Below are 56407 nucleotides of genomic sequence, written 5' to 3'. Positions count from 1 at the left end.
CAGATCAAGGCAAACGACTGCGTGCCCGCCGGAACGTCGTCCCAGGAAAACTGCGGGTTGAAGTTGTCTGCCAGCGCGACGTGCGATTGCGCATCGATCCTGCCGAAGGCGTAGCGTTCGGGAATCGACTCGTTATCGGAAAAGGACAAACTCGAAAGTTTCATGTCGTGCTCCTTGAAGTGCCGCAAAGGCCCCACTGCCCCTGTCTGTACCCTCAGCGTATCAAAACTTCGCAATCATGGGTTCAAGTTAACACGCGCAAATTTGCGCTTGCCCACCTGAACGACGTAAGTCCCCGCCGGCAATTGCAACGATTTGTCTTCCACGCGATCACCGTTGACGCGCACCCCGCCCTGCTCGACGTTGCGCTGCGCTTCCGAGCCCGACGCGACCAGGCCGGCTTCGCGCAGCAGCTTCAGGATGCCCACCGGCGCGCCGCCGATGTTCACCTCAGGCATGTCATCGGGGATCGCGCCGTCGCGGAAACGGGCCTCGAACGAGGCCAGCGCCTCTTCGGCGGCCTTGGCGGAATGGAAGCGCGCAATGATTTCCTGGGCCAGCATGACCTTGGCATCGCGCGGGTTGCGGCCACCGTCAATCTCCTGCTTGAGCGCGGCGATGTCTTCCAACGAGCGGAACGACAGCAGCTCGAAGTAGCGCCACATCAGCGTGTCGGAAATCGACATGAGCTTGCCGAACATCGAATCGGGCGACTCCGAAATGCCGATGTAGTTGCCCTTGGACTTGGACATCTTCTCTACGCCATCCGTCCCGACCAGCAAGGGCATCGTCAAGATGCACTGCGGCTCCTGGCCATACTCTTTTTGCAGCTCGCGCCCGACCAGCAGGTTGAACTTCTGATCGGTGCCCCCCAGCTCCAGATCGGACTTCAGCGCCACCGAGTCATAGCCCTGCATCAGCGGATACAAGAATTCATGGACCGAAATCGGAATGCCGCCCTTGAAGCGCTTGGTGAAGTCCTCGCGCTCCATCATGCGCGCGACCGTGTAGCGCGACGCGAGCTGGATCATGCCGCGCGCGCCCAGCGGATCGCACCATTCGGAGTTGTAGCGGATCTCGGTGCGGGCCGGATCCAGCACCAGGCTGGCCTGGGCGTAATAGGTCTTGGCGTTGGCCTCGATCTGTTCGCGCGTGAGCGGCGGGCGGGTGTTGTTGCGGCCGCTGGGGTCGCCGATGGTGGAGGTGAAGTCGCCGATCAGGAAGATGACGTTGTGCCCCATGTCCTGCAGCTGGCGCATCTTGTTCAGCACCACCGTGTGGCCCAGGTGGATGTCCGGCGCGGTCGGATCCAGCCCCAATTTGATGCGCAGGGGCACGCCCGTGGCGCGGCTCCTGGCAAGCTTGCGGGCGAATTCGGACTCGACCAGCAACTCGTCGCAGCCGCGCTTCGCTATACGCAGGTCTGCTTCGACTTCGGGGGTAATCGGGGCTTCTGAGGATGACATGGCAGGGGGACCAACTCGGCTTCAGCCGATAAAAAGGTGTAAAAAGTGACGAAAACTATCGAAAATTCTAGCCGAATCAGCTAGGATACCGCCCAATCATACGCAATTGCCATATATACGCAGTTGTGGTCCGGTTTACACCCCGTTGTTCACAAGATGCGCCCCGCGCCAGCCCTTGCCCCGAAAATGTGCGCGCGAGGGCCGTTCGTGTCACGCACCCTGCGAGCTCAAGCCACCTGAGAGGGTATCTTCACGATGAATCGTGGCCTCCACGAACTGGCGAGTAGCATCAAGCGCAAAGTTGCTGCCGTGTTTGCGCCCGTAGCGCCCAAGCCGCAGCGCTCGGGACTTTTCCGCCGCACTCTTCTCGTCACCGCCATTGGTCTGTTCGCAGGCGCCGCCGCCCTAGGCATGGTGCAGCAACCCGACCGCACCGAACTCCCGCCTTCGCGCATCATCAGCAGCGTCCTGCCGCTAAGCGCCGAGCAAGTCGAAGTCAGCACTCCCAGCGCCGCCCCCTACATCAGCGAAACCCGGATCCGCGCCGGCGACACGCTGGCCGCGGTGCTGCAGCGCCTGGAACTGGACGCGCCCAGCCTGCAGACCTTCCTGACGCACGAAGCCAGCGCCCGCAGCATCTACAAGCTGTACCCGGGCCGCTCGGTACAGGCCGCGACCGACGAGGCCGGCAACCTGATCTGGCTGCGTTACATCCACACCCCCGGCAACGAGGCGGATGGCCAGGTCGTGACGCGCATGCTGCACGTCGCGCCCGCGGGCGACAGCTACAAGGCCGAGGAAATCACTGAAAGCACCGAGCGCCAGACCCGCGTCGCCGTGGGCACGATCCGCTCGTCGCTGTTCGGCGCCACCGACGCCGCCGGCATCCCGGACTCGGTCACCATGCAGATGGCCGACATCCTCAGCGCCAAGATCGACTTCCTGCGCGACCTGCGCCAGGGTGACCAGTTCCGCGTGGTCTACGAAGTGCGTTCGCACGACGGCCGCTACGCGGGCGCCGGCCGCGTGCTGGCCCTGGAATTCATCAACGGCGACAAGACCTACAACGCCGTCTGGTTCAGCCCCGACGAAAAGAGCGGTTCGTACTACGACTTCGACGGCACCAGCCTGCGCGGCGCGTTCCTGCGCACCGCCCTGAAGTTCAGCCGCATCAGCTCCACGTTCGGCATGCGCATGCACCCCATCCACAAGACCTGGACGGGACACAAGGGCGTGGACTACGCCGCGCCCTCGGGCACGCCGATCCACGCCACGGCCGACGGCACGGTGGAATTCTCCGGCTGGCAGAACGGCTACGGCAACGTGGTCATCGTCAAGCACCACGGCAAGTATTCGACGCTGTACGCCCACCAGAGCCGCATCGCCGAAGGCATCACCAAGGGTTCGAAGATTTCGCAGGGCCAGCTGCTGGGCTATGTCGGCGCCACCGGCTGGGCCACCGGCCCGCACCTGCACTACGAATTCCGCGTGGACAACCAGCCTATCGATCCGCTGTCGGTGGACCTGCCGGTCGCCCGCAGCCTGGAACCCGCCGAAGTCCGCGCCTTCAACCAGGCCGTGGGACCGTACAAGGCGCAGATCCAGCTGCTGACCGAGTTCCAGCAGACCCTGCCCGACGCCCTGACCAACGTGGCCAGCCGCTAAAGCCGGCCCAACGTCCCGTCGAAAGCGGCCCCGCACTTTCAGCTGCGCGGCCGCTTTTTCTTTTTCGAGGCCCCCGTGAATCCTTCCACCACTAACGCGCAGCTCTATATCGGACTGATGTCGGGTACCAGCCTCGACGGCGTGGACGGCGTGCTGGTGCGCCTGGACGACGGCCAGGCGCCGGCCGTGCTCGCCAGCGCCAGCCTGCCCATGCCGGCGGACCTGCGGCGCGAACTGCTGGCCCTGAACCAGTCCGGCGACGACGAACTGGCCCGCGCGGCGCTGGCTGCAAACGGGCTCGCCCGCCTGTACGCTCAGGCCGTGGCCGCCCTGCTCCAGCAAGCCGGCGTGCCGGCCGGCGATGTGACCGCCATCGGTGCGCACGGCCAGACGGTCCGGCACCGCCCCGACCTGGGCTACACGGTGCAGCTCAATGCTCCCGCCCTGCTGGCGGAACTGGCTGGCATCGACGTGGTGGCGGATTTCCGCAGCCGCGACGTGGCCGCGGGCGGCCAGGGCGCGCCGCTGGTGCCGCCCTTCCATGCCGCCATCTTCGGCGCGCCGCAAGGCCGCGCCGTCCTCAATCTGGGCGGCATCGCCAATGTGACGCTGCTTACGCCCGGACACGCGCCTCGCGGCTTCGATACCGGCCCCGCCAACGTCCTGCTCGACGGCTGGTGCCAGCGCCACCTGGGCCTGCCGTATGACGCGGACGGCCGCTGGGCCGCGACGGGGCAGGTCCTGGCGCCACTGCTGGAGCAGCTCCTGGCCAGCGAGCCCTGGTTCGCCCTGCCCCCGCCCAAGTCCACCGGGCGCGACCTGTTCAACATGCAATGGCTGGACGATCGCCTGGCCGCGTTCGACGGCCCCAAGCCCGCGCCGCAGGACGTGCAGGCCACGTTGCAGCGCCTAACGGCGCGCACGGTGGCCAACGCCGTCGATGCCGTGGCGGCGGGCACGCAGGAAGTCTTCGTCTGTGGCGGCGGCGCGCGCAACGCGGGCTTGATGCGCGAGCTGGCGTACTGCCTGCAACGGCCCGTGCACGCCACGGATACGCTGGGCGTGCCGGCGCAGGAGGTCGAGGCCCTGGCGTTCGCCTGGCTGGCGCAAGCCTTCGTGCAGCGCAGGCCGGCGGGCCTGCCCGCCGTCACCGGCGCGCGCGGCCCGCGCATCCTGGGCGCGCTCTATCCCGCCTGAAAACCGCGCGCCCATGCAAAAAGCCCTTCGGCAAGCCGAAGGGCTTTTTCTTTTCCTGCCCGGTTGATTACACCGAGAACGAGGAACCGCAGCCGCAGGTGGTGCTGGCGTTGGGATTGCGGATGACGAACTGCGCGCCTTCCAGGTCTTCCTTGTAGTCAATCTCTGCGCCGACCAGGTACTGGAAGCTCATCGGATCGACCAGCAGCTGCACGCCGGCCTTGTCCAGCACGGTGTCGTCATCGTTCACGACTTCGTCGAAGGTGAAGCCGTACTGGAAACCCGAACAGCCTCCACCCTGCACGAATACGCGCAGCTTCAGTTCAGGATTGCCTTCTTCGGCCAACAGATCCTTCACCTTGGCCGCAGCCGAGTCGGTAAACACCAGGGGAGCAGGCGGGGCAGCCTGCAGGTCGACGGTTTCGGTCACTGCATTCATGGTTCACTCCTGGCCGGTTCGGCCATATTTCGGTGAGCGGCAACGGCGCTCGCATAGTGTCACTATAGCGCAGGGCTTGCGCAGACTCAAAGTTCGAGCTTGACGCTTCTTGACGCCCGGACGGTATCGCCCTCCAGGACGCTGACTGTGACGCTTTCGGGGACAAATCCCTCGGGCAGCGCCAGGATGCCCTGGCTGCGCTGGTATTGATCGAACTGCAGGGCCAGCGGCGAGGTCGGCGCGCTGTCGCCAGGAAGGGCGACGGAGCCGGACTCGGCCTTGACCTGCATGGGCGCCAGATCGACCTTCACGGTTTCGCCCTTCAGGATGCCGGTGGCCTGGAAACGCAAGGCGCCCGAGAACGGAGAGGCGCCATTGCGGCCGCTACGCATCAGCAGGACCTTGTAGCGCAGGCCGCCGCCGCTGCGGTCGATCTCGACGCCGCGGATATCCACCGAGCCCTCGGGGCCCGGCGGCAGCAATTGCTCATAGAACGCCAGTTGATCGCGCACCCTGCCGACTTCGGCTTGGGCCGCGCGCAGCTGCGTTTCCAGTTCCTGGCGCGCGGCGCGTTCGATGACGAGTTCGCCGTCGGCGGTGTCCAGTTGCCCTTGCGTGTAGCGCAGCTGCGTCGACTGCTGACGCATGGCCTCTTCCTGGACCTCGGCCTGTCGGGCGCTGATCACCACGGCGTCCTGCGGCCGGTAAAGCTTGCGGGCGTAGAGAAAACTGGCGGAGCCGCCCAGCAGCACGCCGATCAGCAAGCCCACGAGTACGCGCGCCAACCCACCGGCGGGGCGAGGCTGGGGCGTGGTGGAGGAATCGGCGGGCATAAAGAGCGGCGGCTTGCGGCCTGATGGCCGCAAGCCTGCTTACATCAGGGCAGGATCGCGACCTGGTCCAGGCCGGTCGATTCGGCGATGCCGAACATCAGGTTCATGTTCTGCACGGCCTGGCCGGCGGCGCCCTTGACCAGGTTGTCCTGGACCACCAGGACGATCAGCTGGTCGCCATTGCCCGGACGGCTGAGCGCGATGCGCAGGTTGTTGGAGGCGCGCACCGAACGGGTTTCGGGCAGGCTGCCGGCAGGCATCACATCGACGAAGGGTTCGTCGGCGTAGCGCTGTTCGAACAGGGCCTGGAAGTCGGTGTCGCGGGCTTCCGGCAGGATGCGCGCGTAGATGGTGGAGAACATGCCGCGGATCATCGGCACCAGATGGGGCACGAAGGTCAGGCCGACCTGGCCGCCAGCGATCTTTTCCAGCTGCGCGACGATTTCAGGGTGGTGGCGGTGGCCGGCCACGCCATAGGCCTTGAAGTTGTCGGAGGCTTCAGAGAAGAGCGAGCCCACTTCGGCCTTGCGGCCGGCGCCCGACACGCCCGACTTGCAGTCGGCGATCAGGGTTTGCGCATCGATCAGCTTCTTGCCGCCTTCGAGCAACGGGGCCAGGCCCAGCAGCACGGTGGTGGGGTAGCAGCCGGGGTTGCCGATGACGCGGGCCTTGGAGATGGCCTCGCGGTTCAGTTCCACCAAGCCATACTGGGACTCGGCCAGGATGTCCGGGCAGGTGTGGGGAATCTTGTACCAGCGTTCGAAGGTCGGGATGTCCTGCAGGCGGAAGTCCGCGGCCAGGTCGATGACTTTGGTGCCCGCATTGATGAGTTCCTGGGCCTGGGCCATGGCCACGCCGTGGGGCGTCGCGAAGAACACGACGTCGCAATCCGTCAGCGTGGCTTTTTCCGGCGCGGAGAAGGCGAGGTTCACGCGGCCGCGCAGGTTCGGGTACATATCAGCCACCGGCAGCCCGTCTTCCTTGCGGGACGTGATGGCGGTCAATTCCACATTGGGATGCTGCGACAGCAAGCGCAGCAGCTCGACGCCGGTGTAACCGGTGCCGCCGACGATACCAACCTTGATGCGGGTGTTCGATGCTTGGGCCATGATGTGTGCTCTTCGTAGAACGAGGATCGATTGTATCGCTCGGGAAAGCGGGTGTTGCGGCTAAGAGCCCGAAATGGCACCGCAGGTCCTTCTTTCCGACCGGAGGGAATGCGCGGAGTTCCGCGCGGGACGTACAACGGCCGGACGGCGTCCGGCGCTGGAACGGATAGTGCGAAAAAAAGCCCGCCGAAGCGGGCTTTTCTTGCAGCAGCGTATTAACGCTTGCTGAACTGCTTGCGCCGACGTGCCTTGCGGAAGCCGACCTTCTTGCGTTCGACTTCGCGGGCATCGCGGGTGACAAAGCCAGCTTGCGACAGTGCGGGCTTCAGGGTCGCGTCGTAGTCGATCAGGGCACGCGTGATGCCGTGACGGACTGCGCCGGCCTGGCCGGTTTCACCGCCGCCGTGCACGTTGACCTTGATGTCGAACGATTCCAGGTGGCCGGTCAGTTCCAGCGGCTGGCGCACGATCATGCGGCCGGTTTCGCGGGCGAAGAAGTCGTCGACGGGCTTGCCGTTGACAACGATCTTACCCGTGCCCTTCTTGATGAAAACGCGAGCCACCGAGGTTTTGCGACGGCCGGTTCCGTAATTCCAGTTACCGATCATGGCGTTTCCTTAGATATCCAGCGTCTTGGGCTGCTGGGCGGTGTGCGGGTGCTCGGCACCGGCGTACACCTTCAGTTTCTTGATCATGGCGTAGCCGAGAGGACCCTTGGGCAGCATGCCCTTGACAGCCTTCTGGATGGCGCGGCCGGGAAAACGCTCTTGCATCTTCTCGAAGTTCGTTTCACGGATACCGCCCGGGTACGTCGTGTGGCGGAAGTACTTCTTGTCCTTCGCCTTGGCGCCCGTAACAACGATATCGGCAGCGTTGACGATGACGATGTAGTCACCGGTATCAACGTGCGGCGTGAATTCAGGTTTGTGCTTGCCACGCAGACGACGTGCGACTTCGCTGGCCACACGACCGAGGACTTTGCCCTTGGCGTCGATCACAAACCAGTCACGTTGGACTTCATGCGGCTTGGCCACAAAGGTCTTCATGATGGTTCCTAAGAATAAAAAATTTCCTGGCTGGACCATCCAGCCAGTTTTTTTCCCTGAACTGGACCGAATTCCGGAAAAAACCACTAAGGTTCCCGACAAATTCAGTCGATATCAGCGTCTTGCCTAAGCGTTATTACCCGCCCGTGCATTGGCCAAAATGAGGGAAAGCCTGCGATTCTAACACAGCTGCTCAAAAAGTGGGCAACTTAATCCTCGTCGGAAATACGCCAACGGCGCCCTGAGGCGCCGCCGGCACATCCAAACAATCAGGGACGCACGCCCTGGAGCGCCCGCTCAGGCGCCCAGGTAGGCTTCCAGCACGCGCGGATGGCCCAGTAGTTCACGACCCGTGCCGGTCAGCGCCATGGCGCCGTTCTCCAGCACATAGCCATGCTGGGCGATCTTCAGCGCCTGGCGCACGTTCTGCTCGACCAGGAACAGGGTCAGGCCGTCGGCGTTGATCGCGCGCAGGGAGCGGAAGATCTCCTGCACCACGATGGGCGCCAACCCCATGGAGGGCTCGTCCAGCAGCAGCAGGCGCGGCTTGGCCATCAAGGCCCGGCCGATGGCCAGCATCTGCTGCTCGCCGCCGGACAGGTTGCCGGCGATGCCGGTGATCCGTTCCTTCAGGCGCGGGAACAGGTTGAACACATATTCCAGGTCCGAATCGACGTTCTTGAGGCCACGGCGGTAGGCGCCCAGCTCCAGGTTTTCGAGCACGGTCATGGTGGTGAGGATGGCCCGCCCTTCCGGCACCTGGACGATGCCGCGCGCCACCAGCTGGTGCGGCGGCAGGTTGGTGATGTCCTCGCCTTCGAAGGTGATCTTGCCGCGCGCCTTGGGCAAGAGGCCCGACAGCGCCAGCAGCGTGGTCGACTTGCCGGCGCCGTTGGCGCCGACCAGGGCGGTGATTTCCTTGGCGTTCAGGTCCAGGTCGATGCCGCGGACGGCTTCGATGTGGCCGTAATTGACCTCGAGTCCGCGGACTTCCAGCATGGCGCTCATTGTGCGGCCTCCGCTTGTTCGGTGTCTTCGTCGTCTTCGCGGCCCAGGTAGGCTTCGATGACCTGTTCGTTGTTGCGGATCTCGTCGGGTCCGCCGCAAGCGATGATCTTGCCGAAGTTCAGCACCGCGATGCGTTCGCACAAGCCCATGACGAAGCGCATGTCGTGCTCGATCATGAGGATGGTGTAGCCGCGGTCGCGAATGGCCAGGATCTCGCGCATGAGTTCGGCGCGCTCGCCGGTGTTCATGCCGGCGACCGGCTCGTCCAGCAGCAGCAGCTTGGGCTCGGTGGCCAGCGCGCGCGCCAGCTCCAGGCGGCGCTGTTCGCCGTAGGACAGGTTGTCGGCCAGATCGTTGGCCTTGTGGTCCAGGCGCATCCAGGTGAGCAGTTCGTGCGCGCGCTCGCGGGCGCGCTTTTCGTGCTCGCGGTAGCCCGGCAGGCCCAGCAGCAGGCTGGGGAAGCCGTAATTCATATGGCGGTAGGCGCCCACCACCACGTTCTCCAGCAGCGTCATCTCTTTGAAGAGACGGATGTTCTGGAAGGTGCGGGCGATGCCCATGCGCGTGATGCGGTGCGGCCGCTTGTCCAGCACGCTCTGGCCGTTGAACGTGATCGTGCCGCCGCTGGGCGGCAGCAGGCCGGTGATGAGGTTGAACACCGTGGTCTTGCCGGCGCCGTTGGGACCGATCAGACCGAAGATGGCGCCCTCGGGCACGGACAGACTGACGTCATGCAGCACATGCAGGCCGCCGAAGCTCTTGGAGACGGAAGAAAGCTCAAGCATGGCGCTTGCCTCCCTGGCGTCCTTGGCGCATCCAGCGCTTGAAGCGCGCCGGATCCCAGATGCCTTGCGGCAGGAACAACACAATCACCACCAGAATCACTCCATTCGCGACCAGGCGCAGATCGGCAAAACCACGCAGCATTTCCGGCAGCACGGTAATGATGAAGCTGCCCAGCACGGGACCGGCCAGGCCGCCGATGCCTCCCAGGATCGCCATGGTCAGGATTTCCACGCCACGGTCGAAACCGTATTCGTTGGGGCCGATGAAGAAGGTCAGGTGCGCGTTCAGGGCGCCCGCCAGGCCCGCGATCATCGCGCCGGCCACGAAGGCCAGCATCTTGTTGGCGCGCACGTCGATGCCCATCAGGCCGGCCGCGGTTTCATCGCCGCGGATGGCGTCGAACGAGCGCCCGATCTTGGAAGCGCGCACGCGCCACAGCACGAACAGCACGATGACGACGGCCAGCACCACATGCCACCACTGCGTCAGCTGCGGGATGCCGTTAAGGCCCAGCGCGCCGCCGGTGATGGACTCGGTGTTGAGGATGGTCACGCGGACCACTTCGCCAAAGCCCAGCGTGGCCATGGCGAGGTAGACCCCGGACAGCCGCAAGGTCGGCAAGCCGATCAGCGCCGCCACCAGCGCGGGCGCGGCCATGCCGCCGGCAAGCGCGACCGAGAACGGCGCATCGTAGTTCATGGTGAGCAGCGCGGCGGCGTACGCCCCGATGCCCATGAAGGCCGCGTTGGCCATGGCCAGCATGCCGCAAGCCAGGGTCAGCCAGATGGAGAGAGCCAGCAAGGCGTTGGTGCCCAGCGTGAGCACCAGGTTGCCGTAAATGGCCCAGAAGTTTTCGAATCCGCTCATTCTTTAAGCCTTGCGTTGAACCACTTTGCCGAACAGACCTTGCGGGCGCACCAGCAGGATCAGGAACAGCAGGCCGAAAGCCACCGCATCGCGCATGGTGGAGCCGATATAGGCCACCGACAGCACCTCGGCGAAGCCCAGGAACAGGCCGCCCAGCATGGCGCCGCGGATGTCGCCCATGCCGCCCAGGATGATGACCGCGATGCCCTTGTGCAGCATCGGCTGGCCCATCAGGGGGAACAGCGCATTGGAGTACAGGCCGATCAGCACGCCGGCCACGCCGCCCAGGGCGGCCGCGGCGAACGAGGTGGTGACGAACAGCTTTTCGACGTTGATGCCCAGCAGCCAGGCAGCCTTGGGCGATTCGGCGATGGCGCGCAGGGCGCGGCCGAATTGCGTGCGGCGCATGACGTACATCAGCACGGCCATCAGCGCGAAAGACAGGAAGATGATGCCCAGCTCAATGACCGTCAGGTGCAGGCCGGCGACCTCGATCACTTCCTCGGGCACGGTGCCGTGCGGGAAGCGCAGGTTGCTGGCGCCGAAGATGCCCTGGGCGGTGTTGTTCAGGATGATGCCCACGCCGATGGTGGCGATCATGGGGATCAGGTGGGGCGCGTTGCGCTTGCGCAGCGGCTTGAGCACCAGGTAGTCGATGATGACCCCGGTAAAGCCGGCGACGAAGAACGCGGCCATCAGCCCCGCCCACAAGGGCAGGCTGAATTGCTGGACGACGAACAGTGCCGCGTAGGCGCCAACCATGAAGACGGCGCCATGCGCCAGGTTGATCACCCCGAGCACGCCGAAGATCAGCGTGAAGCCCAGCGCGAACAGTGCATACACACAGCCCAGCGACAAGGCATTGACGAATTGTTGTTCGAACATGATGGGACTTTCCAAAGCTGTGAGGGCCCCATGCAGCGCCCACTGCATGGCCTTGAGCCTCCCGGCAGGGAAGCATTTCTTTTAGGGTGACGGCCCTGCGATAAAAAGCGCCTTGCGGACGACCATGCCGTCCGCAAGGCGCATCCCCCCGCGCGGGGATGCGTAGCGCTTACTTCTCGATGACGTACTTGCCGTCCTTCGTCACGCTGACGATGGGGGCCTGATCGGCGTCGTAGCCAGCGGGCTTGCCGGCGCGGTCGTTGGCCTGGCGGAACTTGAACGGGCCGGTGGCGCCGGTCCAGGTCACCGAAGGCAGCGCATCGCGCAGGGCTGCGCGGTCCTTGGGCAGGTCGCCCGAGATCTTGACGTTCTTCAGCGCCTGGGCGGCGATGTACATGGCGTCATACGACTGGGCCGCGAACTGGTCGGGCGCGCCGTTGAACTTGGCCTTGTAGGCGTCGATGAACTTGACGTTCTCGGGGGCCTTGTTCTCGATCGACCAGGGGCTGCCGATCCACAGATTGTTCGACGCGCCGCCAGGGGCCAGGTCGAAAATCTTGACCGAGTTCATGCCGTTGCCGCCGATGACGGGCACGTTCAGGCCCAGTTGGCGGGCCTGCACCATGATCGGGGCGCCTTCGGCCAGCAGTGCGGACAGCACGATGGCGTCGGGGTTGGTGCCCTTGATCTTGGTCAGCTGGGCCTTGAAGTCCACGTCGCCCTTGGCGAACGTTTCGGTCGTGGTGACCGGGATCTTCTGGTCTTCCAGGGCCTTCTTGAAGTTGTCGTAGCCGCTCTTGGTGAAGACGTCGTCGTTGCCGTAGAGCACCGCCACGTTCTTCAGGCCGGTCTTGGCCTTGACGGTGGAGATGGTGGCCGGCAGCACGTCGGCTTCGGTGACCGAGTTGCGGAACACGTAGTTGCCGATGGAGGTGATGCCGTCAGCGGTATTGGAAGTGCCGAAGGCGACCGTCTTGGCGGCCTGGGCGATCGGGTCGGCGGCTTGGGCCGAGTTCGACAGCGTCGGGCCGAAGACCATCAGGACGTTGTCCTTGAAGATCAGCTTCTTGAAGACGTTGATCGCTTCTTCTTTCTTGCCTTGTTCGTCCTCGACCACGAGCACGATCTTGTTGCCGTTGATGCCGCCGGCGGCGTTGATTTCATCAGCGGCCAGCTGGAAACCGTTGCGGATCGACACGCCGTACTGGGCGGCGCCGCCCGACAGGGCTTCGGCCACGCCGATCTTGATGTCGGCCGCGTGGGCAGCCGGGACGATACCGGCAGCGATCAGCGCGGCCAGCAGCTTCTTGGTCTTGGATTGCATGGTTGTTACCACCTTAAAGTCTGTCTCGGAATATTGGTATCCGGGCTGATGTAATCCTGCCGGATTGACGTCGGATGCCGCCTAAAGGCGCCATGTTTGCGCGTCAAGACCCGGGATATTACTCCTTTGTATCAGGCGGCTACTCGAACGCCATTCAACAAAAGCCTACAAACCGCCCATTTTTTTGTAAAAAACGTGTGGTTACTAGCAAAAACCCTAACGCTGGCCGAATGTTATTCGGCAGGCGTAAGTGTCCTATGTTCTGGCCGATAACGCTACGCCCAAGTATTGGTCGTAGGCGCTTTCGGTCAGGCGGAACCATGGCATTTCGCTGTCGCGAAAACCCATGTAACTATCATGCATCGCCTTGAATCTGGGGTCTTTGGCGGCCAAGTCCTTGTATAGCTGCTGCGTGGCCTCGAACGCCAGGTCCATGATGGACCGCGGGTATGTCCGGATTTGGGCGCCGTTTGCCGTCAATTGGGCCAGGGCGGCCGCATTGCGCGCGTCGTAGCGGGCGATGGTGGCGGCATGCGCGGCCTGGACGGCTGCGTCCACCACGGCCTGGTAGTTCTTGGGCAGCGCATTCCAGGCCTCGTCATTGATATAGAGCGACAGCTGTTCGCCGGGCGCCCACCAGCCGGGTGCGTAGTAATACTTAGCAACCTTATTGAGCCCGAGCTTGTCGTCGTCGTAGGGGCCCGCGCCCGCCACCGCCTGCAGGCCATCCTTCTCGAAGGCCTCGGCCAGCTTGGCGGGATCGGCCTGCTGCGGCGCCACGCCCAGCTTGGCCAGCACGTCGCCGGCCAAGCCGCCGACGCGCATTTTCAGGTCTTTCAGGTCACCGGCGCGCTTGATTTCCTTGGTGTACCAGCCGCCCATCTGGGCGCCGGTGTTGCCCAGCGGAAAGTTGATGATTTTTTCAGGCTTGAAGAGTTCGCGCGTCAGCCGCAGGCCGCCGCCTTCGCTCATCCAGGCGTTCATCTGCCTGGCGTTCAGGCCGAAGGGCACGGCGGCGTCGAAGCAGAAGACGGGGTTCTTGGCGTAGTAAGCGCGGGACGAGGCATGGCCGCATTCCACCTTCTTGGTGGAAACCGCTTCCATCAGGTCCGCGGCGGGCACGATCTCGCCCTCGGGGAAGTGGCGGATGTTGAACTTTCCGCCCGTGGCTTCGGAGACGAACTTGCAGAAGCTTTCGCCGGCGCCGATGCGCAGATCCAGGGCGCTGGGGAAGCCGGAAGACAGGCGCCAGCTCAATGAGGGCATGTCCTGCGCGAACGCGGGCGCGCTGACGGCGGCTCCGGTGGCGACAGCGCCGAGACCGGCGTGCTTCAAGAACGAACGTCGTTGCATCTCTTTGCTCCTTTACAGCAACACCTGGGACATCAAGCGATACCTGGCGGATATTACACATTGATATCGGCCTGCCTGGCCACACTATCAGGTAAGGGATTGCAAAGACCGGAACGACCGCCCGGTCTGCGTGGAGGCCGCGGCACATCATGCCGCGGCCGTACGCAGGATCAGATTCCGGCGATCGCCATCTGCTCGATCAGGATCGAGCCGGTGGTCTTGGTGCCGCGCGAAATCGTGTCGGCGCCGACCGCCACGATCTGCTTGAACATGTCGGCCAGATTGCCGGCGATGGTGATTTCCTGCACGGCGTGCTGGATCTTGCCGTTTTCCACCCAGTAGCCGAACGCGCCGCGCGAGTAGTCGCCCGTGACGTAGTTGACGCCCTGGCCGATCAACTCGGTGACGAGAAAGCCCGTGCCCATCTTCTTGAGCATGGCTTCGAAGTCGTCGCCGCGGCGGGTGCGGGTGGAGCTGAACACCAGGTTATGCGAGCCGCCGGCGTTGCCGGTGGTCGTCATGCCCAGCTTGCGGGCGGTGTAGGACGACAGGAAGTAGCCTTCCAGCACCCCGGCCGACACCACGCTGCGGCTGCGCGTGCGCACGCCTTCGTCGTCGAAGGGCGAGCTGCCCATGGCGCCGCGGATGTGCGGGTCTTCGGTCAGGTTGATGTGATCCGGAAAGATGGGCTTGCCCAGCGCGTCCAGCAGAAAGCTGGCCTTGCGGTACAACGCGCCGCCGTTGGCGGCCTGGGTCAAGGCGCCCACCAGCCCCAGCGCCAGCGGCGCTTCGAACAGGACGGGGAACTTGCCAGTGCGGATGCGGCGGGCCGACAGGCGCGACAGCGTGCGCTCGGCGGCGTAGCGGCCGATGGCTTCGGGCGAGGCCAGCTTGGCCGGGTCGCGTTCGGAGCTGTACCAGTAATCGCGCTGCATGCCGTTGCCGCGGCCGGCGATGGGGGCAACCGACAGGCTGTGGCGCGAATACGGATAGCCGCCCAGGAAGCCCCGGGTGTTGCCCATCACGAACTGGCCTTCGTAGGTGCCGACGGTGGCGCCGTCGGTATTGGTGATGCGCGCATCGACCTCGCGGGCGGCGCGTTCGGCGCGCAGAGCCAGCTCGGCGGCTTCTTCGGTGGACACGCCCCAGGCGTGGTGCAGGTCCAGGTCGGGGAATTCGGTGGCCAGTTGGTCGGCGTCGGGCAGGCCGGCGGCCGGATCGGCGGCGGTGTGGCGCGCAATGTGCCAGGCGGCTTCGACCGTCTGGCGCAACGCGGCTTCGGAAAAGTCGGAGGTGGAGGCGGAGCCGCGGCTCTGGCCGGCGTAGACCGTCAGGTCCAGCGAGCGGTCGCGGGTCTGTTCGACGGTTTCGATGTCGTTCTTGCGCACGGAGACCGACAGGCCCAGGCTTTCCGAGACTTCCGCCGCGGCGTCGGAGGCGCCGATCTGGCGCGCGTAGGCGAGGGTTTGTTCGACCAGTTCGGAAAAACGCGCGTGATTCGCCGCCAGCGGCAAGGATGAGGAGGTTTTAACCATTGCTGTCCAATTTGCAGAGACGGTTATCATAGCCAAGTCTGTCATTGCGCAGTTTTCCATGAATTCCCATATTGAAGAAGAATCCGTCGACGACGGTTACGACGAGAACGGCTACGACCGTCCCAGCAAGTCCCAGGTCAAGCGCGAAATGCATGCCTTGCTGGACCTGGGCAAGCAGCTGATCGAACTGTCCCCCGAACGCCTCAAGCAATTGCCGCTGGCCGAGCGCCTCTATGAGGCGATCCGCACCGCGCAGCGCACCACTGGGCGCGAGGGCAAGCGCCGCCAGGTTCACTTCGTGGGCAAGCTGATGCGCGACGCGCCGGCCGACGAGATCCGCGCCCAGCTCGATGTCTGGGAAAACGGCTCGCGCGAGGAAACCGCCGCCATGCACCGGCTGGAAATGCTGCGTGACCGCCTGCTCGACGACGACGAGGCCCTGACCAGGCTGCTCAACAGCAATCCGCAGGCTGACGTGCAGCAGCTGCGCGCGCTGATCCGCGCCGCCCGCAAGGAAAAGCTGGCCAACGCCGCCCTGCTGCAAGGCCAGGAGCCGCAAAAGAAGCACTACCGCGCGCTGTTCCAGGCCTTGAAGACCCTCACTCTTTGATTTTCACCGTCCGCCGTCCATGAACGCTCCGACCGACCTGCTCGATTGCATCGAGATCGAAACCGCCCCCAATCCCACGCATGCCGTGATCTGGCTGCATGGCCTGGGCGCCGACGGCAACGACTTCGCGCCCATCGTGCCGGAGCTGGACCTTCCCGCCGGCGCCTCGGTGCGCTTCGTGTTCCCGAACGCGCCGGTGCAGCGCGTGACGATCAATAACGGCATGGCGATGCGCTCCTGGTACGACATCCTGGTCATGGACCTGGTGCGCGTCGAGGACGCCCGTGGCATCCGCGCCTCCGAGGCCGCGATCCACAAGCTGATCGCGCGCGAGAACACGCGCGGCATTCCGACCTCGAAGATCGTGCTGGCGGGTTTTTCGCAGGGCTGCGCCATGACCCTGCACACCGGCATCCGCCTGCCGGAAAAGCTGGCGGGCATGATGGGTTTGTCGGGCTATCTGCCGCTGCTGGACACGGCCGAGGCCGAACGCAACAGCGCCAATCAGGACACGCCCATCTTCCTGGCCCACGGCCAGTACGACCCGGTGGTGTCGCTGCCGCGCGCCCAGGCCTCGCTGGCCGAACTGCAGCGGCTGGGTTACGACGTGCAATGGCATACCTACCCGATGCCGCACTCGGTCTGCGCCGAGGAAGTGGCGGATATCTCCAAGTTCCTGAATCAAGTCCTGGTCTGAAGACCCTGCGGGGCCGCGCCCGGCGGCCCTGATCGCGGCAGATGGGCGCCGCGCGCCCTGCCCGCCCACTCGCAGGCCCTGGCGGCCTGCGATTTCATTTTGTATACCAACTGGTATCCCAGCCTGGAATTTTCCTGGGTTGGCTTTCCCTCGTCCATAGAGAAAAACGCCAACTGCAAAAAGCTTGTCGCCTATTTGTATTGAATATAGTATTCGATCCAAGCCTTACCGGCCCGGGCGACCAGTTCGGGCTTCCCTGTTGTTGTTGTCGATCCATCCCATTGGCCGTGTTGCGCCGGGTTTCGGCGTGGCATTCAAGACGCAGGAGAAAGTCCCGTGAAATCCTTGCCATCGCCCCGACTGGCGGCTGCGGCGCTGTTCGCGCTGTTCGCCCCCCTGGCCGCCCAGGCCGAAGCCCTCAATCCCCCCGTGAAGATCCGCTACGAAGAAGTGGTGCGGTCGATACTCTACGTGCCCAAATACGTGGCCCTGTCGCAGGGCTACTTCAAGGACGCCGGCCTGGACGTGTCCATGAAGACCTCGCAAGGCACCGACAAAGGCATGACCGCCCTGCTGTCCGGCAGCGCCGACATCGTGCTGATTGGCCCCGAGGCCTCCATCTATGTCCACAACAGCGAATCCCCGGTCAAGCCGAAGATCTTCGCCGGACTGACCGCCACCGACGGCTTCTTCCTGCTGGCGCGCAAGCCGGTGGAGAAATTCGACTGGTCCATGCTCAAGGGCAAGGAAGTGATCGGCTTTCGGCCCGGGTCCAATCCCATCGTGTTCCTGGAAACGGCGCTGCGCAAGCATGGCGTGGATCCGCAGAAGGACGTGAAGCTGCTCAACAACATCGGCATCCCGGCGCGCGCCGGCGCGTGGATGGCGGGCCAGGGCGAGTACGGCATCTTTCTTGAACCCGAGGCCGGCGAGCTGGTGCGCAACGGCAAGGGCTACATCGTCGCTTCGGTGGGACATGAGGTCGGCCAGGTCGACTACACCGTGTTCACCGCCACCGACAAATACATCCGCGACAACCCCAAGGTCATCCAGGCCTGGACCAACGTGGTGGCGCGCGCCGAGAAGTACGTGAAGGACACGCCCGCCGCCACGCTGACGCCGCAGATCATGAGCTACTTCCCCGGCATGGACCAGGCCGCGGTGACCGAGGCCATCGAGCGCTACAAGAAGTACCAGATCTGGAAGACCACGCCGCTGGTGACGGCCGAGGCCATGAACCAATTGCAGGACATGCTGATCGCCAGCGCCGTCATGAAGGACAGCGCCCGCGTGAAGTACGAGGACGTGGTGGTGGCCGACTTCGCCAAGAAGGCCCAATGATGGGGGCCGTCGTCCACAACCTGAAGCCGGATACCGCCACGGCCAAGATCGAACTGCGCGAGGTCTGTCTTTCCTACTTCACCCAGGAAGGCGAGACCGAGGCGCTGGCCAATGTGTCGTTCACGCTGGCGGCGGGCGAGTTCGTCAGCCTGATCGGACAGAGCGGCTGCGGCAAGAGCACGCTGCTGTCGCTGATCGCCGGGCTGATCCCGCCCACGTCGGGCGCCGTGATGATAGACGGCCAGGCCGTGACCAAGCCCAATCCGCGCATCGGCTACATGCTGCAGCAGGACTACCTGTTCGAGTGGCGCACCATCCTGGACAACGTCATGCTGGGCGCGGAGATCCAGGGCCGGCGCGATGCGCGCAGCGAGGCGCGCGCCGTGCATCTGCTGGAGAAATGCGGCTTGGGCGCGTTCCTGTCGCACACGCCGCGCCAGCTGTCCGGCGGCATGCGCCAGCGCGCCGCGCTGGCCCGCACCCTGGTCACCGAGCCCGACGTGATCCTGCTGGACGAGCCCTTTTCGGCGCTGGATTCGCAGACGCGGCTGGCGATCTCCGATGAAGTCGTGGACATCCTGCGGCGCGAAGGCAAGACCGTGGTGCTGGTCACGCACGACATCGGCGAAGCCATCGCCATGACCGACCGTGTGATCGTGCTGTCGCGCCGTCCCGGCCGCCTCAAGAGCCAGTACCGGATCCACTACGGCGACGGCCAGGTCCGGCCCACGCCGTTCCAGGCGCGTTCGCGGCCGGAATTCAATACCTACTTCAAACAGCTGTGGGACGAGCTCGATGTCCACGTGGAGGGTTGACCCATGAACGCGCCCGTCGCCAACACCGTTCCGCTGCGCGCCGTGCGCGCGCCCAGCGAGAAGTACCTGAACTACCTGCGGCGCGACCGCGCGCGCCGCAGGCATATCCGCATCGCGCAGGCGCTGCTCTTGGCGGTATTCCTGTGCGCCTGGGAAATCCTGCCGCGCATGCACATCCTCAACCCGCTCCTGACCAGCTATCCCAGCGCGCTGTGGCCGACCTTCATCGAACTCTGGAACAACGGCGACCTGGGCAAGCACATCATGACCACGCTGAGCGCCACGCTGGTGGGCTTCGGCCTGAGCATGGCGATCGGCATCGTGGTGGCGGCCGCGCTGTGGTGGTCGGACTTCCTGTACAAGGTGCTGGACCCCTTCCTGGTGGTGGCCAACGCCATGCCCAAGATCGCCTTCGTGCCGATCTTCTATCTGTGGCTGGGTTCGGACTACGCGGTGTACGGCATGGCCGTGGCGATCGCGGTGTTCGTGACCATCATGGTGGTGTATGCGGGCTTTCGCGGCATCGACCTGAACAAGGTGAAGCTGGCCCACACCTTCGGCGCCAGCCGCTGGCAGGTGCTGACCAAGGTGGTGCTGCCAGGCAGCGTGCCCACGCTGATCGCCGCCGTGAAGATGAATATCGGCCTGGCGCTGGTGGGGGTGATCGTGGGCGAGTTCCAGTCGGCGGATTCCGGCCTGGGCTTTCTCATCATGAATGGCAGCCAGGTGTTCAAGCTGAACATCGTCATGACGGCCATCGCCATCCTGGCCGTGATTTCAAGCGTGATGTACCTGATCGTCTACCGCATCGAAGCCGCCATCGCGCGGCGCTATGGATAAGGAGCCGCCATGGAATTCCCGCAATGGGTGCAGGACCGCGTGATCGCCCGCCAGGGCCGGCTGCACCCCTATGACGAACTGCCCGCCGCGCGCCTCGCGGTGGTGGTGGTGGACATGCAGCAGTACTTCACGCTGCCCGGCTACCAGGGCGAATGCGCGCCGGCCCGCGAGATCATCGCCCCCATCAACCGCCTGTGCGATGCGGTGCGCGCCGCCGGCGGCACCATCGTCTGGGTGCAGACCGCCTCTGATAACGCCGACTTGTTCTGGTCGCACCACCACGGCGTGATGCTGACCCCGGAGCGCAGCGCCCGGCGCCTGGAAACCCTGCGCCGCGACGCCCCCGGGTACGCGCTGCATCAAGACCTGCACGCGCACGACGCCGACCTGCGGGTGACCAAGCGCTTCTACAGCGCGATGGCTCCGGGATCGTCCGAGCTGGAGCCGCTGTTGCGCGGGCGCGGCGTGGACACGCTGCTGATCGCCGGCACGGTCACCAACGTGTGCTGTGAATCGACGGCGCGCGACGCAATGATGCGCGACTTCCGCACCATCATGGTGGACGATGCGCTGGCGGCGGTCACGCCGGCCGAGCACGAGCACGCGCTGCACGGCTGGATGCTGTTCTTCGGCGACGTGCTGTCGGTGGACGAATCGATCGCGCGGCTCAAGCCCGCCCAGGCGGCCAGGAAGAGCGCCTGAACAGGCTGGATATCAGGACAGGTTCAGCCAGACCCGGCGCATCGTCGGGTCTTCCGGATCCGCGTCGTTGGTGAAGCCCAGGCTGGTCATCAGCGACAGCATGGGCCGGTTGGTCGACAGCACCAGGCCGTCGATGTATTCCAGCCCCTGCTCGCGCGCCGCGTCGATCAGCGCCGTCATCAGCTGGCGGCCCAGGCCGCGGCGCTGCCAGTCGTCGCCGATCACCAGGGCGTACTCCGCCCCCCTGCCGTCCGGGTTGCGCAGGTAATGCGCGAAGCCCACCAGGACCTCGCGCGGATGGCCGCGGTTGGCCGGGTTGGGCACCTGCGTGGCGGCCACCAGGGCCAGCTCGCGGTGATAGTCCACCTGCGTGTAGCGCGACACCATGCGCGGCGTCAGCTCGCGCATCATGGACACGAAGCGCATGTAGCGCGAACGTTCGGACAGGCCGCGAATGAACTCCTGCAGGGCCTCGCCGTCCTCGGGACGGATGGGGCGCAACACCCAGGGTATGCCGTCGGCAAAGCGGCGCACCTGCACCAGCCGGGCCGGATACGGGTGGATCGCCATATGCGGGTAGCCCGCGGTCTGCGGCGTCTCGCAGCCGGGCTTCTCGGTCAGCGTCATGCGCAGCCCGCCGGCGCGCAGATGAGTTTCGCCGGCGTATAGCGGATCGATGTCCAGGGATTCGATATCGGGCAGCTCCGACACCAGCTCGGACACCAGTACCACCGCCTGTTGCAGCGCCTCGGCGGCCATGTGGCCGATGCGCGGCGCCAGCACCCGGCGCCACAAGCGGCTGCGTTCGATCAGCTGGCGGGCCAGGAAGCCGTTGAGCGGCGGCAGGTCGACGCCGCGGTCGGATTGGGACAGCACCGCGTCCGGGCCACCCGCGCCGAAACGGATGACGGGGCCGAACTGCGGATCGCGCCGCACCCGGATCGCCATGGGGCGGGATTCCGGCTCGGCGGCCGCCACGTCCATCGGCGTATCGCGCAGCGGCACGTAGAACAGGGCCAGCAGGCTGCGGATTTCGGAGGTATTCAGTTCGCGCCGGCATTCGGCGCGCACGCGCGCCAGGATCTCGCGCGCGGCCGCCAGGTCCGCCGCGTGGCCGGCCGGCTCCGGCGGCTGCGTCTGCAGCAGCAATTGCTGGTTGTAGTGATGGGTCGCCAGCACGCCGAAGGCGTCGGCGGCCGATTCGGGCGTGCGGAACGCCGAGGTGCCCGCGTCGTCCAGCATGCGCCGCAGCGGCCGCATGCCGGCGTCGCCCATGAAACAGGTGACGACGGGCTTTTTCGCCTTGGGCGCGATCTGCGCCAGTTCGCGCGCCACCGCCGGCATGTCGGCCAGCGCGTCGGGCGCCAGCAGCACCAGCACGCCGTCCACGCCGGCATCGTCGAGCACCGCGTCCAGCATGGCGCGGATGCGTTCCGGCGTCAGCGGCGTGAAGGTGATGACCGGGTTGGCGGTGGCCGCGTCGGGCTCGAGCATGGCCGCCAACGCGCGCTGGGTGGCGGGCGCGAGTTCGGCGCGCAGCACCGCCGCGTCCGGGCCGATCAGGTCCATGGCCAGCTGGGGAGGCCCGCTGCCATTGGAGATCAGCGCCACGCGCCGGCCCTTGGGACGGCGCGTGTAGCCCAGCACCTTGACCGCCGAGAACAGCTGCACGAAGTAGCGCACCCGGACCGCGCCGGCGCGGCGCAGGGCCGCGTCGAAGATGGCGTCGGCGCTATCGGTGTCGGCGCGGCCAGCCTTGAGCACGATCACGGGCTTGACCGAGGCCGCGGCGCGCAGCGTGCTCATGAATTCGCGGGCCGGGCCCACGTCTTCCAGATAGAGCACGATGCTGTCCGTGCGCGGATCGCTGGCCAGGTAGTCCAGCACCTTGGACAGGCCCACCACCGCCTCGTCGCCCAGCGACACGGCGGTGGAAAAGCCGATATGCACGTCCTCGGCCCAGTCCATGACCGCGGCCATGATGGAGCGCGACTGCGCCAGCAGCGCCACGCGGCCAGCGCGCGCCAGCACCGGGTGCTGGCTCAGGTTCAGGCCGGCGTGCGGCCGCTGGGCGCCGAAGGAGCGCGGCCCCAGCAGTTCGCAGCGGTTTTCCTCGGCCCAGGCGCGGCACAGCGCCAGCGTGCCGCGTGGATAGGGATCGGGCAGCGGGTGCGGCAGCAGGATCACCGAACGCGGCGCCAGCGGCGACAGGCGGCGCAGCGTTTCCGGCAGGACCGCCGGCGACACGCAAACCAGGGCCAGATCAGGCCGTTCGCCCGGCGCCAGGCCTTCGAGCCTGTCGGGCAGCTCCGGCGCGACGCCGGCCTCGCAGGCCACTACCGTGGTCTTGCCCTTGAGCGCGGGCGGCAGCGAGGCCGCCGCCGGCAGCGGCCGGTCGGCGACGATCACCAGCGAGGCGGGCTCGAACATCGGGGCGAGAGCGTGTCGCAGCATGGGGGTGGCGCACCCTAATCTAAAATACCCCTCATCGTAACAAGACAATCCCGCTCTACGTTTGACGCGGGCCCAGCCTGACGCCGATTTGTGGCGCCGCAGCCGCTATCATTGCCACCTATGACTTCCAACGCCTCTACCCCCATTCGTACCCGTTTCGCGCCTTCGCCCACGGGTTTCCTGCATCTGGGCGGCGCCCGCACCGCGCTGTTCTCCTGGGCCTTCGCGCGCCACCACCAGGGCACCTTCGTGCTGCGCATCGAAGACACGGACGTCGAACGCTCCACGCCGGAAGCGGTGCAGGCCATCCTGGACAGCATGGACTGGCTGGGCATGCAGCCCGATGAAGGCCCCTTCTATCAGATGCAGCGCATGGACCGCTACCGCGAAGTGGTCGCGCAGATGCTGGCCGCCGGTACCGCCTACCACTGCTACAGCTCGCCCGAGGAAGTGGAAGCCATGCGCGAAGCCGCCCGCGCCCGCGGCGACAAGCCGCGCTACGACGGCACCTGGCGCCCCGAACCCGGCAAGACCCTGCCGGCCATCCCGGAAGGCCGCAAGCCCGTGGTGCGCTTCAAGAACCCGCAGGAAGGCGCGACCTCCTGGAACGACATGGTCAAGGGCACCATCAGCTTCGACAACACCGAGCTCGACGACCTGATCATCGCGCGCCCGGACGGCACGCCCACCTACAACTTCTGCGTCGTGGTCGATGACTGGGACATGGGCATCACCCACGTGCTGCGCGGCGATGACCACGTCAACAACACGCCGCGCCAGATCAACATCCTGCGCGCGCTGGGCGCCACGCTGCCCGAATACGGCCACGTGCCCATGATCCTGGGCCCGGACGGCGAAAAGCTGTCCAAGCGCCACGGCGCCGTCAACGTCATGGAGTACGACAACGAGGGCTATCTGCCCGAGGCCATGGTCAACTACCTGGCGCGCCTGGGCTGGAGCCACGGCGACGACGAACTCTTCTCGCGCGACCAGCTGGTGTCGTGGTTCGACACCAAGCACCTGTCCAAGTCGGCCTCGCAGTGGGATCCGAAGAAGCTGAACTGGGTCAACGCCCACTACATCAAGCAGATGGACAACGCCGAACTGGCCGAGCGCGTGGCGCCGCGCGTGGCGAACCGCGGCGGCCATCCGGAAAAGATCGACCTGCCGGGCGTCATGGGCCTCTTGAAGGACCGTGCCGAAACGCTGGAACAGCTGGCCGACGGCGCCATGCTGTTCTGCGCCGAGTTCAAGGGCGCGCCCGCCGAGCTGGCCGAGCAGCACCTGACCGCCGCCGCGCGCGAAGCGCTGGCCGACTTCGCGCAGCGCGCCCAGGACACCGACTGGACCCGCGAGGCCCTGTCCGCCCTGATCAAGGCCGTGCTGGCCGACCGCGGCATGAAGATGCCGCAGCTCGCCATCCCCCTGCGCGTCGCCGTCACCGGCCAGACCCAGACCCCGGCCGTGGACGCCGTGCTGGCCCTGCTGGGCAAGCAGACGGTGCTCAAGCGCCTGGCTGCGATCTAAACGCACCGTCCCCAACACACCGCGGGCCTTGCTCATTCCTGGATGAGCAAGGCCCGCGGTGCTTTCGGCGCTTGCCTCAGGCTTGCTGGATCGCCGCGCGCGCCTTCAACGCCCGCGCAAAGAACGCGCCCAGCAGCGGCAGCAGCGCGGCCGAGCCGCCGAACAGCGCGCCCGGCCCGATCTCGTCGACCACCGCGCCCGCCAGGGCCACGCCCACCGCCTGCCCCATGAACAGGCAAGACGCGAACCACGCCACCGCCGTGCCGCGCGCCGACGGCACCATCTGGGTCGCATTGGTCTGCAACGTGGCGTGCAGCAGGTAGTAGCCGAAGCCGGCCAGCACGCTGGCCAGCAGGCTCCACATCCAGACCGGACCTAGCAGATACGACAGGAACGCCACGCCCAGGACCAGCCCGCCGGCGATCGCCAGGCCGCGTTCGCCCAGGCGCTTCAGGATGCGGCCGGCCACCACGGTGTAGATCAGGCCGCCCACCGCATACACGGCCACCAGCGCACCCGCGGCGGTCAGCGAGATATCGAAGCGTTCATGCAGGTAGGAAGGCGCAAAGGCCAGGGCGCCGAACACCAGCAGGCCTTCGACGAACACCGTCGCCAGCACGATGCGCGCCCAGGGCGTGCCCAGCACCAAGCGCGCCTGCGCCACGAAACCCTGGCGGACCGCGCCCGGGTCCGCCAGGCCCAGGCCCGAGGCCTGCTGGCGCCGCACTTCCAGCAACAGCAGCACGCCCACTATCAGATAGCCGCAGACCAGCGCGGCAAAGGCCCAGCGCCAGCCTACCGTGTCGGCGAACAGGCCGCCGGCCAGCTGCCCCGCCGACATGCCGAGGATGGTGCCGGTCAGGAAGCGCGCCAGGGTCGCCTGGCGGCGTTCATAGGGAACGTTGTCGCCGATCCAGGCCATGGACAGCGGCACGATGCCCGCCCCCGCGGCGCCCGACAGGACGCGGCAGAACACCAGCACGTCCAGCGAGCCGGCCGCCACGGCGCCGGCGCTGCCCAACGCGCAGGCAAAGGTCGCGATGCTGACGACGCGGTACTTGCCGTAGCGGTCGCCCAGGGGGCCGAAGAACATCTGCAGCACGCCGTAGGCCACGGCGAAGGCGGTCACGGCGCGCGCGGCCTGGCCCGTGGTGGTGCCGAATTCCGCCGCGAGCTGCGGCAACATGGGATCACAGATGCGGAAGGCGCTGGCGCTGACGAAGGCGGCCAGGGCAAGCAGCGCGATGGCGCGCGCTTCGGAAGACAGGGCAGGCATGGATGACCGGCTGCGGGGCGATGGGTGAAGACCGCACCTTACCGCAGCCCGGCCGACTTGGCTTTGACGCCGGGCGGAGTGTCCGCCCCGCGCAACGCTCAATAAGGCAGGCGGTAGCCCGTGGGCATGCGGCGCGCGGTCATGACCTGGCCGCCGTTTTTCAGCTCGCGCATCGTCAGGCGGGTCTTCTCGACCTTTTCGACGCGATAGCGGTTCAGGTAGATCGGATCGTTGGCGTCCACCAGCTCGCCGGCGGACTTGGTGGTCTGCATCGTGTAGATGCCGTCCGCCACGCTCCAGCAGCCGGTCTCGCGCAAGGCGGGACGCGTCTTGCGGCCGATCTTCAGCAGGGATTCAAAGGCCATGGTGCCATCGGCGGACAGCACGATCAGCGATTGCAGATCGCCGCTGACGTCGCGCGGGCGGCTGTTCGACAGCCAGGTGCCTATCATGGGATCGCCGGCCTTGGCGGGCACGCAGGCCACCGGCTTGGGCGGTTCCGCGGGCTGGGCCTCGGTGATGGCGGCGGGTTTCCTGGCGGCGCACCCGGCCAGGATCAGAACGGCGCAGGCGACGCCCGCCGTACGCAAAGACACACTGCTCATGACTTCCTCAACACGTCTGTCGACGCGCCGCGCCGATCACCCCGGCACGTCCCTCGCGCAGCAAACATCACGCACTCTAAAGAGGCGTTTGCGAAGAATCAACGACGATCCGCGCCACGTGCAATTGCGCAACAGTGGGCCTAGGAATTGGCCTGTTTTATGGCCGTAAATCGCAAAAATGCGTTGGTTTCAAGCGACAGTGCGGCCGCGTTTCGCCGCCTTCGCGCGCAGCATTTCCTCCATGCGCGCGGCGGCCGGAGACAGGCTGCGGCCGGCCAGCCGGGTGATGCCCAGTTCGCGCTCGATGCGCGGCCCGGACAGCGGCACGAAGGCCAGGCCGCGCGAGTCCGGCGGCACGCCCAGCCGCGCCAGCACCGTGACGCCGACGCCGCGCTCCAGCATGGCCAGCAGCGACATCATGTTGGACACGAAGACCTGCCGGTCCAGCATGAAGGCCGCCTGCGGATAGCCGGCAAGCTGGCGGTGGGCGATGGTGCCGACCAGGGGCAGGTCCTCGATCTCGCGCCAGGTCACGGACTTGCGCCTGGCCAGCGGATGGCCGCGATGGCAGACCAGGCCGAAGGCGTCGCGCAGCAAGGGTTCGAACGACAGCCGCCGGTCCTGCGACACCGGGCTGCATACGCCCAGCTCCGCCTCGCCCGCCAGCACCATGCGCTCGACGCCTTCCGAGTTGTCGTCGAACAGGCGCAGCGCCACCGCCGGATAGCGCTCGCGGTACACCGCCACCAGTTCCGGCAGCCAATGCGTGGCCACGGTGGCGACCGAGGCCATGGTCAAGGTGCCGGCCTCGTTGCTGGCCAAGCCCGACAGCGCGCCCGCCACGCGGTCATGGTGCTGCACCAGCTCGCGCGCCAGCGGCAGGCAGTCCTGGCCGAACCGCGTGAGCGTGCCGCGGTTGCCCGGCTCGAACAACGGCTGCCCCAGGCGCTGCTCCATTTCGCGGATCGACAGCGACAGCGCCGGCTGCGAGCGGAAGGCCCGGGCCGCGGCCGCGCGGAAACTGCGCAGCTCGGCCACCAGCAGGAAGTGGCGGTAGTGCGTGATGGAAATCTCGGGCAAGGGGCGCATGGCTGGCGTCGATTAGTGAAACTTATCCAATCATATGAAAAATAAAGTTTTCTGATAGAACGGCCCCACCTAAGATGGCCGCACCATGAATGCCGACTCGCTGCTCCCGCCTCTTTCCACCCACGCCGATCCGCTGGATTTCGGCCTCGCCGACCAATTGCCCGTGCGCTCCGCCGGCCAGGGCCGCCTGATCGTCGGCGCCGATCCCCACGACGGCAGGCCCGGCCTGCTGTTCGTGCCGGGCGCGTATCACGGCGCCTGGTGCTATGCGCATTATCTGGACTACTTCGCCCGCGCCGGCCTGGCCTGCGCGGCGCTGGACCTGCGCGGCCATGGCGCCCTGCCGCAGGACGATGCGTTTACGTCGGCCGGCATCGCCGATCTGGGTCAGGATGTCGTCAGCGCGCTGGACGCGCTGGCGCGCCCCATGGTCGTCGTGGGCCACAGCATGGGCGCGCTGCCCGCGCTGCTGGCCGCCAGCCAGCGCACGGTGGCGGGCGTGGTCCTACTGGCGCCGTCGCCGCCCGGCGACCTGCCCGGCGCGCAGGCGCTGCCGCCCGTCCCCGACGGCGCGCCGCGCCGCGCGCCGAACGACGCTGAAATCCGCGCGCGCTTTCTGGCGACTTCGCCCGACCGCGACGTCGCTCCGGTATCGCGGCGCCTGTGCGCCGAAAGCCCCGAAGTGCTCAACGACCGCTATCTGCTGCGCGTGCCCGTCGACGCCGCCGCCATCGGCGCGCCCGGCCTGTGCCTCGAAGCCGGCCTGGACACGCATGACCGCCACCCGCCCGGCCAGGACCTGGCGATCGCACGCCGCTTCGGTTTTTCCCACGCCGTGCTTGCCGGGCAGCCGCATTGCATGATGTACGCGGACCAGTGGCAAGTCAGCGCCGCCGCCATTCTGGATTGGCATCGCGGCCAGTTCGGCTGAGCGCCCCGCACCCCCACCACAACAACGACAACGACGCGCAACCGCGCCATCAGGAGACAACCATGTCCATACCCCGCTATATCCGTCCGGCCCTGATCGGCGCCGGCCTGCTGCTGGCCGCAGCCTCGCACGCCGCCGGCTGGCCCGAGAAGCCCGTGACCCTCATCGTGCCGTCCGCCGCGGGCGGCGCGGCCGACCTCACGGCTCGCACCCTGGCGCAGTACCTGGGGGAGAAGACCGGCCAGACCGTGGTGGTCGAAGACCGCCCCGGCGCGGGCGGCATCGTCGGCACCAACGCCGCCAAGAACGCGGCGGCGGACGGCTACACCTTTCTGCTGTCCACCAACTCCACCCACTCCGCCAACCAGTTCCTGTACAAGAGCCTGCCCTACGACGCGCAGAAGGACTTCCGCCAGGTCGGCATGCTGGGCACCTTCGGCACGGTCGGCGTGGTGTCGCCCGACAGCCCGTACCGCACGGTGCCGGACCTGGTCGCCTACGCCAAGCAGCATCCCGGACAGGTCTTCTTCGGCTACTACAGCTCGTCCTCGCAAGTGCCGTCCGAACTGCTGAAGCAGCGCGCCGGCATCGAGATCACCGGCGCGGCCTACAAGAACATCACGCAGATCATCACCGACCTGCGCGGCAAGCAGATCAACTTCGCCTTCGTCGACTACCTGACCGCGATGGGCCAGATCGACGGCAAGGGGCTCATCCCCATCGCCGTCACCGGCGCCCAGCCGCATGCGGCCTGGCCCAGCGTGCCGACCATGGCCACCTACTATCCGGATTTCGTCGTCGCCGGCTGGCTCGGCCTGTCGGCCCCCGCGGGCACGCCGCAGGACATCGTGGAAAAGATGAACGCCCACATGCAGGCGGCAGTCAAGGACGAAGCCACCGCGAAGAAGCTGCGCGCCCTGGGCCTGACGCCGGAATCGATGGACGTGGCGCGCTTCGATGCCTTCGTGAAGGAAGACACCGCGCGCTGGAAGGAATGGATCCGGATCTCGGGCATCCAACCCCAATAAATCCGCCGCCCTCCCTATATCTATATAGAGAGGGCCCGCCCGCCTACAGCGGCAGGCGCTGCTCGTGCTTGATTTCGCGCAGCGCCACGATGGTGCGCGTCTGCCGTATGCCGGGCATGTTGAACAGGAAGCGGTGCAGGAACCGGTCGTAGGCTTCCGGGCTTTCGACCAGGATCTTCAGCAGGAAGTCCGAATCCCCCGTGACCGCGTAGCACTCCAGAATCTCGGGCGCGTCGCGCACCGAGCGCTCGAAGTTCTCGACCGTATTGGCGGAATGCCGCTCCAGGCTGATCTGCGCGAACATGCAGCCCAGCCCCACCTTGCTGCGGTCCACCTGGGCGCTATAGCCCTGGATCACCCCGCTGGCCTCCATCGCCTTCACCCGCCGCCACACCGGCGCGGCCGACAGGCCCACCTTTTCTGACAGCTGCTGCGCCGAGGCCCGGCCGTCCTCCTGCAAGGCCTTGAGGATGCCGATATCGGTCTTGTCCATCGCTTGGTCTCCTGGTTTTTGTGTCATACGAAACGTTCATTGCGAATTATAGGGATAGCACGATCCAAAAACGCAATAAATCTGATGACCCGCGAACCTATCATGGTGCCGAAACCAGGAGTATTCACCATGGACGGTACCCCCGCCGCCGAACCCCAGCTGGACCTCGAGTACCAGCTCGCCGACAACCTCACCCGCAGCTCCGGCCGCATCTTCCTGACGGGTACGCAGTCGCTGGTGCGCATCATGCTCACCCAGGCCCGGATGGACCGCGAACGCGGCCTGAACACGGCCGGCTTCGTCTCCGGCTACCGCGGTTCGCCGCTAGGCGGCGTGGACATGGCCATGTGGAAGGCGCAAAAGGCGCTGGACGCCAACCAGATCACCTTCCTGCCCGCCATCAATGAAGACATGGCGGCCACCGCCGTCATGGGCACCCAGCAGGCCGGTGTGCGCGCCGACCGCAACGTCGATGGCGTCTACGCCATGTGGTACGGCAAGGGCCCCGGCGTGGACCGCGCCGGCGACGCCTTGCATCACGGCAACGCCGCGGGCGCATCGCGCAACGGCGGCGTGCTGGTGGTGGTGGGCGACGACCACACCGCCGTCTCGTCCTCCATTCCGCATTCCAGCGAAGCCTCGCTGATCGGCTGGCAGATGCCCATCGTGCATCCCGCCTCCATCGACGAATACGAAACCTTCGCGCTGTGGGGCTGGGCCCTGTCGCGCTACTCGGGCACCTGGGTCGCCTTCAAGGCCGTGTCCGAAACCATCGAATGCGGGCATTCCTTCGTTCCCGCCGCCGCGCAGCGCTATGACATGCCGGCGGACCCGGACATGCCGCCCGAATCGCTGGAATACTCCGCGCGCGACTTCCTGTCGCTGGCGATCGAAACGCGCATGAACCTGCGCATGAAGGCCGTGGCCGCGTTCGCGCGCCGCCACAGCATCGACCGCCTGCCCTGTCCGGCGCCCAAGGCCGCTGTCGGCATCGTCACGGTGGGCAAGGCGCACCTGGACACCATGGAAGCGCTGTCGCGCCTGGGCGTGGACACCGTCACCGCCAACGCGCCGGTGCGCATCTACAAGCCGGGCCTGACCTGGCCGCTGGATAGCGAACGCCTGCTGGAATTCGCGCGCGGCCTGTCGCACATTCTCGTGATCGAGGAAAAGGGCGCGGTGGTCGAAAGCCAGATCAAGGACCTGCTGTTCAATCTGCCGGACCGCCCCTCGGTCATCGGCAAAAAGGGCTTCGACGGCGAAGCGCTGGTGCCCTCGGCCGGCCAGTTGCGCCCCTCGCTGCTGGCGCAGCCGCTGGCCAGCTGGCTCAGCCGCGCCGCCGGCCTGCCGCTGGCCGCGGACCTGTCCGCGTTCGCCTGCCAGGCGCCGCTGTCCAACGACGCCGACGGCATGCGCCGCCGCCCCTACTTCTGTTCGGGCTGCCCGCACAGCACCTCGACCAAGGTGCCGGAAGGCAGCCAGGCCCTGTCGGGCGTGGGCTGCCACTACATGGCCGCCTGGATGGACCGCGACACCGGCGGCCTGACGCAGATGGGCGGCGAAGGCGTCGACTGGATCGGCCTGTCGCGCTACACCAAGATGCCGCACATCTTCCAGAACATGGGAGAAGGCACTTATTACCACTCCGGCTATCTCGCCATCCGCCAGGCCGTGGCCGCCAAGGCCAACATCACCTACAAGATCCTGTTCAACGACGCCACGGCCATGACGGGCGGCCAGCCCATCGACGGCCCCATCTCGGTGCCCAGCATCTGCCAGCAGCTGCGCGGCGAGAACGTGACGCGCATCGTCGTCACCACGGACGAGCCCGAAAAATACCAGGGCGTGGACCTGGGGGCCGGCATCAAGGTGCACCACCGCCGCGAACTCGACGCGCTGCAGCGCGAGCTGCGCGAGATCCCCGGCGTGACCGTGCTGATCCACGACCAGACCTGCGCCGCTGAAAAGCGCCGCCGCCGCAAGAAGAACCAGTTCCCCGATCCGGCACGCCGCATGCTGATCAACAGCGCCGTCTGCGAAGGCTGCGGCGACTGCGGCGTGCAATCGAACTGCCTGTCGGTGGTGCCGCTGGAAACGCCCTATGGCCGCAAGCGCGCCATCGACCAGTCCAGCTGCAACAAGGACTATTCCTGCGCCGAAGGCTTCTGCCCCAGCTTCGTCTCCGTGATGGGCGGCAAGCCCAAGAAGAGCGCGGCGCCCAAGGCCGACCAGGAACGCTTGCAGAAGTTGATCGCGCAATTGCCCCTGCCGGCCATGCCCGCGCTGGACCATCCCTACCGCCTGCTGGTGGCCGGCATGGGCGGCACCGGCGTCATCACCATCGGCGCCATCGTGTCGATGGCGGCGCATCTGGAAGGCCTGTCCGCCGCGGTGCTCGACCTGACCGGCCTGGCGCAGAAAGGCGGCACGGTGGTCAGCCATATCCGCCTGGCGCCTGCCGGCGCGCCGGCAGGCCCGGTGCGCCTGGACTGGCAGCAGGCCGACGCCGCGATCCTGTGCGACCCGGTCGCCTCCGTGGCGCCGGACTCGCTGGGCGCGCTGCGCCGCGGCCACACCCAGGTCACGGTCAACAGCTACGTCGCGCCGGTCTCCGACTTCACCCGCAACCCGGACGCGGCCATGCGGCCCGAAGCGCTGCTGGCCAAGATCCGCCACGCGGCGGGCGAATCCAACACCGCCGCGATCGACGCGCACGAAGCCGCGCTGGCCCTGTTCGGCGACAGCATCCTGTCCAATATGTTCATGCTGGGCTATGCCTGGCAGCGCGGCGGCGTGCCCTTGTCGCAGGCCGCCATCAACCGCGCCATCGAACTCAACGGCGTGGCCGTGGCCGCCAACCGTGCCGCCTTCGACAGCGGCCGCCTTGCGGCGCACCAGCCTGACGCGCTGGAAGGCGCGCTGCGTCCGCGCGCCCAGGTCGTGCAGCTGCACGTGCCCGAATCGTTCGAACGCGCCGTCGCCCGCCGCATCGAAGACCTGACCGCCTACCAGGACGCGGCCTACGCGCGCCAGTTCCAGAACGTGGTCGAGGCCGTCGCCACGCGCGAACGCGAACTCGCGCCCGAGGCCAAGACCCCGCGCTTGGCGCTGGCGGTCGCGCGCGGCCTGTTCAAGCTCATGGCCTACAAGGACGAATATGAAGTCGCGCGGCTCTACACCGGCGCCTCCTTCCAGGCGCAGCTGCAGGGCCAGTTCGAAGGCGACTACAGCCTGCGCTTCCACATGGCCCCGCCCATCTTCGCCCGCAAGGATCCGCGCACCGGCGTGCCGCGCAAAATGACGCTGGGCCCGCGCACCATGACCGCGCTGAAAATGCTGACGCGCCTGAAGGGCCTGCGCGGCACCTGGTTCGATCCCTTCGGCCACACCGCCGAACGCAAGATGGAACGGGCGCTGGTGCGCGAGTACCGCCAGACCATAGACCAGTTGCTGGCAGGGTTGACCCGCGACAAGCTGGCCCAAGCGGCTACAATCGCCGGCCTTGCAGAAACCATCCGCGGCTTCGGCCACGTGAAGGCTGCAAACGTCGAGAAGTATCGGACGGAGTTGGGCCGCTTGATGCAAACCTATACGGCGCCTGCCCCGCGCGATATGCCCCTGCGGAAGACCGCATAAACATTCGCTCCGAGCGGCACCTTCCTGGGCGCGCCTTGCTGGGCGCGCCTAGTGCATTTGGTAACAACCTTTTGTGAACTTCGTCTTATTTTTTTCTTGTCCCTGTCGTACTCGATCACTAGAATTAGTGTCCAACGAGGGGTGCTACACTATATGTTGTGGTCGCTTAAGAGCTGATTCCCGTCGGCCACGCCTTTTGGACTAAGCCGTCCTAGCGTTACGACCCCCTCAAAAGATCCGATTTTGTACCTGACATGACGCCGTCATGTCGCTATCTACGCGCTTTTCGCACAGGAGCTTCCATGCAGACTACGATCGCCTCTGTGACCCGGCCCTCGGCCGTGCCGCCCTCCCAAACCGATTCCCCTGCCGACGCCAATGGCGGGCAATGGGCCAGCTACAACATCATTCGCCGCAATGGCTCGGTGGTCGGGTTCGAACCCAACAAGATCGCCATCGCCATGACCAAGGCCTTCCTGGCCGTCAACGGCGGCCAGGGCGCGGCCTCCGCGCGCGTGCGCGAACTGGTCGAGAACCTGACCGGCCAGGCCGTCAACGCGCTGGTGCGCAACCGCCCCAACGGCGGCACCTTCCATATTGAAGACATCCAGGACCAGGTCGAACTGGCCCTGATGCGCTCGGGCGAACACGACGTCGCCCGCGCCTACGTGCTGTACCGCGAAAAGCGCACGCAGGAACGCGCGGCCGCCGCTGCCGCCGCCGAAGGCCAGGAGAAGGCCGCCGCCCCGCAGGAACACGTGCTCAACGTGACCGATGCCGGCGTGCGCCGCCCGCTGGACCTGGCTGAACTGCGCGCCACCATCGAAGCCGCCGGCGAAGGCCTGGCCGAATTCATCGACACGGAAGCGATCCTGAAGGAAACGGTCAAGAACCTGTACGACGGCATCCCCGTCGACGAAGTGTTCAAGTCCGCCATCCTGTCCGCGCGCGCGCTGGTCGAAAAGGACCCGGCCTACAGCCAGGTCACCTCCCGCCTGCTGCTGCACACGATCCGCAAGGAAGTGCTGGGCGAGGAAGTCTCGCAAGACGGCATGGTTGCCCGCTACGCCGAATACTTCCCCACCTTCATCGCCCGCGGCATCGAAGGCGGCCTGCTGTCGCCCGATCTGGCCAGCTATGACCTGACCAAGCTGGGCCACGCCCTGAACGCCAAGCGCGACCTGCAGTTCGGCTACCTCGGCCTGCAGACCCTGTACGACCGCTACTTCCTGCACATCCGCGGCACCCGCATCGAACTGCCGCAGGTGTTCTTCATGCGCGTGGCCATGGGCCTGGCGCTGCGCGAAACCGACCGCGAAGCCCGCGCCATCGAGTTCTACGAGATCCTGTCCTCGTTCGACTTCATGAGCTCGACGCCGACGCTGTTCAACTCGGGCACGCTGCACTCGCAGCTGTCGTCGTGCTACCTGACCACCGTCTCCGACGACCTGGAAGGCATCTACGACGCCATCAAGGAAAACGCGCTGCTGGCCAAGTACGCCGGCGGCCTGGGCAACGACTGGACCCCGGTGCGCGCGCTGCGCAGCCACATCAAGGGCACCAACGGCGAAAGCCAGGGCGTCGTGCCGTTCCTGAAGGTCGTCAACGACACCGCCGTCGCGGTCAACCAGGGCGGCAAGCGCAAGGGCGCAGTCTGCACGTACCTGGAATCGTGGCACCTGGACATCGAAGAATTCCTGGAACTGCGCAAGAACACCGGCGACGAACGCCGCCGCACGCACGACATGAACACGGCGAACTGGATTCCCGACCTGTTCATGAAGCGCGTCATGGAAGGCGGCGAGTGGACGCTGTTCTCGCCGTCCGACTGCCCCGACCTGCACGACAAGTACGGCCGCGCCTTTGAAGAAGCCTACGTGGGCTACGAAGCGCGCGTCGCCAGCGGCGAGCTGAAGCTCTTCAAGAAGATGCCGGCGCTGAACCTGTGGCGCAAGATGCTGTCGATGCTGTTCGAAACCGGCCACCCCTGGATCACGTTCAAGGATCCTTGCAACATCCGTTCGCCGCAGCAGCACGTGGGCGTGGTGCACAGCTCGAACCTCTGCACCGAGATCACGCTGAACACCAACGAATCCGAAATCGCGGTGTGCAACCTGGGTTCCGTGAACCTGGTCGCGCACATGAAGCCGGCTGCCGGCGGCGGTTTCGAACTCGACCACGACAAGATCAAGCGCACGGTCAGCATCGCCATGCGCATGCTCGACAACGTGATCGACATCAACTACTACGCCGTCGACAAGGCCCGCAATTCCAACGCGCGCCATCGTCCGGTGGGCATGGGCATCATGGGCTTCCAGGATTGCCTGCAGATGATGCGCGTGCCTTACGCATCGCAGTCCGCCGTCGAATTCGCCGACCGTTCAATGGAAGCCGTGTGCTATCACGCGTACTGGGCCTCGAGCCTGCTCGCCGAAGAGCGCGGCCGCTATCAATCGTATGAAGGCTCGCTGTGGTCGCGCGGCATCTTGCCGCAAGACACGTTGAAGATGCTGCGCGATGAACGCGGCGGTCACGTTGAAGTCGATGAGTCGAGCACGCTCGATTGGGATACGTTGCGCGCGCGCATCAAACAACATGGCATGCGCAACTCCAATTGCATTGCAATCGCCCCAACCGCAACTATTTCCAATATCATTGGTGTATCTGCGTGCATCGAACCTACTTTCCAGAACTTGTACGTCAAATCGAATCTCTCCGGCGAGTTCACGGTCGTTAACGATTACCTCGTGCGTGACCTGAAGAAACTCGGTCTCTGGGACGAAGTCATGGTCGCCGACCTCAAGTACTTCGACGGCAGCCTGTCCCGCATCGATCGCGTACCTTCCGAACTCCGCGACCTCTACGCCACCGCGTTCGAAGTCGAACCGAGCTGGCTGGTTGAATGCGCGTCGCGCCGCCAGAAGTGGATCGATCAAGCACAGTCGCTGAACATCTACATGTCGGGCGCGTCCGGCAAGAAGCTGGACGACACCTACAAGCTGGCCTGGAAGCGTGGCCTGAAGACGACCTACTACCTGCGTACCCTTGGCGCCACCAGCGCCGAGAAGTCCACGGGACGCGGCGGCGAATTGAACGCCGTCTCGGCGGGCGGTCAGTCCACGTCCGCACCAGTCGCTGCTGCACCTGTTTTGCCGGAACCCGAAGTTCTCGGGGCGGTTTGCACCATGCGGCCGGGCGACCCCGGCTTCGAAGAGTGCGAAGCCTGCCAATAACCGCCTCCGGAGAATGAATCATGATTAATTGGGAAGACGACACCATCGCCACGCAACCTGCACAATCGCCCGCCCCCGCGGCGGGCGGGCAGGCTGCGCCCGCAGTCCGGGCGGCGACCGGTGTTTTCGGCGACACTGCCATGCCCACGCCCGCCGCGCCTGAACACGCGGCCGGCCTGGCCGCCAGCGGCGCCGCCACCTCGCAACGCGTGAAGGTTGCCGACAAGCGCATCATCAACGGCGAGACCGACGTCAATCAGCTCGTGCCCTTCAAGTACAAGTGGGCATGGGAGAAGTACCTGGCTACTTGCGCCAACCACTGGATGCCGCAAGAGATCAACATGTCGCGCGACATCGCCCTCTGGAAGAACCCGAACGGGCTCACCGAGGACGAGCGCCGCATCGTCAAGCGCAACCTGGGCTTCTTCGTCACCGCCGACTCGCTGGCCGCGAACAACATCGTGCTGGGCACCTACCGCCACATCACGGCGCCCGAGTGCCGCCAGTTCCTGCTGCGCCAGGCGTTCGAAGAAGCGATCCACACGCACGCCTATCAGTACATCGTCGAAAGCCTGGACCTGGACGAAGCGGAGATCTTCAACGCTTACAACGAAGTGCCGTCCATCCGCGCCAAGGACGAGTTCCTGATCCCGTTCATCGACGCGATCGCGGACCCCAACTTCAAGACGGGCACGCCCGAAGCCGACCAGACGCTGCTGAAATCCCTGATCGTCTTCGCTTGCCTGATGGAAGGCCTGTTCTTCTACGTGGGCTTCACGCAGATCCTGGCGCTGGGTCGCCAGAACAAGATGACCGGCGCCGCCGAGCAGTACATGTACATCCTGCGCGATGAATCCATGCACTGCAATTTCGGCATCGACCTGATCAACACCGTCAAACTGGAAAATCCGCATCTGTGGACGCCGGAATTCCGCGAAGAAATTCGAGAACTCTTCCGCAAAGCGGTCGAACTCGAATACGCTTACGCCGAAGACACGATGCCGCGCGGCGTGTTGGGCTTGAACGCACCTATGTTCAAATCCTACCTGCGCTTCATCGCCAACCGTCGTTGCCAGCAAATCGGTATCGAACCGCTGTACCCCCAGGAAGAAAATCCCTTCCCGTGGATGGCGGAAATGATCGATCTTAAAAAGGAACGCAACTTTTTTGAAACTCGCGTGATCGAATACCAAACCGGTGGCACGCTGAGCTGGGAGTAAAAGCAGTACGTCATCAGGCCCGGCGCGGGCACGCTCCAGATGCAAGGAGCGTCGCGTTCGCGACAGGTTTGATGACGCTCTCCCCGGTCAGGGTGTTTTCGAACACGTAGAACAAGCGGTAGGGCCTGTGATCAGGTCGTCTACCGGCGCCATTTGAAATGGCTCGCGCCAAAGGAGCGGGGGCCATATCAAATGGCTGTGCCGAATTCATTAGCGCAAACCGTAGTAGCTGTTGCTCGCACAGAACAGCGGCTTGCGCCGATGAATAGCCCGGGCACGATGCGCCTTGTTGGCGGATCGGGGCACGGGTTTAAGTTCTGGGACCCCTGAACCTAAGGAGCATGACCATGGCAACAGCCAAGAAAGCCGTAAAGAAAGCGGTGAAGAAGCCCGCCGCCAAGAAGGCAGTAGCGAAGAAGGCCGCACCGGCCAAGAAAGCTGCCGTCAAGAAGGTAGCCGTCAAGAAAGTCGCTGCCAAGAAGCCGGCAGTGAAGAAGGTTGCCGCCAAGAAGCCGGCAGTCAAGAAGGTCGCCGCCAAGAAAGCGGTAGCCAAGAAGGCAGTCGCCAAGAAAGCGGTAGCCAAGAAGGTTGTCGCCAAGAAGGCCGTGGCCAAGAAGGCTGTCGCCAAGAAGGCGGTTGCCAAGAAAGCCGTAGCCAAGAAGGTTGTCGCCAAGAAGGCCGTCGCCAAGAAAGCGGTAGCCAAGAAGGCCGTCGCCAAGAAGGCTCCTGCTGCCAAGAAGGCGGTTGCCAAGAAGGCCGTAGCCAAGAAGGCGCCTGCCGCCAAGAAGGCTGCTGCCAAGAAGGCCCCCGCTGCCAAGAAGGCTCCTGCTGCCGCCAAGCCTGCTGCTGCCAAGAAGCCTGCCGCCGCCAAGAAGCCCGCTGCGAAGAAAGCCGCTCCGAAGAAGCCCGTAACGCCGCCGTCCACGGCAGCCGCCCCGGGCGCGAAGACCGCGCTGAACCCCGCCGCGTCGTGGCCGTTCCCGACGGGTGGCCGTCCTTAATCAGGACGGTTCGAAGCCTTAGCTTCGCAGAGCCGCCTGGCCTAGGCCGGGCGGCTTTTTCGTGTCCGCCCGATCCGGAATCGACCGGCCTCCCCCAACGGGCTGCAAGCACGCGCTGTGCCGCAGGCGATTTTTTGCCTGGGCGTGCGACAATTGACTCCTCATTTTCAGGGTGAACGTGTCCATGCTCGATGAAATCTTGCGCTTCCTTCTCGAAATCGTGTTCACGCTGTTCGGCGCGGCGCTGATTGCCCGCGCCTGGATGCATGCGATACGGCTGCACCCGTTCAATCCCTTGTCGCGCTTCATCTACCAGGTCACCAACTGGCTGGTGCTGCCCCTGCGCAAGATCATTCCCGCCAGCAACAAGATCGACTGGACCAGCCTGGTCGCCGTGTGGCTGTCCGCGCTGGTCTATCTGGTGCTGGTCTGGCTGGTCGCGATCGGCGCGCTGATTCCGCTGGAGTACCTGCCCCGGGTCATGGGCTCGGCGCTGATCATGGCCGTCAAATGGGCGCTGAATCTGGTGGTGTGGCTGACGCTGATCCAGGCCGTGCTGTCGTGGGTGAATCCGATGGCGCCCATGATGCCGCTGCTGCAGGCGTTGACCGCTCCCATGCTGGACCCCATCCGTCGCCTGCTGCCGCGCACCGCGATCGACTTTTCGCCACTGGTGCTGCTGATCGTCGCGCAGGTGCTGCTGATGGTGCTGTCCAACATCAGCCAGCGCATGGTGGGCCTGTAAAGCGGCGGGGCCGCGCCCCGCCAGCCCTTACGCCGGAATGCCGGCGTAGATCTCGACCAGCTTCTTGCGGTCGATCTTGTGATTGTTCGACATGGGCAGCGCCGGGCAGGCCACCAGCTCGGACGGCACCATGTAAGGCGGCAGGCGCTGTGCCAGCCGCTCTTTCCAGCCCGCCAGCGCATCCGGCTCCAGAATCCGCGGCGTCTGCTCTGCTTCCATTCCCGCCACGAATCCGATCAAGCGCACCGCCGTGCCGTCGGGCCGGCGCAGCACCGCGCAGGCGCCGCCCTCCACGCCCGGCAGGCCATGCAGCGCCTCGTCGATCTCCGCCAGTTCAATGCGATAGCCGTTCAGCTTGATCTGGTCGTCCATGCGGCCGCGGCAGAACAGCAGGCCGTCGCCCTCCATCTGACCCAGGTCGCCCGTGCGGAAAGCGCGGCGGCCGTCGGCGTAGGTGTAGAGCTTGGCCTCGTTCAGGTCGGGGCGGTTCAGATAGCCGCGCATGACGTGGTCGCCCACGATGCAGATCTCGCCTTCATCCACGATCAGCACGCTGTCGGGCTTGGCATGTCCCACCGGCAGCGGGTCGTGCGCGGCCAGGACGGCATCGGTGACCTCGATCCAGGTGGTTGCCACCGTCGCTTCCGTGGGACCGTAGGTATTGAGGATGACGGCGTCCGGGAAGCGCTGGCGCAGCTTCTTGGCCAGCGCGGACGGCAAGGGCTCGCCGCAGAACAGGAAGGTGCGCAGCGTGGGTAAGGCCGCCGGCGAGAAGTCGCGGTTGGCCAGTTGCTGATGCGCAAATGACGGCGTGGACACCCAGGCCGTCACGCCATGCTCGGCCAGGCGGGCCATCCAGGCGCTGGGCGCAGCGATCTGCTCGCGCGCGTTCAGCACGCAACAGCCGCCCGCGGCCAGCGTGGCGAACACCTCGTACATGGACAGGTCAAAGCTGAATGGCGCCTGGTTCATGAACACGGGCGCCTCGCCCAGACCGAAGCTGCCCAGCATCCAGTCGCCCAGCAGGCCCACGCTTTCACGGCCGATCTGCACGCCCTTCGGGTCGCCCGTGCTGCCGGACGTGAACATGACGTAGGCCAGGCCGCGCTCGGCCAGCATGGCCCCCTCGCCCGGCGTGAAGCTGCCGCTGGCGGCATCGAACACGGCGGCGGCGCGCACGATCTCGACGATGCGGCGCAGGCGCTCGTCCGGATAGATCGTGTCCACCGGCACGAACGGCGCCCCGATCAGCAGCGCGCCGACCATGGCGACGAAGAACGAGGCTTCCTTGTGGCCGTAGATCGCCACCGGCACGTCCGGCGCGGCCCCGCATCTGCGCGCCTCTTCGGCCCAGGCGCCGGCTTCGGCGCGCAATTGCGACCAGCTCAGGCTGCGGTCGGCGGCAACCACGGCCGGCGCATCGGGCGCGTACCCGGTATCGGTGAACTGGAAGGACTTGAGATCGAAGCGCATGCCGAAACTCCCGGCGTCAGATGGGGCTGCGGCCGCTGAACACGTAGAGCGCCAGCGCAGCAAGAATCAGGGTGAGCACGCGCCCGAGAAAACGCATGACGGGTTGCGCCAGCGCGGCTTGCAGGGCCGGGCGGGTGCGCGCGGCGTTGATCAGCAGGTTGTGGCCCACCGAGTACGCGCCGAACATCAGGCCGCTGACGATGTAGTGCAGCGACAAGCCGTTCCAGACACCCATGGCCAGCAAGGTCGCGAAGATGCCGATGTTCTGCGCCGCCATGCGGTGGCGTCCGAAGAACTTGGTCTTGCTCAGCGCCTTGTAAATGGGCATGAAGACCACGTCGCGCAACCACTCCGACAGGCTGATGTGCCAGCGGCGCCAGAAGTCCTGCGGGTTGAGCGTGGCCAGCGGATTGCGGAAGTTGATCGGCAAGGTGAAGCCGAACAGCATGCCGATGCCGATCGCCATGGTGGAGTAGCCGGCGAAATCGAAGAACAGGTAGGCGCTGTAGAGCGAGGCGTTGAGCGCCACGCCGGTGAACGAGTAGTCGTGCGCATCCAGCGTCGCCAGGCCATAGCGCCAGATGAGTTCAGCCACGCCGAACTTCTGGATCACGCCCAGCATGACGAGCTCCAGGCCGCTGAGCCAGGTGTTCAGGTTCACGCCTTCATAACCGCGCTTCAGGTCCGCCTGGAAATTGCGCCAGCGGTACATGGGGCCGGCCAGCAGCGTCAGCGGGAAGAATAGATAGATGAAGTAGTCCAGCGGCGACACGCGCTCGTTGCGCTGCGCGAACAGCAGCACGTCGATGGCGCGGAACGTGGCGAAGGACAAGCCCAGCATGGCGCCCAGGTGCGACACGCCTGTCTTCACCAGCAGCAGCGGCGTCATGGTGATGATCACGGCCAGCCAGGTGGGGATGTAGTTGCGGCGCATGGCCCACAACGCGCTGCCTGAAATGGCCAGCAAGGCGATGGGTTGATAGGGACGCGCCCAGAACACCGCCATCCACACGCCCAGGCAGATCACGCCGATGATGTGGCGATAGCCGATACGGAACGGCATGCCGAAGGAACGGTAGGCCAACAGGCCCAGGCCGCCGCACAGGGCGCCGCCGAAAAAGCTCAAGCTTGCGAACAATTCCATGGCGGGCTCAGAACTGTTGGTACTGGAATTCGACCTTGATCGGCCCGCCGCTGCCCGTGGTGGGCTGCGCCTGCAGGACGAACACCAGGATCACGCCGATATACAGGCACAGGTGCCAGAGAAAGCGGCGCCCCCAGGCGCCAGCCGCCTTGCGGGTTTCCTGCCCTTCGACGGCGCGGCCGGCCTCGGGCGCGGCCGCGGGAAGAATCTTGCTCATCGGGAAAAGTACTCCGCAATGCCTTGATCGGCCATGGCCCAGCCGAGTTCGGCCAGGTGCATGTCGTCGCGCAGCATGCCCGGTTCGAACGGGATGCTGTAGAGATCCAGGCAGCCCATCTGGTAGCGCTCGCACATGCCCGTGATGGCAGCCACCACCGGGTCGAAACGCTCCACGTCCAGGATGAGCTTGGGATTGAAGGGCTGGATGACGAAGTAGGCGTGAACCTTGCGCTTCTGCAGCAAGGCCATCACGCGCGACAGGTCGCCGAGTTCCGTGCGAGTGATCGGATCGATGTCGGCGAACTCGTTGCGGGCCGGCGAATACAGCGCCGCCAGGTACTGCTTGTAGTAATCGTCGCGCACGTCGTAGGGGTTGTGCCCGCCCAGGTCCTGCTCGACCACGCGCGCCTGATGCGTCAGCCGGCCCCACTGGCCCTGGTCCAGGCGCGCGGCCGACGGCCAGGACACATAGCGATGCGCGGGCACCGACAGCTTGCTGCGCGGGCGGTCGGGCGCTGGTTCCTTGCGCGCGTGCCACCACAGCGCCAGCTTGTCCTTCAGCTCCGCGACCTGGCCGTTGGCGATGAGCCACAGCAGCCCCCAGTTGGCGTTGTCGCTGATCCAGTTCTGCATCTGCTCGCGCGTGTTGGGCTGATCCCAGAGCCGGTCCCAGACCGGCCCCGTGACGTGTTCCGCAAACGCGCTGCGCGGCAACTGCCCGCCCGAGGCAAACCAGGCCGGCGACAGCATGACCACCAGCCGCGTGTTGGGCGTGAGCGAATCCGCCACCGACTCCAGCACGCTGACGATGCCGTAGGACTGGAACATGGCGTGGCCATAGGCCAGCGTAGGCACCTTCAGCTCTTCAGGGAAGAAGCGGTAGGGCACGAAGCGCAGATCGTGGCTGGACAGTTCGGACGAGCCAAGCACGACCAGCGTCCCGTCGCTCAAGGCGTTGCCCAGGCGATTCAGGTTGACGTGCTGGGTACCCCAGTCCGGTCCCAGGTTGGGCAGGTAGTTGCTCTTGGCGGCCGCCGAGGCCGAGGGCGCCGACATGGGATTGACCACGCGGCTGAGCAGATCGTCCGCGCCGCAATACGTACCCACCGCCAGTGCTACCGCCGTCGCGGCAGCCGCGACGTGAGACAACAGCCGGGTATTACGAAGTATGGGCAGCGACATAGCCGGCAAGCGTGCGGACCGACTGTAGGTGCTCCGCGATCTCGGGAGCCGGAATGCTGCAGCCGTACTCCGACTCGACCGCCAGCGTGATGTCCACGGCGGCGAGCGAATCGACCAGGCCGGTGGCAATCAACTGCGTATCGGGGGTGACTTTCTTCATGACGATCGACTCGACGATCTCGCCGATCTTGGTGTGGAGTTCTTGCTCGGTATGCATAGATAGTGCGGCGTTACAGGCCTGATCGGCCAACAATCCCCCGCCCCGGGATTCAGGACGACGAGATTACAAAGAAACTGCTGAAATCAGGCTGAACGTCCAGCCCACCACGCGCGACGCCTCGATGCACTCCGTTACATGATTTTCGCAATGCGACGTCGATCGCAGGCGCAATCATGGCACCACGTTCGTCAAATCGCCATGACGCTTATGGAGGAAATCGCGAGAAAACGCTGGCAAACGTAACGTTCGCGGGTAAGTCCCCGGGTGCCGCGTTGCGGCCGAGCGACAGATTCTTACGACTGCACAGCCTTTCCCGCCCTGCCCCCGTTTGGATCACAGGGGCGCCGGCAATAAAAAAGCCCCCTGACGGGGGCTTTTGCCAAGCCGCGCCGCGAGCGGCGCAGGATGGGTGCTTACATCGGCGTGATGCGGGTCGGGCCGGAGCCGCTGATCACCTGCACGCGCTGGCCCACGCTGATGGGCACATCGGCTTCCTGCGCGACGACTCGGGTCTCGCCGTTGTCCAGGCGCACGGTGATTTCGTAGCCGGAATTCTTGCCGGTCTGGTTCTCGATGGCGTTGCCCGCCAGCGCGCCCAGGATGACGCCGCCCACGGTAGCGATGGTACGGCCGGTGCCGCCGCCGATGGCGTTACCCGCCACGCCGCCCAGCGCACCGCCGGCCACCATGCCGACGCCGCTGGACTTGTCGTTCTGGATCACGATGGGACGCACGCCGGTGACCGTGCCGGTACGGACGATCTGCTCGCGCTGCGCCTGGTCATAGCTGTAGACGCCGCTGGACGCGCTGCGGTTGGCGCAGCCGCCCAGGACTGCCATCGAGGTCACGACGGCGGCGATCGCCAGCCAGCGCCCCGCGCGCGGCGTCACCAGGGAAAAAGTTTTGCTTTGATTCATTTGGACTCCTCGATCGGCCGTTGCCGACGATGTACTCATCATACCCTGGCCCCGAATTGGGGCCAGCGATGCTGCAACACACTGAAACGCACCGCCAGAAGCTGAAAAACCGGCGAAAAAGCCGGCCGGGAAAGGCGCCGGAACACAACGCCTCGCCCCTCTCCAACGGTTCGACCGCGGCCCAACTGCCGGGTTCCCGAGGGGATCAAAGAGGCAGATGGATGCCGTAGGTGGCGTGCAGCACGGCGTCGATTTCGGCGCGCGACGGCGCATGATTCTGCGGGCCGCGCGTAGCGATCTTGATGGCGCCCATGACGTTGCCCAGACGGCAGCTGTCTTCCCAGCTCCAGCCGCTGGTCAGGCCGTAAAGCAGGCCGCCGCGCTGCGCGTCGCCGCAGCCGGTCGGGTCGATCACCTGGGCCGCGCGCACCGGCGGGATCTGGAAGGTCTTGCCTTCGGTCAGCAAGGTGGCGCCTTCCGCGCCGCGCGTCACCACCACGGCCTGCAGGCTGCGGGCGATGTCTTCCATGCTGCGGCCGGTGCGCTGTTCCACCACCCCGGCTTCGTAGTCGTTCACGGTCAGCGCCTGCGCCAGCTTGAGCATGCGCTCCAGGTCGGCGCCGTCGAACAGCGGCATGGCCTGACCCAAGTCGAAGATGAACGGAATGCCGCGCTTATGCAGGCGCTCGGCGTGGGCGAACATGCCTTCCTTGGCGTCGGGCGCAACGATGGCCCAGGCCGCGTCGGCGTCGCTCAGGTCGTTTTCCGCCGCGTGCGACATGGCGCCCGGGTGAAAGGCCGTGATCTGGTTGCCGTCCAGGTCGGTGGTGATGAAGCACTGCGCGGTGAACGTGTCCGGAATCACCTTGACGCGGCTGACGTCGATGCCCAGGCCGGTCATGCGTTCCATGTATTCGCCCGCGTCTTCGCCCACGGTGGCCACGGGCACGGGCTTGCCGCCCAGCAGGTTCATGCTGTAGGCGATGTTGCCCGAGCAGCCGCCGTATTCCTTGCGCATGCTGGGCACCAGGAACGACACGCTCAGCGACTGGATGCGGTCGGCAAGAATGTGCTCCTTGAAACGCCCCTCAAACACCGCGATGGTGTCGAACGCCATCGAACCGCAAACCAGAACTGGGGTAGCCATGCGAGTCATCCCTTAAGGAAAGAATTTATTGAGTTGGTAGCCATTGACCTGGACGCCAGTCACTTCAATGGGCACGGAAATCTTCAGTTCGCCTTGCGGCGCGAAAGGACCGCGCAGCTGCTCGGGCGTCAGATAATCTTCCGGCTTGAGCGCGCGGCGCACCACCACCGTGTCCGACAGATCATTCAGGTCCAGCACCAGGGCGGGCCAGTGCTGCGGCTTGTCGTGACGGTTGCGCATCACCACCGTCAGCACCAGGCGGCTGCGGCCATCGTCGATCGCCGCAGCGCCGGTCGGCGGCTGCAGCGACGAGGAGGTGATGTGGATAAGCTCCAGGCGGCGCGCATACCCCACGCTGCAGCCCAGCGGCTGGCACGCGGTTTCCAGCACCGGCCGCAGAATGGGCACGGCATTGGCGATATCGGTGCGGTACACATACACCAGCTGCAGGCCCAGCGCGATCAGGCCGATCAGGCAGGCATAGCCCCATAGCTTGCGCAGCAGGCCATGCCGCTCCTCGCGGTCCTGGTCGAGGAACTCGGGCGGCGCGCGGCCCACATCGGTGGCGCTGGAATAGCGCGTACGCGTGTCGCCCAGCACGGGCTCGCCAGCGTCTTCGCGGTCCGGGGCGTCATCGTCTTCTTGGTAGTCATCGCGGTCGTCGCCGCGGCGCTCGTCGGCGTACTCATCGTCGTATTCGTCGTCGCGCTCGGCGTCGCGCACATCGGCGCGGGCGCGGCCGATGGTGAAGGACGGCTCCGCAGGCGCACCGCGCGGGGCGGCATCGGCGCGATAGCCAGTCTGCACCGATACCGGGACGGTCCAGCGCGGCGACTCATCATCCCGGGCAATGGCGTCATCGGCCGCGCGATGACGCGCCTGGTGATCGGCCGGGCCGTCGGCCCAGTCATCGGCCAGATCGTCGTCGTCCTGTTCAGGCTCCTGCACGCCATCGGCCGGTTCGGCGCGCCGGCGGATATCGTCGCGGCCGCGCAGCACGGCCGGCGGCACCGCGGGCGCACGGTAGGACGGCGCCACGGGCGCGCGCAGCGGTTCCGGCTCGTCGTCCCAGGGCGCAATCCGTGAAAAATCCGGCGCAGGCGCAGGACGCACACCCGGCGGCATGGCGGGAGGCTGCGGCGTGATGGGAGCTGCCGGCGCAATCGGCGCCTGCGGTTCAGCGGGCGCCTGCGGTGCGAGGGGCGCTGCCGGCGTCGCCAGGACCGGCGCGGCCTGGCTGGCGGCCGGCGTCACCGCCGTGGCCGGCATCGCCGGCGCTGCGGGCGGCACCGATTGCGGCGCCGCGCCTGCTACCGGCAGCAGGCAGGCGCGCCCGTCGAACACGGTCGAGCAGGCGCCGCAACGCACCAGGCCATTGCGGACCCGCAGTTGATCAGGCACCACCTTGAAGGTGGTGCCGCACTGCGGGCAACGGGTGGTCAAGGCCATGGCGCAATCCTGCGGCGGCGCTCAGGCCTTCTGGCCGTGCAGGCACACCCAGCCGTCGCGCGCGCGCCAGACCGACATCGCGATCCACGGCGCGTAGGCGGCGGCCACTTCCTCGGCTTGGCGCTCCAGCACGCCGGACAGGACCAGATGACCGCCCGCGGCAACCCGTCCGGCCAGCATCGGCGCCAGCACCTTCAGGGGGTTGGACAGGATGTTGGCCACGACCACTTCGAACGTGCCTTCCGCCAGTCCATCGGGCAGCATGGCTTGCAGCTCGACGTGGTTGACCTCGGCATTGAAGATCGTGCTCTGCACCGCCTGGGCGTCGATATCCACCGCCTGGGTCGGACCCGCGCCCAGCTTGCGCGCGGCAATCGCCAGGATGCCCGAACCGCAGCCGTAATCCAGCAGCGTGGCGCCAGCCGGCAATTCGGCTTCCAGCCAGGCCAGGCACAGATGGGTCGTGGGATGGCTGCCGGTGCCGAACGCCAGGCCAGGATCGAGCTCGATATGGATCGCGCTTTCCTGGGTGGAGGCATCCGGCTCGAAAGCCGGCACATCGGGATTGTCGCGGTGCCAGCTGGGCACGATCCACAGGCGTTCGGCGATATGGATGGGGCCGAACTGCGACTGCGTCAGGCGCACCCAGTCGGCGTCGGGCACGTCGCGCAGGCTCCAGCCCTCGAACACGGCGGGGTCCAGCTCGCCCGCGACGGCTGCTTCTTCCATGATCTGCGCGGGATCGGCGCCATCGGGCAGCAAGGCGACGACGCGGTTGCGATCCCAGGCCTGCACGTCGGGCTCGGTGCCCGGCTCGCCGAACAAGGGACGCTCGTCGTCGGTGCCCAGGTCGGCATCTTCGACGGATACCGACAGCACGCCAGCTTCCAGCAAGGCGTCCGAGAGGGCTTCGGCCTGCGCTTCCAGGCAATGGAGCACGAGTTCACGCATGATGATTCTTCCATCTGGTCAACGGGCCGCGGCTTGCGCCGCGGCCCGTTGACCGTAAAACAAAACAGGAGCGGCCCGGGAGCGGAAGCCCCGGATCGCGGTCAGGGACGCTGAGCCAACTTGTGTTCCAGGTAGTGGATGCTGGTGCCGCCTTCGATGAAGCGGGCGTCCTGCAGCATTTCGCGATGCAGCGGGATGTTGGTGGAAATGCCTTCCACCACCATTTCCGACAGTGCGGTGCGCATGCGGGCCAGCGCCTGGTCGCGCGTATCGCCGTAGGTAATGACCTTGGCGATCATCGAGTCGTAGTTCGGCGGCACGAAATAACCGTTGAACGCATGCGAATCGATACGCACGCCCGGACCGCCCGGGGTATGCCAGTTGGTGATGCGCCCCGGGCTGGGCACGAAGCGGAACGGATCTTCCGCATTGATGCGGCATTCGATCGCGTGGCCCTTGAACGTGATGTCGCGCTGGCGCAGCGTGAACTTCTCGCCGGCGGCGATCAGGATCTGCTGCTGGACCAGATCGATGCCGGTGATCAGCTCGGTGACCGGGTGTTCGACCTGGATGCGGGTGTTCATTTCGATGAAATAGAACTCGCCGTTTTCATACAGGAACTCGAACGTGCCCGCGCCGCGATAGCCCATCTTGCGGCAGGCGTCGGCGCAACGGTCGCCAATGCGCTCGATCAGTCGGCGCGCGACACCCGGCGCGGGCGCCTCTTCGATGACTTTCTGGTGGCGGCGCTGCATGGAGCAGTCGCGCTCGCCCAGCCAGACGGCATTGCGGCCGCCATCGGCCAGCACCTGGATTTCGATATGGCGCGGGTTCTCGAGGAACTTCTCCATATAGACTTCCGGGTTGTTGAACGCGGCGCCCGCTTCCGAGCGCGTCATCGTGACGGCGTTCAGCAGCGCGGCCTCGGTGTACACCACGCGCATGCCGCGGCCACCGCCGCCGCCTGCCGCCTTGATGATGACCGGATAGCCGACTTCGCGCGCAATACGGATGATTTCCTGCGGATCGTCGGGCAAAGCGCCTTCCGAACCCGGCACCACCGGCACGCCGGCTTCGATCATGGCGCGCTTGGCGCTGACCTTGTCGCCCATCAGGCGGATGGTGTCCGGACGCGGGCCGATGAAGACGAAGCCGCTCTTTTCGACGCGATCGGCGAAGTCGGCATTTTCGGACAAGAACCCGTAACCCGGGTGAATTGCCTCGGAATCCGTGACTTCGGCCGCCGAAATGATGGCCGGCATGTTCAGGTAGCTTTCACGCGACGGCGCGGGCCCGATGCACACAGATTCATCGGCCAGGCGCACGTACTTGGCTTCGCGGTCAGCCTCGGAGTGCACGACCACGGTCTTGATGCCCAGCTCGCGGCAAGCGCGCTGAATGCGCAGGGCGATTTCGCCCCGATTGGCGATCAGGATTTTTTCGAACATTTTCAGCTATCAGCCAATGACGAACAGGGGTTGACCGTACTCGACGGGCTCGCCGTTTTCGACCAGGATTTCTTTGATGACGCCGGACTTGTCGGCTTCGATTTCATTGAGCAGCTTCATGGCTTCAATGATGCACAGCGGATCGCCTTCCTTGACGGTGGCGCCAACGTCGATGAACGGAGCGGCGCCCGGGTTCGGCGCGCGATAGAACGTGCCGACCATGGGGGCCTTGACGACGTGGCCCTGGATCACCGGCGCGGCTTCCGCGGCGGGCGCGGCCGGCGCAACTGCCTGGGCCACCGGCGCGACCGGCACGCCGGCTTCGGGGTGATGGTAGGCGACCGGCTGCAAGGTCTGCGAGAACTTGACGATCCTCACCTTGCCTTCGCCTTCGGTGATTTCCAGCTCGGCGATGCCCGATTCAGCCACCAGGTCGATCAGGGTTTTGAGTTTTCGGAGGTCCATAGAAGCTGCTTCCCGAGATAGTGTCGGCGACGTCCCAGCGTCGGGTCCGCGCCGTATAAGATGTAAATGCTGTGGTTTGGTGCGAGATCAGTGCCGCACTGCGTAACGCAGAGCCGCCTCGTAGCCGTCCGCGCCCAGGCCGCTGATGAGGCCTACCGCCAAGTCGGACAGATAAGAGTGATGCCTGAAGGGCTCTCGCTTATACAGATTGGACAAATGTACTTCAATAAATGGGATCGCGACCCCAGCCAGCGCATCGCGAATTGCGACGCTGGTGTGCGTATATGCCGCCGCGTTGATGATGATGAAGTCGGTGCCGTCTTGCCGGGCCGCCTGAATGCGGTCAACCAGCGCGCCTTCGTGATTGCCTTGCCACGCTGTCAGCGTGGCGCCCAGTTCGCCTGCGAGCAGCTCAAGACCCTCGTTGATCTGTTGCAGCGTAAGGCTGCCGTAGATATGAGGTTCTCGGGTGCCGAGCAGGTTCAGGTTCGGGCCATGCAATACCAGTATGTTTTGCGCCATGCGCTTGCCAATGAGTGGTTTGCCAATTGTTGGCAAAACAGCCGATAAACCAGCTTTTTACGCCAATTCCTACTATTTGTCCAACAGACTTACGCCTTTAAACCAGACAGGGTGCGGTCCAGATCATCGGGCTGAATTTCACCCAATATCTTCCGGTTAATTCCGCCATCTGCATTGAAAACAATAGTAAAAGGCAGACCGCCACTGGGATTCCCCAGCTTGCGCAGGGTATCGATGGCACCTGCGCCTATCACCCACAGAGGGTAGGAAACCTGCACTTTCTCGACAAATTTTTGCATATTCGCAGCCGAATCGACACCAATGCCGACAAATCGTACATGCGGATATTTTTTCTGCAGAGAGTCGAGTTCGGGCATTTCTCGGACGCACGGCGCGCACCAGGTTGCCCAGAAATTGACCACGATGGGCTGGCCTTTCCAGCCCGCCAGCGTATGGGACGCCCCGTTCAGGTCGGGGAGCGGCATCTGCATCAGGGCGGCGACGGGATCGCCGGCATCGGCCGCGGCCGAGGGCGTCGAGGTCTTGCGGCCCATCAGGGTGTAGCCGCCCGCAACCGTGGCGGCTATGGCCACGCCGGCGGAAAGAAGTAGGCGTCGATTCATGGCGCGATCATAACCGCTGCCGCCGTTTTGCGCCGCGCAGGGCCGGGCTTGCACTTCCTCTATATATATACAATGCAGGACAGGAGAGTTTTCAATGCACCTGCATATTCTTGGCATCTGCGGTACGTTCATGGGCGGCTTGGCGCTGATCGCGCGCGCGGCCGGCCACAAGGTCACTGGTTGCGACGCGGGCGTGTACCCGCCCATGAGCACGCAGCTGTCCGAACAGGGAATCGAACTGATCGAAGGCTTCGGCGCCGAACAGCTGGCGCTCAAGCCCGATCTCTATGTGATCGGCAATGTGGTCAGCCGCGGCAATCCGCTGATGGAAGCCATCCTGGAATCCGGCGCGCGCTACGTGTCGGGCCCGCAATGGCTGGGCGACAACATCCTGCCGGGCCAGCACGTGCTGGCGGTGGCAGGCACCCACGGCAAGACCACCACCAGTTCGATGCTGGCCTGGGTGCTGGAAGCCGCAGGCCTGGCGCCCAACTTCCTGATCGGCGGCGTGGCGCAGGACCTGCACGTGTCGGCGCGCTTCGATCCGTCGCGCCGCCCCTTCGTGATCGAGGCGGATGAATACGACACGGCCTTCTTCGACAAGCGCTCGAAGTTCGTGCATTACCGTCCGCGCACAGCCATCCTGAACAATCTTGAATACGATCACGCCGACATCTTCCCCGATCTGGCGGCGATCGAGACCCAGTTCCATCATCTGGTGCGAACCATCCCCGGCTCCGGCCGCATCGTACGCCCGGCGCACTGCGCCGCGCTGGACCGCGTGATTGCCCGCGGATGCTGGTCCGAAACCGTCACGTTCGGCGCCGATGGCGCCTGGCAGGCGACAGCGCCGGATGCCCAGGGCGCCTTCAGCGTGCTGCGCGGCGGCGTCACCGCCGGCACCGTGCGCTGGAACCTGACGGGCGAGCACAACCGCATGAACGCGCTGGCGGCGCTGGCCGCCGCCGAACACGTGGGCGTGCCGGCAGCCCAGGGCATCGAGGCCCTGAGCCGCTTCGCGGGGGTGAAGCGCCGCATGGAGCTGCGCGGCACGGTCAACGGCATCAAGGTCTACGACGATTTCGCGCACCATCCCACCGCCATCGCCACCACCCTGGAAGGCCTGCGCCGCCAGGTGGGAGCAGCCCGCATCCTGGCCGTGCTGGAGCCGCGCTCCAACACTATGAAGCTGGGCACCATGGCCGCCCGGCTGCCCGAGGCCCTGGCCGACGCCGACCTGGTGTTCTGCTTCGGCGCCCATTCCGGCAAGCACGCCCTGGGCTGGAATCCGGCCGAAGTGCTGGCTCCCCTGGGCGACCGCGCTTCCAGCTACGATGACATCGGCGCGCTGGTCGCCGCCGTGGCGGGCGCCGCCCGCCCGGGCGACCAGGTGCTGGTCATGAGCAACGGCGGCTTCGGCGGCGTGCACGGCAAGCTGCTGGACGCCCTGCAGGCGCACGCCTGATCCCGGCAAAGACACCGCAAAGGCGAGCCATGATTCTTTATCTGCACGGTTTCCGTTCCTCGCCGACCTCGTTCAAAGCCAAGATGATGGCCGACGCCATGGCCGAGCGCGGCCTGGCGGCTGCCTGGGCCTGCCCGCAACTGCCCGCCAGTCCGCGTGAAGCCGTCGCTCAGGCGTTGGACATCGCCCGGCGCCAGCTGGCTGGCGCGGATTCCCCCCGCGCGCTGACCGTGATCGGCTCTTCGCTGGGCGGCTTCTACGCCACCTGGCTGGCCGAGCAGCTGGGCTGCAAGGCGGTGCTGCTGAATCCGGCGGTCGAGGCCGCCCGCGACCTCGCCACCCAGATCGGCGAGCACCGCATGTATCATTCCGACGCGCCGTTCGTCTTCCTGCCCGAATACGTGGACGAACTGGCCGCCATCCACGTTCCACGCATCACCCAGCCCAACCGCTACTTCCTGGTGGCGGCCACCGGCGACGAGGTGCTGGATTGGCGCGAAATGCGCGATCGGTACGCGGGCTGCCGCCAGCGCATCGTGCAAGGCAGCGACCACGGCTTGTCCGATTTCGCGGAATGGATGCCCGAAGTGCTTGAATTCGCCCTTGGCGACAAGCAGGTTCGCCCCCAATAATCAGTATCAGACTTCCACACTCTATATAGCTGCGCAAGGCGGCGCGTGCGCGCCGCCCAGGACGATCCCCACCATGTATGTGTTTTACGAAGACGACGGCAGCTTCAAGGCCGGCAATATCCTGTCCGAGACCGATGCCAGCCTGCAGGTGGAATCGGAATCCGGCAAGCGCAGCAAGATCAAGCGCGCCAATACCTTGTTCACCTTCGCCGCGCCCGAACCGGCCGCGCTGATGAGCCAGGCGGCCGCGACTGCCGAAACACTGGACCTGCAATTCCTGTGGGAATGCGCGCCGCAGGATGAATTCGATTCCCCCGCCCTGGCCGCCGACTACTTTGGCCACGCGCCCACGCCGGTGGAACAGGCCGCGCTGCTGATGCGCCTGCACGGCGCACCGGCATACTTCCACCGCCGCGGCAAGGGCCGCTACCGCCCCGCCCCGCCCGACATCCTGGCCGCCGCCCTGGCCGCGCTGGAGAAAAAGCAACGCCAGGCCGAGCAGCAGCAGGAATGGGTGGATGAAATGGCCGCGGGGCGCCTGCCCGAGCCCATCGCCCAGACCGCAGAGTCGCTGCTGATCCGCCCCGACAAGAATTCGCAGCAATGGAAGGCGCTGGACGCCGCCTGCGCCAAGCTGGGCAAGAGCCCCGACCGGCTGCTGCTGGAACTGGGCGCCTGGCCGCACGCGCTGGCGCTGCACAAGCGCCGCTTCCTGGCGGTGAACTTCCCGCGCGGGCTGGCGTTCCCGGACCTGGAACTGCCGCCCATCGACCGCGAACTGCCGTTGTCCGACGCCGAAATCTATTCGGTGGACGACGTCACCACCACCGAAATCGACGACGCGCTGTCCGTCTCCACCCTGCCCGACGGCCGCCTGCGCGTCGGCGTGCACGTGGCGGCGCCGGGCGTCACCGTGACCCGCGACAGCGATTTCGACAAACTGGCGCGCGCGCGACTGTCCACCGTCTACATGCCGGGCGACAAGATCCCGATGCAGCCGGACAGCATCATCCAGGCGTTCTCGCTGGACGCCGGCCGCGAAGTGCCGGCGCTGTCCCTGTACGTGGTGGCCGATCCGGAAACCGGCGAAATCATCGAATCGGAAACCCGCCTGGAACGTATCGTGGTGCGCGAGAACCTGCGCCACAACATGCTGGACGCCCAAGTCACGGAAGCCAGCCTGTCCGATCCGTCCGCCGACCTGCCCTACGGCCACTGGCTGCGTCCGCTGTGGAAGCTGGCGCAGGCCCTCTCGGCGCAACGCGAAAACGTGCGCGGCAAGCCGGAAAACAATTCGCGGGTGGAGTACAGCTTTTACCTGGACGGCAATCCCGACGATCCCGATACGCCGGTGCGCCTGGTGCCGCGCCAACGCAACGCGCCGCTGGACCGGATGGTGGCCGAGTACATGATCCTGGCGAACAACCTCTGGGGCGGCCTGCTGCACCAGCATGGCGTGCCGGGCATCTACCGCTCGCAACAGGCGGGCCGCGTGCGCATGAGCACCCAGGCCCTGCCGCACGAAGCCATCGGCGTGCCGCAATACGCCTGGAGCACTTCGCCGCTGCGCCGCTACGTGGACCTGGTGAACCAGTGGCAGCTGATCGCGGCTGTCGAACACGGCGTCTCCGCCCGCCTGGTCGCCCCGTTCAAGCCGCGCGACGCGGACCTGTTCGCCATCATCGGCGCTTTCGACGCGCAATACGCGGCCTGGGCCGAGTTCCAGAGCGCGATGGAACGCTACTGGTGCCTGCGCTGGCTGAAGCAGCACAACGTGACGCGTACCGTGGCGCACGTGCTGCGGGACGACCTGGTGCGCTTCGCGAATGCGCCGCTGGTGACTCGCGTCGGGGGGATGCCGGAGCTGGAGCGCGGGACTGCGGTGGAGATCGATATTCTGGGGATGGATGAGTTGTCTCTGGAGCTGGATTGCCGGTATATCGGGGAGATTAGTCCTGCTGTGGGTGGGCAGGAGTAAGGTCTTCTTCTGTCTGGCTGGCGTGTTTTGGCGGTGCGCTGCGAGTTCTACGTAGGCCGCCCGTTGGCGCGGGCGCCTGAGGGGCGGGCGCCCACGATTGCGGTCCGGAGCCTTCGCTCCGGACTGCCCCGTCGTCATCTTCGTCCAGGCCTTCGGCCTTCCCTTCAGATTCCCTCGGGCGCATCGAGGTTGCCCGCCTCTCAGGCGCCCGCGCCAACGGGCTACGTGCGTCTTGGACTGATGCGCTGCTGGAGCCGTGGTCAGGGGCGATGCTTGTGCTGCCCGTCATTCTCGGCCGCGCGGGCGGCCGAGAATGACATACGTGATTTCTTAAATTGCGATTGTGTTCACTTGCGCGAATGCGACGAATCGTTTGCTATTGGTCCCCCAGCTCTTGGGGGATGGGCGGTGATGGGTGGCGCGCGATGGGCAGCGGCTTGCGCATGCAGATCCGGACGCGCGCCACCCATCCGGCATCCGCGTTGAATCACGATTGTTGGTCGGCCCGTGCGCTTAACCATCACCCCGCCCCCGACGCAGCGTCCCACCAAATCCAGACCCGGTTCCCGCGTGCCATGCGCGTCACCACGAGAACGCCCCACCACCAACGCGCAGCGCCATCACACAACGCAAGACACCGCGTAAGCCCCAAAAGGCCGCCCGCGCGGCCGGCCTGGGGCGAGCCCCGCAAGACACGCCCCCACTCACTATCCGTGGCCAGAACGCCAAGCACACCGACCGCCCCGGCGCCCGTGAAGATTCATACATCAGAGCCTGTCGCGTCGGCGGCCTGCGGGGCGCGGGGCGTCGATAAGC

At 65.8% G+C, this 56407-nt stretch carries 51 protein-coding genes (1 of these 51 cut by a window edge); 19 read left to right on the top strand and 32 right to left on the bottom strand.

The window, feature by feature from the left end; all coding sequences use genetic code 11:
• Together BRO63_RS01870 and tyrS are read right to left on the bottom strand one after the other, a co-directional pair.
• Window positions 1-164, bottom strand: partial view of a YbhB/YbcL family Raf kinase inhibitor-like protein gene (locus tag BRO63_RS01870; protein ID WP_088138284.1) — the beginning only. Its footprint begins 490 nt before the window's first position; 164 of the gene's 654 nt are visible here — the first part of the coding sequence; the start codon lies at window positions 162-164; its stop codon lies off the left edge, out of view.
• 72 nt (window positions 165-236) lie between these two features.
• Complete coding sequence (tyrS, locus tag BRO63_RS01865; RefSeq protein ID WP_088138283.1) at window positions 237-1466, bottom strand: tyrosine--tRNA ligase; 1230 nt, start codon at window positions 1464-1466, stop codon at window positions 237-239.
• Between the two features lie 255 nt (window positions 1467-1721).
• On the opposite strand from tyrS, the gene BRO63_RS01860 reads away from it, so the two are divergent.
• Window positions 1722-3131 carry a M23 family metallopeptidase gene (locus BRO63_RS01860; RefSeq protein WP_088138282.1) on the top strand — a complete coding sequence of 470 codons (1410 nt, stop codon included), beginning with the start codon at window positions 1722-1724 and terminating at the stop codon, window positions 3129-3131.
• Window positions 3132-3206: 75 nt separating this feature from the next.
• Window positions 3207-4328 (top strand): anhydro-N-acetylmuramic acid kinase, encoded by a 1122-nt coding sequence (locus tag BRO63_RS01855; protein ID WP_256943223.1) that lies wholly within the window; start codon window positions 3207-3209, stop codon window positions 4326-4328.
• Window positions 4329-4395: 67 nt separating this feature from the next.
• Here BRO63_RS01855 and erpA read toward each other — a convergent pair whose 3' ends face one another.
• From erpA to pmbA, 12 genes are all read right to left on the bottom strand, one after another.
• Window positions 4396-4767 carry an iron-sulfur cluster insertion protein ErpA gene (erpA, locus tag BRO63_RS01850; RefSeq protein WP_013391415.1) on the bottom strand — a complete coding sequence of 124 codons (372 nt, stop codon included), beginning with the start codon at window positions 4765-4767 and terminating at the stop codon, window positions 4396-4398.
• 86 nt (window positions 4768-4853) lie between these two features.
• Window positions 4854-5600 (bottom strand): DUF6776 family protein, encoded by a 747-nt coding sequence (locus BRO63_RS01845; RefSeq protein ID WP_088138280.1) that lies wholly within the window; start codon window positions 5598-5600, stop codon window positions 4854-4856.
• 44 nt (window positions 5601-5644) lie between these two features.
• Window positions 5645-6709, bottom strand: a complete 1065-nt coding sequence (gene argC / locus BRO63_RS01840; protein ID WP_088138279.1) for an N-acetyl-gamma-glutamyl-phosphate reductase — start codon at window positions 6707-6709, stop codon at window positions 5645-5647.
• A 215-nt stretch (window positions 6710-6924) separates the two neighbouring features.
• Window positions 6925-7317: a 30S ribosomal protein S9 gene (gene rpsI, locus BRO63_RS01835; protein ID WP_006217310.1), complete on the bottom strand. Its 393-nt coding sequence runs from the start codon at window positions 7315-7317 to the stop codon at window positions 6925-6927.
• Window positions 7318-7326: 9 nt separating this feature from the next.
• Complete coding sequence (gene rplM, locus BRO63_RS01830) at window positions 7327-7755, bottom strand: 50S ribosomal protein L13 (protein WP_013391412.1); 429 nt, start codon at window positions 7753-7755, stop codon at window positions 7327-7329.
• Window positions 7756-8052: 297 nt separating this feature from the next.
• Entirely contained in the window at window positions 8053-8763 is a 711-nt protein-coding gene (locus BRO63_RS01825; protein ID WP_054458384.1) for an ABC transporter ATP-binding protein, read from the bottom strand.
• Window positions 8760-9548 (bottom strand): ABC transporter ATP-binding protein, encoded by a 789-nt coding sequence (locus BRO63_RS01820; RefSeq protein ID WP_088138278.1) that lies wholly within the window; start codon window positions 9546-9548, stop codon window positions 8760-8762. Before BRO63_RS01820 ends, BRO63_RS01825 begins: the two co-directional genes overlap by 4 nt.
• On the bottom strand, window positions 9541-10416 hold the full coding sequence (locus BRO63_RS01815; RefSeq protein ID WP_088138277.1) for a branched-chain amino acid ABC transporter permease: 876 nt from the start codon (window positions 10414-10416) through the stop codon (window positions 9541-9543). Before BRO63_RS01815 ends, BRO63_RS01820 begins: the two co-directional genes overlap by 8 nt.
• 3 nt (window positions 10417-10419) lie before the next feature.
• Complete coding sequence (locus BRO63_RS01810) at window positions 10420-11301, bottom strand: branched-chain amino acid ABC transporter permease (protein ID WP_054458379.1); 882 nt, start codon at window positions 11299-11301, stop codon at window positions 10420-10422.
• Between the two features lie 169 nt (window positions 11302-11470).
• A complete protein-coding gene (locus tag BRO63_RS01805) occupies window positions 11471-12625 on the bottom strand; it encodes an ABC transporter substrate-binding protein (RefSeq protein WP_088138276.1) in 1155 nt (384 codons plus the stop codon).
• 255 nt (window positions 12626-12880) lie between these two features.
• The gene (locus BRO63_RS01800; protein ID WP_088138275.1) at window positions 12881-13978 is read right to left on the bottom strand and encodes a TRAP transporter substrate-binding protein; all 1098 of its coding nucleotides are present in this window, start codon (window positions 13976-13978) and stop codon (window positions 12881-12883) included.
• Window positions 13979-14148: 170 nt separating this feature from the next.
• Window positions 14149-15513, bottom strand: coding sequence for a metalloprotease PmbA (gene pmbA / locus BRO63_RS01795; protein ID WP_088138274.1), 1365 nt, complete (start codon window positions 15511-15513; stop codon window positions 14149-14151).
• A gap of 58 nt (window positions 15514-15571) precedes the next feature.
• On the opposite strand from pmbA, the gene yjgA reads away from it, so the two are divergent.
• The 6 genes from yjgA (at window position 15572) to BRO63_RS01765 (ending at window position 20518) form a co-directional block, all read left to right on the top strand.
• The gene (yjgA, locus tag BRO63_RS01790) at window positions 15572-16123 is read left to right on the top strand and encodes a ribosome biogenesis factor YjgA (protein ID WP_088138273.1); all 552 of its coding nucleotides are present in this window, start codon (window positions 15572-15574) and stop codon (window positions 16121-16123) included.
• A gap of 19 nt (window positions 16124-16142) precedes the next feature.
• On the top strand, window positions 16143-16820 hold the full coding sequence (locus tag BRO63_RS01785) for an alpha/beta hydrolase (protein ID WP_088138272.1): 678 nt from the start codon (window positions 16143-16145) through the stop codon (window positions 16818-16820).
• 336 nt (window positions 16821-17156) lie between these two features.
• A complete protein-coding gene (locus tag BRO63_RS01780; protein WP_179215016.1) occupies window positions 17157-18161 on the top strand; it encodes an ABC transporter substrate-binding protein in 1005 nt (334 codons plus the stop codon).
• Window positions 18161-18976, top strand: coding sequence for an ABC transporter ATP-binding protein (locus tag BRO63_RS01775; protein WP_088138370.1), 816 nt, complete (start codon window positions 18161-18163; stop codon window positions 18974-18976). Before BRO63_RS01780 ends, BRO63_RS01775 begins: the two co-directional genes overlap by 1 nt.
• Before the next feature lie 3 nt (window positions 18977-18979).
• Complete coding sequence (locus BRO63_RS01770) at window positions 18980-19816, top strand: ABC transporter permease (protein WP_088138270.1); 837 nt, start codon at window positions 18980-18982, stop codon at window positions 19814-19816.
• A gap of 9 nt (window positions 19817-19825) precedes the next feature.
• Entirely contained in the window at window positions 19826-20518 is a 693-nt protein-coding gene (locus BRO63_RS01765) for an isochorismatase family cysteine hydrolase (protein WP_088138269.1), read from the top strand.
• 12 nt (window positions 20519-20530) lie between these two features.
• On the opposite strand, the gene BRO63_RS01760 is transcribed toward BRO63_RS01765, so the two are convergent.
• Window positions 20531-22972 carry a bifunctional acetate--CoA ligase family protein/GNAT family N-acetyltransferase gene (locus BRO63_RS01760; protein ID WP_088138268.1) on the bottom strand — a complete coding sequence of 814 codons (2442 nt, stop codon included), beginning with the start codon at window positions 22970-22972 and terminating at the stop codon, window positions 20531-20533.
• A gap of 120 nt (window positions 22973-23092) precedes the next feature.
• Between BRO63_RS01760 and gltX the strand changes: the two genes are divergently transcribed.
• Window positions 23093-24499 (top strand): glutamate--tRNA ligase, encoded by a 1407-nt coding sequence (gene gltX, locus BRO63_RS01755; protein ID WP_088138267.1) that lies wholly within the window; start codon window positions 23093-23095, stop codon window positions 24497-24499.
• A 76-nt stretch (window positions 24500-24575) separates the two neighbouring features.
• On the opposite strand, the gene BRO63_RS01750 is transcribed toward gltX, so the two are convergent.
• From BRO63_RS01750 to BRO63_RS01740, 3 genes are all read right to left on the bottom strand, one after another.
• A complete protein-coding gene (locus BRO63_RS01750) occupies window positions 24576-25775 on the bottom strand; it encodes an MFS transporter (protein WP_088138266.1) in 1200 nt (399 codons plus the stop codon).
• A 98-nt stretch (window positions 25776-25873) separates the two neighbouring features.
• The gene (locus BRO63_RS01745) at window positions 25874-26380 is read right to left on the bottom strand and encodes a hypothetical protein (RefSeq protein ID WP_088138265.1); all 507 of its coding nucleotides are present in this window, start codon (window positions 26378-26380) and stop codon (window positions 25874-25876) included.
• Between the two features lie 189 nt (window positions 26381-26569).
• Entirely contained in the window at window positions 26570-27469 is a 900-nt protein-coding gene (locus BRO63_RS01740; protein WP_088138264.1) for a LysR family transcriptional regulator, read from the bottom strand.
• Window positions 27470-27554: 85 nt separating this feature from the next.
• Between BRO63_RS01740 and BRO63_RS01735 the strand changes: the two genes are divergently transcribed.
• Together BRO63_RS01735 and BRO63_RS01730 are read left to right on the top strand one after the other, a co-directional pair.
• Window positions 27555-28400: an alpha/beta hydrolase gene (locus BRO63_RS01735; RefSeq protein WP_088138263.1), complete on the top strand. Its 846-nt coding sequence runs from the start codon at window positions 27555-27557 to the stop codon at window positions 28398-28400.
• Window positions 28401-28462: 62 nt separating this feature from the next.
• On the top strand, window positions 28463-29428 hold the full coding sequence (locus BRO63_RS01730) for a Bug family tripartite tricarboxylate transporter substrate binding protein (protein WP_088138262.1): 966 nt from the start codon (window positions 28463-28465) through the stop codon (window positions 29426-29428).
• 43 nt (window positions 29429-29471) lie between these two features.
• Here the strand turns inward: BRO63_RS01730 and BRO63_RS01725 are convergent, their stop codons facing one another.
• Window positions 29472-29921 carry an Lrp/AsnC family transcriptional regulator gene (locus tag BRO63_RS01725; protein ID WP_008159001.1) on the bottom strand — a complete coding sequence of 150 codons (450 nt, stop codon included), beginning with the start codon at window positions 29919-29921 and terminating at the stop codon, window positions 29472-29474.
• Window positions 29922-30050: 129 nt separating this feature from the next.
• Between BRO63_RS01725 and BRO63_RS01720 the strand changes: the two genes are divergently transcribed.
• From BRO63_RS01720 to BRO63_RS01700, 5 genes are all read left to right on the top strand, one after another.
• Entirely contained in the window at window positions 30051-33557 is a 3507-nt protein-coding gene (locus BRO63_RS01720; protein ID WP_088138261.1) for an indolepyruvate ferredoxin oxidoreductase family protein, read from the top strand.
• A gap of 302 nt (window positions 33558-33859) precedes the next feature.
• Window positions 33860-36790: a ribonucleoside-diphosphate reductase subunit alpha gene (locus BRO63_RS01715; protein WP_088138260.1), complete on the top strand. Its 2931-nt coding sequence runs from the start codon at window positions 33860-33862 to the stop codon at window positions 36788-36790.
• A 20-nt stretch (window positions 36791-36810) separates the two neighbouring features.
• Window positions 36811-38010 (top strand): ribonucleotide-diphosphate reductase subunit beta, encoded by a 1200-nt coding sequence (locus BRO63_RS01710; protein WP_088138259.1) that lies wholly within the window; start codon window positions 36811-36813, stop codon window positions 38008-38010.
• 347 nt (window positions 38011-38357) lie between these two features.
• On the top strand, window positions 38358-39011 hold the full coding sequence (locus BRO63_RS01705) for a histone H1-like repetitive region-containing protein (RefSeq protein WP_088138258.1): 654 nt from the start codon (window positions 38358-38360) through the stop codon (window positions 39009-39011).
• Between the two features lie 184 nt (window positions 39012-39195).
• Window positions 39196-39756 (top strand): YggT family protein, encoded by a 561-nt coding sequence (locus BRO63_RS01700; protein ID WP_088138257.1) that lies wholly within the window; start codon window positions 39196-39198, stop codon window positions 39754-39756.
• 27 nt (window positions 39757-39783) lie between these two features.
• Here the strand turns inward: BRO63_RS01700 and BRO63_RS01695 are convergent, their stop codons facing one another.
• From BRO63_RS01695 to BRO63_RS01635, 13 genes are all read right to left on the bottom strand, one after another.
• On the bottom strand, window positions 39784-41229 hold the full coding sequence (locus tag BRO63_RS01695) for a D-alanine--poly(phosphoribitol) ligase (protein WP_088138256.1): 1446 nt from the start codon (window positions 41227-41229) through the stop codon (window positions 39784-39786).
• A 16-nt stretch (window positions 41230-41245) separates the two neighbouring features.
• Window positions 41246-42373, bottom strand: coding sequence for an MBOAT family O-acyltransferase (locus tag BRO63_RS01690; protein ID WP_088138255.1), 1128 nt, complete (start codon window positions 42371-42373; stop codon window positions 41246-41248).
• 7 nt (window positions 42374-42380) lie between these two features.
• Window positions 42381-42590: a hypothetical protein gene (locus BRO63_RS34125; RefSeq protein WP_179215015.1), complete on the bottom strand. Its 210-nt coding sequence runs from the start codon at window positions 42588-42590 to the stop codon at window positions 42381-42383.
• Entirely contained in the window at window positions 42587-43774 is a 1188-nt protein-coding gene (locus tag BRO63_RS01680; RefSeq protein ID WP_088138254.1) for a D-alanyl-lipoteichoic acid biosynthesis protein DltD, read from the bottom strand. The genes BRO63_RS34125 and BRO63_RS01680 overlap by 4 nt, the downstream gene beginning before the upstream one ends.
• A complete protein-coding gene (locus tag BRO63_RS01675) occupies window positions 43752-43991 on the bottom strand; it encodes an acyl carrier protein (protein WP_006226661.1) in 240 nt (79 codons plus the stop codon). The genes BRO63_RS01680 and BRO63_RS01675 overlap by 23 nt, the downstream gene beginning before the upstream one ends.
• A 416-nt stretch (window positions 43992-44407) precedes the next feature.
• Complete coding sequence (locus tag BRO63_RS01670) at window positions 44408-44911, bottom strand: outer membrane lipoprotein (protein WP_088138253.1); 504 nt, start codon at window positions 44909-44911, stop codon at window positions 44408-44410.
• A gap of 205 nt (window positions 44912-45116) precedes the next feature.
• Window positions 45117-46058 (bottom strand): carbohydrate kinase family protein, encoded by a 942-nt coding sequence (locus tag BRO63_RS01665; protein ID WP_088138252.1) that lies wholly within the window; start codon window positions 46056-46058, stop codon window positions 45117-45119.
• Between the two features lie 12 nt (window positions 46059-46070).
• Window positions 46071-47507, bottom strand: a complete 1437-nt coding sequence (locus BRO63_RS34625; RefSeq protein WP_088138251.1) for a DUF3426 domain-containing protein — start codon at window positions 47505-47507, stop codon at window positions 46071-46073.
• A gap of 21 nt (window positions 47508-47528) precedes the next feature.
• Window positions 47529-48458, bottom strand: coding sequence for a 50S ribosomal protein L11 methyltransferase (prmA, locus tag BRO63_RS01655; protein WP_088138250.1), 930 nt, complete (start codon window positions 48456-48458; stop codon window positions 47529-47531).
• A 101-nt stretch (window positions 48459-48559) separates the two neighbouring features.
• A complete protein-coding gene (gene accC / locus BRO63_RS01650) occupies window positions 48560-49906 on the bottom strand; it encodes an acetyl-CoA carboxylase biotin carboxylase subunit (protein ID WP_088138249.1) in 1347 nt (448 codons plus the stop codon).
• Between the two features lie 9 nt (window positions 49907-49915).
• Entirely contained in the window at window positions 49916-50371 is a 456-nt protein-coding gene (accB, locus tag BRO63_RS01645; protein WP_088138248.1) for an acetyl-CoA carboxylase biotin carboxyl carrier protein, read from the bottom strand.
• Between the two features lie 87 nt (window positions 50372-50458).
• On the bottom strand, window positions 50459-50893 hold the full coding sequence (gene aroQ / locus BRO63_RS01640; protein WP_013391376.1) for a type II 3-dehydroquinate dehydratase: 435 nt from the start codon (window positions 50891-50893) through the stop codon (window positions 50459-50461).
• Between the two features lie 89 nt (window positions 50894-50982).
• Window positions 50983-51516, bottom strand: coding sequence for a TlpA family protein disulfide reductase (locus tag BRO63_RS01635; RefSeq protein ID WP_088138247.1), 534 nt, complete (start codon window positions 51514-51516; stop codon window positions 50983-50985).
• A 94-nt stretch (window positions 51517-51610) separates the two neighbouring features.
• Between BRO63_RS01635 and mpl the strand changes: the two genes are divergently transcribed.
• The 3 genes from mpl to BRO63_RS01620 all read left to right on the top strand — a co-directional run bounded on the left by mpl (window position 51611) and on the right by BRO63_RS01620 (window position 55591).
• On the top strand, window positions 51611-52981 hold the full coding sequence (gene mpl, locus BRO63_RS01630; RefSeq protein WP_088138246.1) for a UDP-N-acetylmuramate:L-alanyl-gamma-D-glutamyl-meso-diaminopimelate ligase: 1371 nt from the start codon (window positions 51611-51613) through the stop codon (window positions 52979-52981).
• A 29-nt stretch (window positions 52982-53010) separates the two neighbouring features.
• On the top strand, window positions 53011-53613 hold the full coding sequence (locus tag BRO63_RS01625) for a YqiA/YcfP family alpha/beta fold hydrolase (protein WP_088138245.1): 603 nt from the start codon (window positions 53011-53013) through the stop codon (window positions 53611-53613).
• 73 nt (window positions 53614-53686) lie between these two features.
• Window positions 53687-55591 (top strand): ribonuclease catalytic domain-containing protein, encoded by a 1905-nt coding sequence (locus BRO63_RS01620; protein ID WP_088138244.1) that lies wholly within the window; start codon window positions 53687-53689, stop codon window positions 55589-55591.
• Window positions 55592-56407: the final 816 nt, after the last annotated feature.

This window comes from Achromobacter xylosoxidans (genome assembly GCF_002192695.1).
Taxonomy (GTDB): domain Bacteria; phylum Pseudomonadota; class Gammaproteobacteria; order Burkholderiales; family Burkholderiaceae_B; genus Achromobacter; species Achromobacter xylosoxidans_C.
This window is presented reverse-complemented; position numbering and strand designations above follow the sequence as displayed.

What these genes read in the sequence shown, in the direction of transcription:
- prmA (WP_088138250.1), bottom strand. Translation starts at nt 48,458, where the DNA reads ATGCGTGAACTCGTGCTCCATTGCCTGGAAGCGCAGGCCGAAGCCCTC.
- aroQ (WP_013391376.1), bottom strand. Translation starts at nt 50,893, where the DNA reads ATGGCGCAAAACATACTGGTATTGCATGGCCCGAACCTGAACCTGCTC.
- mpl (WP_088138246.1), top strand. Translation starts at nt 51,611, where the DNA reads ATGCACCTGCATATTCTTGGCATCTGCGGTACGTTCATGGGCGGCTTG.
- BRO63_RS01740 (WP_088138264.1), bottom strand. Translation starts at nt 27,469, where the DNA reads ATGCGCCCCTTGCCCGAGATTTCCATCACGCACTACCGCCACTTCCTG.
- BRO63_RS01860 (WP_088138282.1), top strand. Translation starts at nt 1,722, where the DNA reads ATGAATCGTGGCCTCCACGAACTGGCGAGTAGCATCAAGCGCAAAGTT.
- BRO63_RS01625 (WP_088138245.1), top strand. Translation starts at nt 53,011, where the DNA reads ATGATTCTTTATCTGCACGGTTTCCGTTCCTCGCCGACCTCGTTCAAA.
- BRO63_RS01720 (WP_088138261.1), top strand. Translation starts at nt 30,051, where the DNA reads ATGGACGGTACCCCCGCCGCCGAACCCCAGCTGGACCTCGAGTACCAG.
- BRO63_RS01705 (WP_088138258.1), top strand. Translation starts at nt 38,358, where the DNA reads ATGGCAACAGCCAAGAAAGCCGTAAAGAAAGCGGTGAAGAAGCCCGCC.
- BRO63_RS01770 (WP_088138270.1), top strand. Translation starts at nt 18,980, where the DNA reads ATGAACGCGCCCGTCGCCAACACCGTTCCGCTGCGCGCCGTGCGCGCG.
- BRO63_RS01690 (WP_088138255.1), bottom strand. Translation starts at nt 42,373, where the DNA reads ATGGAATTGTTCGCAAGCTTGAGCTTTTTCGGCGGCGCCCTGTGCGGC.
- rplM (WP_013391412.1), bottom strand. Translation starts at nt 7,755, where the DNA reads ATGAAGACCTTTGTGGCCAAGCCGCATGAAGTCCAACGTGACTGGTTT.
- BRO63_RS01620 (WP_088138244.1), top strand. Translation starts at nt 53,687, where the DNA reads ATGTATGTGTTTTACGAAGACGACGGCAGCTTCAAGGCCGGCAATATC.
- BRO63_RS01730 (WP_088138262.1), top strand. Translation starts at nt 28,463, where the DNA reads ATGTCCATACCCCGCTATATCCGTCCGGCCCTGATCGGCGCCGGCCTG.
- rpsI (WP_006217310.1), bottom strand. Translation starts at nt 7,317, where the DNA reads ATGATCGGTAACTGGAATTACGGAACCGGCCGTCGCAAAACCTCGGTG.
- BRO63_RS01725 (WP_008159001.1), bottom strand. Translation starts at nt 29,921, where the DNA reads ATGGACAAGACCGATATCGGCATCCTCAAGGCCTTGCAGGAGGACGGC.
- argC (WP_088138279.1), bottom strand. Translation starts at nt 6,709, where the DNA reads ATGGCCCAAGCATCGAACACCCGCATCAAGGTTGGTATCGTCGGCGGC.
- BRO63_RS01680 (WP_088138254.1), bottom strand. Translation starts at nt 43,774, where the DNA reads ATGTCGCTGCCCATACTTCGTAATACCCGGCTGTTGTCTCACGTCGCG.
- BRO63_RS01635 (WP_088138247.1), bottom strand. Translation starts at nt 51,516, where the DNA reads ATGAATCGACGCCTACTTCTTTCCGCCGGCGTGGCCATAGCCGCCACG.
- BRO63_RS01670 (WP_088138253.1), bottom strand. Translation starts at nt 44,911, where the DNA reads ATGAATCAAAGCAAAACTTTTTCCCTGGTGACGCCGCGCGCGGGGCGC.
- BRO63_RS01800 (WP_088138275.1), bottom strand. Translation starts at nt 13,978, where the DNA reads ATGCAACGACGTTCGTTCTTGAAGCACGCCGGTCTCGGCGCTGTCGCC.
- BRO63_RS01760 (WP_088138268.1), bottom strand. Translation starts at nt 22,972, where the DNA reads ATGCTGCGACACGCTCTCGCCCCGATGTTCGAGCCCGCCTCGCTGGTG.
- BRO63_RS34125 (WP_179215015.1), bottom strand. Translation starts at nt 42,590, where the DNA reads ATGAGCAAGATTCTTCCCGCGGCCGCGCCCGAGGCCGGCCGCGCCGTC.
- BRO63_RS01665 (WP_088138252.1), bottom strand. Translation starts at nt 46,058, where the DNA reads ATGGCTACCCCAGTTCTGGTTTGCGGTTCGATGGCGTTCGACACCATC.
- BRO63_RS01765 (WP_088138269.1), top strand. Translation starts at nt 19,826, where the DNA reads ATGGAATTCCCGCAATGGGTGCAGGACCGCGTGATCGCCCGCCAGGGC.
- yjgA (WP_088138273.1), top strand. Translation starts at nt 15,572, where the DNA reads ATGAATTCCCATATTGAAGAAGAATCCGTCGACGACGGTTACGACGAG.
- BRO63_RS01745 (WP_088138265.1), bottom strand. Translation starts at nt 26,380, where the DNA reads ATGAGCAGTGTGTCTTTGCGTACGGCGGGCGTCGCCTGCGCCGTTCTG.
- BRO63_RS01715 (WP_088138260.1), top strand. Translation starts at nt 33,860, where the DNA reads ATGCAGACTACGATCGCCTCTGTGACCCGGCCCTCGGCCGTGCCGCCC.
- gltX (WP_088138267.1), top strand. Translation starts at nt 23,093, where the DNA reads ATGACTTCCAACGCCTCTACCCCCATTCGTACCCGTTTCGCGCCTTCG.
- BRO63_RS01825 (WP_054458384.1), bottom strand. Translation starts at nt 8,763, where the DNA reads ATGAGCGCCATGCTGGAAGTCCGCGGACTCGAGGTCAATTACGGCCAC.
- accC (WP_088138249.1), bottom strand. Translation starts at nt 49,906, where the DNA reads ATGTTCGAAAAAATCCTGATCGCCAATCGGGGCGAAATCGCCCTGCGC.
- BRO63_RS01710 (WP_088138259.1), top strand. Translation starts at nt 36,811, where the DNA reads ATGATTAATTGGGAAGACGACACCATCGCCACGCAACCTGCACAATCG.
- tyrS (WP_088138283.1), bottom strand. Translation starts at nt 1,466, where the DNA reads ATGTCATCCTCAGAAGCCCCGATTACCCCCGAAGTCGAAGCAGACCTG.
- erpA (WP_013391415.1), bottom strand. Translation starts at nt 4,767, where the DNA reads ATGAATGCAGTGACCGAAACCGTCGACCTGCAGGCTGCCCCGCCTGCT.
- BRO63_RS01775 (WP_088138370.1), top strand. Translation starts at nt 18,161, where the DNA reads ATGGGGGCCGTCGTCCACAACCTGAAGCCGGATACCGCCACGGCCAAG.
- BRO63_RS01845 (WP_088138280.1), bottom strand. Translation starts at nt 5,600, where the DNA reads ATGCCCGCCGATTCCTCCACCACGCCCCAGCCTCGCCCCGCCGGTGGG.
- BRO63_RS01750 (WP_088138266.1), bottom strand. Translation starts at nt 25,775, where the DNA reads ATGCCTGCCCTGTCTTCCGAAGCGCGCGCCATCGCGCTGCTTGCCCTG.
- BRO63_RS01785 (WP_088138272.1), top strand. Translation starts at nt 16,143, where the DNA reads ATGAACGCTCCGACCGACCTGCTCGATTGCATCGAGATCGAAACCGCC.
- BRO63_RS01810 (WP_054458379.1), bottom strand. Translation starts at nt 11,301, where the DNA reads ATGTTCGAACAACAATTCGTCAATGCCTTGTCGCTGGGCTGTGTGTAT.
- accB (WP_088138248.1), bottom strand. Translation starts at nt 50,371, where the DNA reads ATGGACCTCCGAAAACTCAAAACCCTGATCGACCTGGTGGCTGAATCG.
- pmbA (WP_088138274.1), bottom strand. Translation starts at nt 15,513, where the DNA reads ATGGTTAAAACCTCCTCATCCTTGCCGCTGGCGGCGAATCACGCGCGT.
- BRO63_RS01820 (WP_088138278.1), bottom strand. Translation starts at nt 9,548, where the DNA reads ATGCTTGAGCTTTCTTCCGTCTCCAAGAGCTTCGGCGGCCTGCATGTG.
- BRO63_RS01700 (WP_088138257.1), top strand. Translation starts at nt 39,196, where the DNA reads ATGCTCGATGAAATCTTGCGCTTCCTTCTCGAAATCGTGTTCACGCTG.
- BRO63_RS34625 (WP_088138251.1), bottom strand. Translation starts at nt 47,507, where the DNA reads ATGGCCTTGACCACCCGTTGCCCGCAGTGCGGCACCACCTTCAAGGTG.
- BRO63_RS01695 (WP_088138256.1), bottom strand. Translation starts at nt 41,229, where the DNA reads ATGCGCTTCGATCTCAAGTCCTTCCAGTTCACCGATACCGGGTACGCG.
- BRO63_RS01735 (WP_088138263.1), top strand. Translation starts at nt 27,555, where the DNA reads ATGAATGCCGACTCGCTGCTCCCGCCTCTTTCCACCCACGCCGATCCG.
- BRO63_RS01805 (WP_088138276.1), bottom strand. Translation starts at nt 12,625, where the DNA reads ATGCAATCCAAGACCAAGAAGCTGCTGGCCGCGCTGATCGCTGCCGGT.
- BRO63_RS01675 (WP_006226661.1), bottom strand. Translation starts at nt 43,991, where the DNA reads ATGCATACCGAGCAAGAACTCCACACCAAGATCGGCGAGATCGTCGAG.
- BRO63_RS01815 (WP_088138277.1), bottom strand. Translation starts at nt 10,416, where the DNA reads ATGAGCGGATTCGAAAACTTCTGGGCCATTTACGGCAACCTGGTGCTC.